Annotated in this window: 55 protein-coding genes, 4 tRNA genes and 1 pseudogene (2 of these 60 running past the window's edge); 27 read left to right on the forward strand and 33 right to left on the reverse strand. The window is 73.9% G+C overall.

Translation table 11 applies throughout. From position 1 onward, the window contains the following. Nucleotides 1-1021 carry the 3' portion of an amidophosphoribosyltransferase gene (gene purF, locus ACFT5B_RS04885; protein ID WP_386796859.1) on the forward strand. Its footprint begins 527 nt before the window's first position, so only the last 1021 of its 1548 coding nucleotides appear in the window; its start codon lies off the left edge, out of view; it ends in the stop codon at nt 1019-1021. 69 nt (nt 1022-1090) lie between these two features. Beyond that, the gene (gene purM, locus ACFT5B_RS04890; protein ID WP_386796860.1) at nt 1091-2248 is read left to right on the forward strand and encodes a phosphoribosylformylglycinamidine cyclo-ligase; all 1158 of its coding nucleotides are present in this window, start codon (nt 1091-1093) and stop codon (nt 2246-2248) included. 83 nt (nt 2249-2331) lie between these two features. Here the strand turns inward: purM and ACFT5B_RS04895 are convergent, their stop codons facing one another. Beyond that, entirely contained in the window at nt 2332-2532 is a 201-nt protein-coding gene (locus ACFT5B_RS04895; RefSeq protein WP_386796861.1) for a DUF3073 domain-containing protein, read from the reverse strand. Nucleotides 2533-2916: 384 nt separating this feature from the next. Here ACFT5B_RS04895 and ACFT5B_RS04900 point away from each other — a divergent pair, with 384 nt between their 5' ends. Beyond that, nucleotides 2917-3138: a BldC family transcriptional regulator gene (locus tag ACFT5B_RS04900; protein ID WP_036947462.1), complete on the forward strand. Its 222-nt coding sequence runs from the start codon at nt 2917-2919 to the stop codon at nt 3136-3138. 99 nt (nt 3139-3237) lie between these two features. Here the strand turns inward: ACFT5B_RS04900 and ACFT5B_RS04905 are convergent, their stop codons facing one another. From ACFT5B_RS04905 to ACFT5B_RS04925, 5 genes are all read right to left on the reverse strand, one after another. Next, nucleotides 3238-3513 carry a DUF3618 domain-containing protein gene (locus tag ACFT5B_RS04905; RefSeq protein WP_386796862.1) on the reverse strand — a complete coding sequence of 92 codons (276 nt, stop codon included), beginning with the start codon at nt 3511-3513 and terminating at the stop codon, nt 3238-3240. Continuing rightward, nucleotides 3510-3926, reverse strand: a complete 417-nt coding sequence (locus tag ACFT5B_RS04910; RefSeq protein ID WP_386796863.1) for a phage holin family protein — start codon at nt 3924-3926, stop codon at nt 3510-3512. Before ACFT5B_RS04910 ends, ACFT5B_RS04905 begins: the two co-directional genes overlap by 4 nt. 174 nt (nt 3927-4100) lie before the next feature. Then, nucleotides 4101-4173 (reverse strand) — tRNA-Phe (locus ACFT5B_RS04915). A 53-nt stretch (nt 4174-4226) separates the two neighbouring features. Next, nucleotides 4227-4300: transfer RNA gene (locus ACFT5B_RS04920), tRNA-Asp, on the reverse strand. Nucleotides 4301-4402: 102 nt separating this feature from the next. Continuing rightward, nucleotides 4403-4475: transfer RNA gene (locus ACFT5B_RS04925), tRNA-Glu, on the reverse strand. 51 nt (nt 4476-4526) lie between these two features. On the opposite strand from ACFT5B_RS04925, the gene ACFT5B_RS04930 reads away from it, so the two are divergent. Then, nucleotides 4527-4871 (forward strand): metallopeptidase family protein, encoded by a 345-nt coding sequence (locus ACFT5B_RS04930; protein ID WP_386796948.1) that lies wholly within the window; start codon nt 4527-4529, stop codon nt 4869-4871. Between the two features lie 6 nt (nt 4872-4877). On the opposite strand, the gene galE is transcribed toward ACFT5B_RS04930, so the two are convergent. Then, nucleotides 4878-5879, reverse strand: a complete 1002-nt coding sequence (gene galE, locus ACFT5B_RS04935; protein ID WP_386796864.1) for a UDP-glucose 4-epimerase GalE — start codon at nt 5877-5879, stop codon at nt 4878-4880. Nucleotides 5880-6022: 143 nt separating this feature from the next. On the opposite strand from galE, the gene ACFT5B_RS04940 reads away from it, so the two are divergent. Continuing rightward, a complete protein-coding gene (locus ACFT5B_RS04940) occupies nt 6023-6823 on the forward strand; it encodes an alpha/beta hydrolase (protein WP_386796865.1) in 801 nt (266 codons plus the stop codon). Nucleotides 6824-6845: 22 nt separating this feature from the next. Here the strand turns inward: ACFT5B_RS04940 and ACFT5B_RS04945 are convergent, their stop codons facing one another. The 3 genes from ACFT5B_RS04945 to ACFT5B_RS04955 are packed head-to-tail and all read right to left on the reverse strand — an operon-like array spanning nt 6846 to nt 8740. Beyond that, entirely contained in the window at nt 6846-7268 is a 423-nt protein-coding gene (locus ACFT5B_RS04945; protein WP_386796866.1) for a pilus assembly protein CpaE, read from the reverse strand. A gap of 16 nt (nt 7269-7284) precedes the next feature. Then, nucleotides 7285-8040, reverse strand: a complete 756-nt coding sequence (locus tag ACFT5B_RS04950) for a glycerophosphodiester phosphodiesterase (RefSeq protein ID WP_386796867.1) — start codon at nt 8038-8040, stop codon at nt 7285-7287. A 55-nt stretch (nt 8041-8095) separates the two neighbouring features. After that, nucleotides 8096-8740: a dihydrofolate reductase family protein gene (locus ACFT5B_RS04955; RefSeq protein WP_386796868.1), complete on the reverse strand. Its 645-nt coding sequence runs from the start codon at nt 8738-8740 to the stop codon at nt 8096-8098. 127 nt (nt 8741-8867) lie between these two features. Here ACFT5B_RS04955 and ACFT5B_RS04960 point away from each other — a divergent pair, with 127 nt between their 5' ends. Beyond that, nucleotides 8868-9803 carry an alpha/beta fold hydrolase gene (locus ACFT5B_RS04960; RefSeq protein ID WP_386796869.1) on the forward strand — a complete coding sequence of 312 codons (936 nt, stop codon included), beginning with the start codon at nt 8868-8870 and terminating at the stop codon, nt 9801-9803. On the opposite strand, the gene ACFT5B_RS04965 is transcribed toward ACFT5B_RS04960, so the two are convergent. Both ACFT5B_RS04965 and ACFT5B_RS04970 read right to left on the reverse strand, forming a co-directional pair. After that, on the reverse strand, nt 9743-10540 hold the full coding sequence (locus ACFT5B_RS04965; RefSeq protein WP_386796870.1) for a glycosyltransferase: 798 nt from the start codon (nt 10538-10540) through the stop codon (nt 9743-9745). The genes ACFT5B_RS04960 and ACFT5B_RS04965 overlap by 61 nt on opposite strands. A gap of 192 nt (nt 10541-10732) precedes the next feature. After that, nucleotides 10733-12040 (reverse strand): amidohydrolase family protein, encoded by a 1308-nt coding sequence (locus ACFT5B_RS04970; protein ID WP_386796871.1) that lies wholly within the window; start codon nt 12038-12040, stop codon nt 10733-10735. Between the two features lie 62 nt (nt 12041-12102). Here ACFT5B_RS04970 and ACFT5B_RS04975 point away from each other — a divergent pair, with 62 nt between their 5' ends. Then, entirely contained in the window at nt 12103-13539 is a 1437-nt protein-coding gene (locus ACFT5B_RS04975) for an amidohydrolase family protein (RefSeq protein ID WP_386796872.1), read from the forward strand. Between the two features lie 3 nt (nt 13540-13542). Here ACFT5B_RS04975 and ACFT5B_RS04980 read toward each other — a convergent pair whose 3' ends face one another. Continuing rightward, the gene (locus tag ACFT5B_RS04980; RefSeq protein WP_386796873.1) at nt 13543-14541 is read right to left on the reverse strand and encodes a PDR/VanB family oxidoreductase; all 999 of its coding nucleotides are present in this window, start codon (nt 14539-14541) and stop codon (nt 13543-13545) included. Then, nucleotides 14538-15191 carry a helix-turn-helix domain-containing protein gene (locus tag ACFT5B_RS04985; protein WP_386796874.1) on the reverse strand — a complete coding sequence of 218 codons (654 nt, stop codon included), beginning with the start codon at nt 15189-15191 and terminating at the stop codon, nt 14538-14540. Before ACFT5B_RS04985 ends, ACFT5B_RS04980 begins: the two co-directional genes overlap by 4 nt. A 185-nt stretch (nt 15192-15376) precedes the next feature. Between ACFT5B_RS04985 and ACFT5B_RS04990 the strand changes: the two genes are divergently transcribed. The 10 genes from ACFT5B_RS04990 (at nt 15377) to ACFT5B_RS05035 (ending at nt 25233) form a co-directional block, all read left to right on the forward strand. Next, nucleotides 15377-16648 (forward strand): amidohydrolase family protein, encoded by a 1272-nt coding sequence (locus ACFT5B_RS04990; protein ID WP_386796875.1) that lies wholly within the window; start codon nt 15377-15379, stop codon nt 16646-16648. A 47-nt stretch (nt 16649-16695) separates the two neighbouring features. Further along, on the forward strand, nt 16696-17466 hold the full coding sequence (locus ACFT5B_RS04995) for an ABC transporter ATP-binding protein (protein WP_386796876.1): 771 nt from the start codon (nt 16696-16698) through the stop codon (nt 17464-17466). Beyond that, a complete protein-coding gene (locus ACFT5B_RS05000; RefSeq protein WP_386796877.1) occupies nt 17466-18317 on the forward strand; it encodes an ABC transporter permease in 852 nt (283 codons plus the stop codon). The genes ACFT5B_RS04995 and ACFT5B_RS05000 overlap by 1 nt, the downstream gene beginning before the upstream one ends. Before the next feature lie 103 nt (nt 18318-18420). After that, nucleotides 18421-19605 (forward strand): ABC transporter substrate-binding protein, encoded by a 1185-nt coding sequence (locus ACFT5B_RS05005; protein ID WP_386796878.1) that lies wholly within the window; start codon nt 18421-18423, stop codon nt 19603-19605. A 95-nt stretch (nt 19606-19700) separates the two neighbouring features. Beyond that, nucleotides 19701-21071 carry an FAD-binding oxidoreductase gene (locus ACFT5B_RS05010; RefSeq protein WP_386796879.1) on the forward strand — a complete coding sequence of 457 codons (1371 nt, stop codon included), beginning with the start codon at nt 19701-19703 and terminating at the stop codon, nt 21069-21071. Further along, nucleotides 21068-21856: a creatininase family protein gene (locus ACFT5B_RS05015; RefSeq protein WP_386796880.1), complete on the forward strand. Its 789-nt coding sequence runs from the start codon at nt 21068-21070 to the stop codon at nt 21854-21856. Before ACFT5B_RS05010 ends, ACFT5B_RS05015 begins: the two co-directional genes overlap by 4 nt. 83 nt (nt 21857-21939) lie before the next feature. Further along, the gene (locus tag ACFT5B_RS05020; protein WP_386796881.1) at nt 21940-22443 is read left to right on the forward strand and encodes a pyridoxamine 5'-phosphate oxidase family protein; all 504 of its coding nucleotides are present in this window, start codon (nt 21940-21942) and stop codon (nt 22441-22443) included. Next, the gene (gene allB / locus ACFT5B_RS05025) at nt 22443-23801 is read left to right on the forward strand and encodes an allantoinase AllB (protein ID WP_386796949.1); all 1359 of its coding nucleotides are present in this window, start codon (nt 22443-22445) and stop codon (nt 23799-23801) included. Before ACFT5B_RS05020 ends, allB begins: the two co-directional genes overlap by 1 nt. Nucleotides 23802-23824: 23 nt before the next feature. Continuing rightward, entirely contained in the window at nt 23825-24685 is an 861-nt protein-coding gene (pucL, locus tag ACFT5B_RS05030; protein ID WP_386796882.1) for a factor-independent urate hydroxylase, read from the forward strand. A gap of 65 nt (nt 24686-24750) precedes the next feature. After that, a complete protein-coding gene (locus ACFT5B_RS05035) occupies nt 24751-25233 on the forward strand; it encodes a nucleoside deaminase (protein ID WP_386796883.1) in 483 nt (160 codons plus the stop codon). 46 nt (nt 25234-25279) lie between these two features. Here ACFT5B_RS05035 and ACFT5B_RS05040 read toward each other — a convergent pair. The 9 genes and pseudogenes from ACFT5B_RS05040 to ACFT5B_RS05080 form a co-directional block, all read right to left on the reverse strand. Next, nucleotides 25280-25793 (reverse strand): annotated as a pseudogene (locus ACFT5B_RS05040) (DUF664 domain-containing protein). Between the two features lie 11 nt (nt 25794-25804). Next, the gene (gene uraD / locus ACFT5B_RS05045) at nt 25805-26650 is read right to left on the reverse strand and encodes a 2-oxo-4-hydroxy-4-carboxy-5-ureidoimidazoline decarboxylase (RefSeq protein ID WP_386796884.1); all 846 of its coding nucleotides are present in this window, start codon (nt 26648-26650) and stop codon (nt 25805-25807) included. Beyond that, entirely contained in the window at nt 26647-27927 is a 1281-nt protein-coding gene (locus ACFT5B_RS05050; protein ID WP_386796885.1) for an allantoate amidohydrolase, read from the reverse strand. Before ACFT5B_RS05050 ends, uraD begins: the two co-directional genes overlap by 4 nt. Then, on the reverse strand, nt 27924-29192 hold the full coding sequence (locus ACFT5B_RS05055) for a pyridoxal-phosphate-dependent aminotransferase family protein (RefSeq protein ID WP_386796886.1): 1269 nt from the start codon (nt 29190-29192) through the stop codon (nt 27924-27926). Before ACFT5B_RS05055 ends, ACFT5B_RS05050 begins: the two co-directional genes overlap by 4 nt. Next, nucleotides 29189-30796 carry an AtzH-like domain-containing protein gene (locus ACFT5B_RS05060; protein ID WP_386796887.1) on the reverse strand — a complete coding sequence of 536 codons (1608 nt, stop codon included), beginning with the start codon at nt 30794-30796 and terminating at the stop codon, nt 29189-29191. The genes ACFT5B_RS05055 and ACFT5B_RS05060 overlap by 4 nt, the downstream gene beginning before the upstream one ends. Continuing rightward, complete coding sequence (locus ACFT5B_RS05065; protein ID WP_386796888.1) at nt 30793-31905, reverse strand: acetamidase/formamidase family protein; 1113 nt, start codon at nt 31903-31905, stop codon at nt 30793-30795. The genes ACFT5B_RS05060 and ACFT5B_RS05065 overlap by 4 nt, the downstream gene beginning before the upstream one ends. Then, the gene (locus ACFT5B_RS05070) at nt 31902-32528 is read right to left on the reverse strand and encodes a TIGR00730 family Rossman fold protein (RefSeq protein ID WP_386796889.1); all 627 of its coding nucleotides are present in this window, start codon (nt 32526-32528) and stop codon (nt 31902-31904) included. Before ACFT5B_RS05070 ends, ACFT5B_RS05065 begins: the two co-directional genes overlap by 4 nt. 36 nt (nt 32529-32564) lie before the next feature. Further along, nucleotides 32565-33530: a PDR/VanB family oxidoreductase gene (locus ACFT5B_RS05075; protein ID WP_386796890.1), complete on the reverse strand. Its 966-nt coding sequence runs from the start codon at nt 33528-33530 to the stop codon at nt 32565-32567. Further along, on the reverse strand, nt 33527-34606 hold the full coding sequence (locus ACFT5B_RS05080) for an aromatic ring-hydroxylating dioxygenase subunit alpha (RefSeq protein WP_386796891.1): 1080 nt from the start codon (nt 34604-34606) through the stop codon (nt 33527-33529). Before ACFT5B_RS05080 ends, ACFT5B_RS05075 begins: the two co-directional genes overlap by 4 nt. Before the next feature lie 364 nt (nt 34607-34970). Here ACFT5B_RS05080 and ACFT5B_RS05085 point away from each other — a divergent pair, with 364 nt between their 5' ends. Next, nucleotides 34971-36488 (forward strand): HEAT repeat domain-containing protein, encoded by a 1518-nt coding sequence (locus ACFT5B_RS05085; RefSeq protein WP_386796892.1) that lies wholly within the window; start codon nt 34971-34973, stop codon nt 36486-36488. 24 nt (nt 36489-36512) lie between these two features. Here the strand turns inward: ACFT5B_RS05085 and ACFT5B_RS05090 are convergent. Beyond that, nucleotides 36513-36585: transfer RNA gene (locus ACFT5B_RS05090), tRNA-Lys, on the reverse strand. Nucleotides 36586-36843: 258 nt separating this feature from the next. Between ACFT5B_RS05090 and ACFT5B_RS05095 the strand changes: the two genes are divergently transcribed. Then, nucleotides 36844-37125 carry a Fe-S cluster assembly protein HesB gene (locus ACFT5B_RS05095; protein ID WP_386796893.1) on the forward strand — a complete coding sequence of 94 codons (282 nt, stop codon included), beginning with the start codon at nt 36844-36846 and terminating at the stop codon, nt 37123-37125. A gap of 114 nt (nt 37126-37239) precedes the next feature. Here ACFT5B_RS05095 and ACFT5B_RS05100 read toward each other — a convergent pair whose 3' ends face one another. Further along, complete coding sequence (locus ACFT5B_RS05100; RefSeq protein ID WP_386796894.1) at nt 37240-37956, reverse strand: M50 family metallopeptidase; 717 nt, start codon at nt 37954-37956, stop codon at nt 37240-37242. A 95-nt stretch (nt 37957-38051) separates the two neighbouring features. Between ACFT5B_RS05100 and ACFT5B_RS05105 the strand changes: the two genes are divergently transcribed. The 3 genes from ACFT5B_RS05105 to msrB all read left to right on the forward strand — a co-directional run bounded on the left by ACFT5B_RS05105 (nt 38052) and on the right by msrB (nt 41436). Further along, complete coding sequence (locus ACFT5B_RS05105; protein ID WP_386796895.1) at nt 38052-39095, forward strand: LLM class flavin-dependent oxidoreductase; 1044 nt, start codon at nt 38052-38054, stop codon at nt 39093-39095. Nucleotides 39096-39290: 195 nt separating this feature from the next. Next, complete coding sequence (locus ACFT5B_RS05110) at nt 39291-40847, forward strand: DEAD/DEAH box helicase (RefSeq protein WP_386796896.1); 1557 nt, start codon at nt 39291-39293, stop codon at nt 40845-40847. 145 nt (nt 40848-40992) lie between these two features. Further along, the gene (gene msrB, locus ACFT5B_RS05115; protein ID WP_386796897.1) at nt 40993-41436 is read left to right on the forward strand and encodes a peptide-methionine (R)-S-oxide reductase MsrB; all 444 of its coding nucleotides are present in this window, start codon (nt 40993-40995) and stop codon (nt 41434-41436) included. A 4-nt stretch (nt 41437-41440) separates the two neighbouring features. Here msrB and ACFT5B_RS05120 read toward each other — a convergent pair whose 3' ends face one another. The 3 genes from ACFT5B_RS05120 to ACFT5B_RS05130 form a co-directional block, all read right to left on the reverse strand. Continuing rightward, a complete protein-coding gene (locus ACFT5B_RS05120) occupies nt 41441-41947 on the reverse strand; it encodes a MarR family winged helix-turn-helix transcriptional regulator (protein ID WP_386796898.1) in 507 nt (168 codons plus the stop codon). A gap of 75 nt (nt 41948-42022) precedes the next feature. Then, nucleotides 42023-43747 (reverse strand): MDR family MFS transporter, encoded by a 1725-nt coding sequence (locus tag ACFT5B_RS05125; RefSeq protein WP_386796899.1) that lies wholly within the window; start codon nt 43745-43747, stop codon nt 42023-42025. After that, on the reverse strand, nt 43744-44316 hold the full coding sequence (locus ACFT5B_RS05130) for a MarR family winged helix-turn-helix transcriptional regulator (protein WP_386796900.1): 573 nt from the start codon (nt 44314-44316) through the stop codon (nt 43744-43746). Before ACFT5B_RS05130 ends, ACFT5B_RS05125 begins: the two co-directional genes overlap by 4 nt. 197 nt (nt 44317-44513) lie before the next feature. Here ACFT5B_RS05130 and ACFT5B_RS05135 point away from each other — a divergent pair, with 197 nt between their 5' ends. The 3 genes from ACFT5B_RS05135 to ACFT5B_RS05145 all read left to right on the forward strand — a co-directional run bounded on the left by ACFT5B_RS05135 (nt 44514) and on the right by ACFT5B_RS05145 (nt 47047). After that, nucleotides 44514-45113 carry a hypothetical protein gene (locus ACFT5B_RS05135; RefSeq protein WP_386796950.1) on the forward strand — a complete coding sequence of 200 codons (600 nt, stop codon included), beginning with the start codon at nt 44514-44516 and terminating at the stop codon, nt 45111-45113. 302 nt (nt 45114-45415) lie between these two features. After that, a complete protein-coding gene (locus ACFT5B_RS05140) occupies nt 45416-46036 on the forward strand; it encodes a DUF47 domain-containing protein (RefSeq protein ID WP_386796901.1) in 621 nt (206 codons plus the stop codon). A 6-nt stretch (nt 46037-46042) separates the two neighbouring features. Beyond that, the gene (locus ACFT5B_RS05145) at nt 46043-47047 is read left to right on the forward strand and encodes an anion permease (RefSeq protein WP_386796902.1); all 1005 of its coding nucleotides are present in this window, start codon (nt 46043-46045) and stop codon (nt 47045-47047) included. 119 nt (nt 47048-47166) lie between these two features. On the opposite strand, the gene ACFT5B_RS05150 is transcribed toward ACFT5B_RS05145, so the two are convergent. From ACFT5B_RS05150 to ACFT5B_RS05160, 3 genes are read right to left on the reverse strand one after another with little or no spacing between them, the layout of a single operon-like run. Continuing rightward, nucleotides 47167-47739, reverse strand: a complete 573-nt coding sequence (locus tag ACFT5B_RS05150; RefSeq protein WP_386796903.1) for an AAA family ATPase — start codon at nt 47737-47739, stop codon at nt 47167-47169. 4 nt (nt 47740-47743) lie between these two features. Beyond that, nucleotides 47744-48841, reverse strand: a complete 1098-nt coding sequence (locus ACFT5B_RS05155; protein WP_386796904.1) for an NUDIX domain-containing protein — start codon at nt 48839-48841, stop codon at nt 47744-47746. Then, a complete protein-coding gene (locus ACFT5B_RS05160) occupies nt 48838-51177 on the reverse strand; it encodes an RNA degradosome polyphosphate kinase (protein WP_386796905.1) in 2340 nt (779 codons plus the stop codon). The genes ACFT5B_RS05155 and ACFT5B_RS05160 overlap by 4 nt, the downstream gene beginning before the upstream one ends. Nucleotides 51178-51342: 165 nt before the next feature. Between ACFT5B_RS05160 and ACFT5B_RS05165 the strand changes: the two genes are divergently transcribed. After that, nucleotides 51343-51672, forward strand: coding sequence for a hypothetical protein (locus ACFT5B_RS05165; protein WP_386796906.1), 330 nt, complete (start codon nt 51343-51345; stop codon nt 51670-51672). An 18-nt stretch (nt 51673-51690) separates the two neighbouring features. Here the strand turns inward: ACFT5B_RS05165 and ACFT5B_RS05170 are convergent, their stop codons facing one another. Then, a complete protein-coding gene (locus tag ACFT5B_RS05170; RefSeq protein WP_386796907.1) occupies nt 51691-52245 on the reverse strand; it encodes an Lrp/AsnC family transcriptional regulator in 555 nt (184 codons plus the stop codon). 137 nt (nt 52246-52382) lie between these two features. On the opposite strand from ACFT5B_RS05170, the gene ald reads away from it, so the two are divergent. Further along, on the forward strand, nt 52383-53483 hold the full coding sequence (gene ald / locus ACFT5B_RS05175; protein WP_386796908.1) for an alanine dehydrogenase: 1101 nt from the start codon (nt 52383-52385) through the stop codon (nt 53481-53483). 102 nt (nt 53484-53585) lie between these two features. Here the strand turns inward: ald and ACFT5B_RS05180 are convergent, their stop codons facing one another. Continuing rightward, nucleotides 53586-54333: the 3' portion of an aldo/keto reductase gene (locus ACFT5B_RS05180; RefSeq protein ID WP_386796909.1), read on the reverse strand. 200 nt of this gene lie beyond the right edge of the window; the window shows 748 of its 948 coding nt (coding positions 201-948); its start codon lies beyond the right edge, outside the window; the stop codon is at nt 53586-53588.

Raw genomic sequence — 54333 nt, forward strand, 5'->3', positions numbered from 1 at the left:
CGCGCTCGAGGTGCTGCCGCGCCTGCGCGGCGCCTTCAGCCTCGTCTTCATGGACGAGCGCACCCTCTACGCCGCGCGCGACCCTCAGGGGGTCCGCCCGCTGGTCCTGGGCCGCCTGGAGCGCGGCTGGGTCGTGGCGTCCGAGACGCCGGCCCTCGACATCGTCGGTGCGTCGTTCGTCCGCGAGGTCGAGCCGGGCGAGCTCATCGCGATCGACGCCGACGGCCTCCGGTCGACCAAGTTCGCCGAGGTGGAGCGCGCGGGCTGCATCTTCGAGTACGTCTACCTCGCCCGCCCCGACACGTCGATCAACGGCAAGTCCGTGCACGCGAGCCGCGTCGAGATGGGCCGCGAGCTCGCGCGCGAGCACCCCGTCGAGGCCGACCTCGTCATCCCGGTCCCCGAGTCGGGCACGCCGGCCGCCGTCGGGTACGCGCAGGAGTCGGGCATCCCGTTCGGGCAGGGCCTGACCAAGAACGCGTACGTGGGCCGCACCTTCATCCAGCCGTCGGACACGCTCCGCCAGCTCGGCATACGGCTCAAGCTCAACCCGCTGCGCGAGGTGATCCGCGGCAAGCGGCTCGTCGTGGTGGACGACTCGATCGTCCGCGGCAACACGCAGCGCGCCCTCGTCCGGATGCTCCGCGAGGCGGGCGCCGCCGAGGTGCACGTCCGCATCAGCTCGCCGCCCGTGAAGTGGCCGTGCTTCTACGGCATCGACTTCGCGTCGCGCGCCGAGCTCATCGCGAACGGCCTCAGCGCCGACGAGATCGCCGCGTCGCTCGGCGCCGACTCGCTGGGCTACATCTCGATGGAAGGCCTCATCGCCGCCACCGAGCAGCCCGCCTCGCAGCTGTGCACGGCGTGCTTCAGCGGCAAGTACCCGATCGAGCTGCCACCGGCCGACCAGCTCGGCAAGCACCTGCTCGAGCAGGACGCGCTGCCCCTCGGCGCCCCCGAGGACGGCCTCCTGTCGCTGTCGGTGGGCTCGGGCGGTTCGAACGCGCTCGACCACCCGTGAACCCGTGACCTCCGGTCCCTTCCTCTCGCGTCCCTCGGGACGTCACGTCGTCGTGCGGGTCCTGCCGCCATGCCGACGCCACGACAGCCGAACTTCCGCAACCCCTGGAGATCCCCTGTGACCGATGGTCTGACCTACGCCGCCGCGGGCGTCGACACGGAGGCCGGCGACAAGGCCGTCGAGCTCATGAAGGACGCCGTGCGCCGCACGCACGGCCCGCAGGTCCTCGGGGGCGTCGGCGGCTTCGCGGGCCTCTACGACGCGCAGGAGCTCACGCGCTACCGGCACCCGCTGCTCGCGACGTCGACGGACGGCGTCGGGACGAAGGTCGCGATCGCGCAGGCGCTCGACGTGCACGACACGATCGGCTTCGACCTCGTCGGCATGGTCGTCGACGACATCGTCGTGGTGGGGGCCAAGCCCCTGTTCATGACGGACTACATCGCGTGCGGCAAGGTCGTCCCGGAGCGCATCGCGGACGTCGTGCGCGGGATCGCGGCGGCCTGCGAGGTGGCCGGCACGGCGCTCGTGGGCGGCGAGACCGCGGAGCACCCCGGCCTGCTCGGGCCCGACGAGTACGACGTCGCGGGCGCCGCGACGGGCGTCGTCGAGGCGGACGCCCTGCTTGGCCCCGACCGCGTGCGCCCCGGTGACGTGCTCATCGGTCTCGCGTCGTCCGGCCTGCACTCGAACGGGTTCTCGCTCGTGCGGGCCGTCGTGAAGCACGCGGGGTGGGAGCTGGACCGGCACGTCGAGGAGTTCGGCAAGACGCTCGGCGAGGAGCTGCTCACCCCGACGCGCGTGTACGCGAGCGACTGCCTCGCGCTCGCCGCCGACGACGCCGCGGACGTGCACGCCTTCACCCACGTCACCGGGGGTGGCCTCGCGGCGAACCTGGCGCGCGTCCTGCCGCAGGGGACCGTGGCGACGGTCGACCGGGCGTCGTGGGAGGTGCCGGCGGTCTTCCGGACGGTCCGCGACCTCGGCAACGTGCCTCAGCGCGACCTGGAGAACACGCTCAACCTGGGTGTGGGCATGGTCGCGATCGTCGGCGCAGACGGTGCGGACGCGGCCCTGGCCCGCTGCGAGGCGCTGGGGCTCCCGGCGTGGGTGCTGGGTACCGTGGACGCGCTCGACCCGACGGCGACGACGGGGGAGGACCTGGTCACGGGTACCAAGGGAGTCCACGCGGGAGCGGTGCGGATGACCGGGAGCTACCGAGGCTGAGCACCGGGAGAGCGGCCCGCGAGAAGCTGCTCCGAGGTGACGCCGCCCGCCGACCGGCGGACGGCGTCACCTGACGGAGGTGTTCAGCGCTCGTCGTTCCAGTCGTTGTAACTGTCCCGGAGGTCGTCGTCGTTCGACTCGAACCTCGAGTCGGTGGCGACGTCGGTGTGCGAAGAACTGCCACCGAGCTCGCGTTCGAGCGCGTGGTAGTTCGTCTCGGGGCTGTAGTACTTCAATCGACGAGCGACCTTGGTCTGCTTCGCCTTCTGACGGCCGCGTCCCATATGGCTCGACCCCCTCAACGTGAAAGCCAGGGCAGGCGACGCGCAGACGCGTGCGGCCCTGGTGATGTCTCGTCTGTCCAGTGCACAACGGTACATGGTCCGGGGCCGTTCCAGCCACTCGCGCCCCGGGCGGGTCGCGTGGCGGGGTACCCCGATGCGGCTTTCGACCCGGAAGAGCCGCTGGTCCGCAGGGTCCGGCTCGCTCGACGTGTCCGACATCACGCACGCGCGCCGTTCTTCCCGCTCGTGACGTCGTCGGCTCATTTCACCCATCGTCCGAGTAGTCGACTTTGCGCGGACTGTCATCATGGAAGGGAGATGTGGCGTCGTCCAGAGGGCGTCCGGCACCCTGTCGGACCGCGCGGCGCCCGGTGGAGGTGGAGCATGACTGCACACGGCATGCAGGGCGAGCCCGAGGTCCTCCTGACCCCGGCCGAGGTCGCGAGCCTCTTCCGTGTCGACCCCAAGACGGTCACGCGGTGGGCCAAGGCGGGGAAGCTCTCCTACATCCGGACGCTCGGTGGCCACCGGCGCTATCCCGAGGCCGAGGTGCGCGCCCTGCTGGGCGCCGCGACCACGTCGGACGACGACGCCAAGAAGGACTGATCGCGAGCTGACGGCGCGCCCGGCGCCCGCCGCGCCGGGCGGGCACGGGCCGCCGGCCTGGGTGCGGACGGCCGCAGCCTTCCCGGAGCGGGGGAGCGCTCAGCGTCGGCGCAGGACGGCCCGCGCGCCGAGGGCGAGCACGGCGACGCCGACGCCGACGAGCACCTTGACGTTGCGCGCCCTGCTCTCCTGCCGCGGCATCCCGTCCCCGGTGAAGAGCCCGGCCGTGTCCGTCGCCGCCTGCTTGGTCGAGGCCGCGAAGCGTGAGGCCTGAGCCCGGGGGTCGAGGTGCGCGGAGAGCTCGTCGACGGTGCTCGCGAGCTCGGCGCGGGCCTGGGCGAGCTCCTCCTGGAGCTGGGTCTCCTTGGTGCTCATCGGGCACCACCTCCCTTGAGCGCGGCGATGTCCTGCTTGAGGCTCTCGACGGTCTCGTCGGTCTGGGGGACGCCCCGCTGGAGCGCCTTGACGCCGACGAACGCGAGCGCGCCCACGATGATCAGCAGCCCGGCGGCCGTGAGGAGCGCGGCGAGCCAGTCCACGAAGACGTGGGTGAGCCCGAGGTACCCGGCGAAGACCAGGTACACGAGGATGAAGAACCCGAGCACGCCCGCGACGAGGAGCAGCGCGATACCGATCCCGGCGTTCTTGGCCTTCGCGACGAGCTGCGCCTTGGCGAGCTCGATCTCGGTGCGTGCGATGCGGGTGACCTGCTCGGTGGCCTTCTCGACGAGCCGCCCGAGCGACGGTCGTTGCTCCGAGGCCGGTCGACCGTCGTCCCAGTCGCTCATGCGCCCTCCCTCTCCCTCGCCCGCGGAGTCGTCGACGTGCACAGCGGGCCCAGCACGAGACTATCGACTGCGCAGGTCGGGCGCAGGACAGGCGGGTGTGGCGCGAACCACCGGGGAGCATCGGGCCGGGAACGGCGAAGGACCCCCGGGATGTCCCCGAGGGTCCTTCTGCGGTGGCTCCGACCGGCGTCGATCCGGTGACCTTTCGATTTTCAGTCGAACGCTCTACCAACTGAGCTACAGAGCCCTGACGGAAACACCCGGACGCGTCCTTCGACGTGACCGGGTGTCGCTGTCGAGCGACCCTGACGGGACTTGAACCCGCGACCTCCGCCGTGACAGGGCGGCGCGCTAACCAACTGCGCTACAGGGCCTGGTGGTGATCCGCTCCGTGAAGCGAACCGAGAGGATCGTATCCCACCGAGGCGCCGATCCCGAAATCCGGTCCCGGCCCCCCGGTGAACGAGCCGCTCACGTACCCCCAACGGGATTCGAACCCGTGCTACCGCCGTGAAAGGGCGGGGTCCTAGGCCGCTAGACGATGGGGGCTCAGGGACGACGGCAAGTGTAGCGGGCTGGGAGGATGGGCGGGTGGTGGAGATGACGCGCGCCGAGTTCGAGGACGCCGTGCGGGACGCTCTCGACGCGATCCCGCGCGACCTCGCCGCCCAGATCGAGAACGTCGTCGTGCTGGTGGAGGACGACGCCCCCGCGGACGACCCGGAGCTGCTGGGCCTCTACGAGGGCACACCCCTGACGGAGCGGGGCACGTGGTGGGCGGCGGGCGCGCTGCCCGACCGCATCACGATCTACCGCAACCCCACGCTCGCCATCTGCGACACCCGCGAGGACGTGGTCGAGGAGGTCGTGGTGACGGTCGTCCACGAGGTCGCGCACTACTTCGGGATCGACGACGCCCGCCTCCACGACCTCGGCTGGGCCTGAGCCCGGTCAGGCCGGGTGAGCCTGACGAGCCTCCCAAGCGGATCCCACCATCTGGTCCAGGGTGTGCCGCATCTTCCAGTCGAGGTCGCGCGCGGCGGCCTCGCCCGACGCGACGATGCGGGCGGGGTCGCCGGGGCGCCGGGGTGCGACGTCGGGCGTGAACTCGATGCCGGTGACGCGGGCCATGGCGTCCATGATCTGGCGCACGGAGACGCCGTCGCCGGAGCCCAGGTTGTAGACGGGCTGGAGCTCGCGGCCCGCCTCGAGGGCCTGGGCGGCGGCGACGTGCGAGACGGCGAGGTCGGCGACGTGCACGTAGTCGCGGACGCAGGTCCCGTCGGGGGTGGCGTAGTCGGTGCCGTTGATGCGGGGCGTCCGGCCGGCGGCGAGGGCGTCGAGGACGAGCGGGAAGAGGTTGTGGGGGCTGGTGTCGTAGAGGTCGGGGGTGCCGGAGCCCACGACGTTGAAGTAGCGCAGCGAGGCGTGGCGGAACGGGGCGCCGCCGGTGGCGGCGGCTGCCCGTGCCTCGTCGGCGAGCAGCCACTCGCCGATGAGCTTGGACTCGCCGTACGGGGACTCGGGGTGCGTCTCGGTCGCCTCGGTGACGAGGTCGACGTCGGGCGTGCCGTAGGTGGCCGCGGAGGACGAGAACACGATCTGGGTGACGCCGGTCTGCGCCATGGCGTCGAGCAGGCTGACGGTGCCGGTCACGTTCTGCGTGTAGGTGTGCCGCGGGCGCTTGACGGACTCGCCCGCGTACTTGAACCCGGCGAGGTGCACGACGCCGGTGACGCCGTGGTCGCGCATCGTGGCGACGAGCGTGTCGGTGTCGAGGATCGAGGCCTCGACGAACGGTACGGCGGGTGCGGTGCCGGTGCCGTCGGGCACGAACGCCCGGTGCCCCGAGGACAGGTCGTCCACGACGACGGGCTCGATGCCCGCCTCCACGAACGCGCGCACCACATGGGATCCGATGTAGCCGGCACCGCCGGTCACGAGCCACGTCATGCCCGACACGCTAGCGGACGGGGCGGAGCGGCCTCGGGGTGCGCGCTGTGAAGCAGCGGGAGGCCGCCGTCCGACGTCTCATCACGTGGACGATTTCGACCAAGGCCTTCCGCTGGGGCGCCGCACCCTGGTTCACTCGCCCCATGACGTGGAAGCGCTCCCACGGTTCGGTCCGCGCCGGTGCGGCCCTCCTCTCCGCGACGGTCCTCGTCGGCGTCGCGGCCTGCTCGTCGGGCGGCGGTGGTGCGGGGGCCGAGCCCGCGTCGTCGCCCTCGACGTCGGCGCCACCGCAGGTCGGAGCCGCGTGCAAGGCAGACGCGGCCGCCGGCACCCAGGTGCGGTTCGGCGACGACGACTACCTTGCGGGCGTCGTCGTGGGGTCCGGGAAGACCGGCGTGGTGCTCGCCCACGAGTACGAGTCCGACTCGTGCAACTGGCTGCCGTACGCGAAGCGGCTGGCCGAGCTCGGGTACACCGCGCTCGCGTTCGACTTCGGCGGGTACGGCGGGTCGGGGCTACCCGTGGGCACGCAGAGCAACGAGGCCGACGTGAAGGAGGCGGCGGCCTACCTGCGGGCGCACGGTGCGACCGAGATCGTCCTGATGGGGGCCTCGATGGGCGGCGAGGCCGCGCTCAACGACACCGCGGACGTCGAGCCCGAGGCGGTGGTCTCGCTCTCGTCGCCCTGGGTCTTCGGGCGCGACGTCGTCGACCCCTCCAAGGTCACCGTCCCGGCCCTCCTCATGGCGGGCAAGGACGACTCGGGCGGCGGGTTCGCCGACGCGGCGAGGCTCATCGCCTCGAAGGCGCCGAGCAAGCACGTGTCGCTGAAGATCGTCGACTCGGCCGAGCACGGGACCGCGCTGCTCCGGTCGTCGCAGGCCGTCGCGGTCGAGAAGGACATCGAGACGTTCCTCGCGACGTACGCCCCGCCCGCGTCCTGACGTCCGCCGCCGTGGCCCGGCGTCAGGCCGCCGCGGCGAGCACGAGCGTGAGGAGCGCCTCCGCATACGCGTCCGCGGGCTCCTCCGCGGAGAAGCTCCGCGGGCCCTCGGGGAGCGCGACGTCGACGGTCCAGCGCGGCGTGTCGTCGGCCGCGTCCCCACGCGTGAGCGAGCGGAACGTCCCGCCGAGCAGGTCCCGGAGCTGGTGCTCGGCGGGCAGCCACAGCGCGTCCTCGAGGGCCACGGAGTCGAGCGCCCACTCGGTCGTGCCGTTGAAGCCGAGGACCGACCCGGTCTCGTAGTGGTGCTCCTCGATCGTCATCTCGGAGACGGTGAAGACCTGCTCGTCGAGCCCGTCCGCGTCGAGGGCGAACCGGTCGCCGTCGTGGGGCGTCCAGCGGACGCCCGCGTCGCGCAGGGCACGGGCCAGGGAGCGAGAGATCATCGACCCAGTATCGCCGCTAGGACTCGGGCGCGGGGTCGGGGGCGAGCGCGCGCCCGTCCAGCCAGCCGCGCAGCCGGTCCGGCTGGTTCGTGATGACGCCTTCGACACCGGCGGCGGCCACGGCCGTCCAGGCGACCGGGTCGTCGAGGGTCCACGGGTAGACCTCGAGCCCCGCGTCGTGCAGCTCGCGCACGCGCGAGAGCCGCTCGCGCAGGAGCCGCTTGGACGGGTTGCACGCGGTCACGCCGAGATGCCGGCACGCGCGCAGGACGTCGGGCGTCCACAGCTCCACGAGGAGCGCGCGCGGCAGGTCGGGGGCGGCGTCGCGCAGGGCGCCGACCGTGCGCCGCCGGAAGCTCTGGAAGGTGGCGCGGGACGCGAGGCCGGCGGCCCGGACGGTGTCGGTGACGCGGCGCGCCTCGCTCTCGGTCCACAGGCCCTTGAGCTCGACGAGCATGCCGACGGAGGGGTAGCGGGCCACGAGGTCGAGCACCTCCGTGAGCTCCGGGACCCGCTGGCCGGCGAAGTAGGGCGAGAACCTCGTACCGGCGTCGAGGGCCCGCAGCTCCGCGAGCGTGAGGTCCTTGACGCGCCCGGAGCCGTCCGTGGTGAGAGTGACATCGCGGTCGTGGATCACGACGAGCGCGCCGTCCCGGGTCCGCCGCACGTCGAGCTCGACGGCGTCCGCCGCGACACGGCACGCGGCCTCGAACGCAGCCAGGGTGTTCTGCGGGGCGACGGAGGAGTTCCCACGGTGGGCGACGACGCGCATACCTCCACCCTGCCCCGTCGGGCCCTCCGGAGCGAACTCGGCTCGCTCCCGGCGGTCAGCCCGCGACCGAGCGGTAGACCGGCCGGCCCGCCGGGCGGTACGTCGTCACGACGATCCCCGAACCCGTCCGCCGCACGTCCCCGAGCGTGAACGCGGCGCTCGCGGAGCCCGTCGGGAAGAGTCGCTCGCCGTGCCCGAGGACGACCGGGAACGTCAGCAGCCGCAGCTCGTCGAGCAGTCCCTGCGCGACGAGCCACGTGACGAGCGTCGGGCTGCCGTGCACCTGGAGCTCGTCCCCGACCGACGACGGCGGCGCCTCCTTGAGCCGCTCGACGGCGGTGCGCACGTCCTCGCCGTCGCGCCCCACGACCTCGGTCCCGGCCCAGGTCGGGTCCGTGAGCGACGTCGAGACGACGTGCTTCGGCAGGTCCGCGAGGCGTTGCGCCACGACGTCGGGGACGCCGTCGGCCTCGCGCGGAGCCGACGGCCAGAAGGCCGCGAAGATGTCGTAGGTCCGACGGCCGAGGAGGAACCCGGCGGCGCGCCCGAAGACCGCCGTCACGACCTCGTTCATGCCCTCGTCGGCGTACGGGGCGAGCCAGCCCCCGCGGTCGAACCCGCCGCTGCGGTCCTCGTCGGGTGCTCCCGGGCCCTGCACGACGCCGTCGAGGGTCTGGAACATGGTCGCCGTGAGCCTCATAGCGCCCCAGCCTCGCGGGTGCGGGCGACGGATGCTAGGGGCGACAGGTCACGGATCGGTGACGACCCTTGCGGACCGGCGGCGCCACACGCGCGGCACGCATCCCGGGTCGGCTACGTTGAGAGCGGTGAGCACGCGCACGGGCATCGACTGGGCGGCACCCGTCCCGGGTGCGCGCTACCACGGCCTCCGCGTCCCGAGCGGGACGCTGGCGGCGGTGAGCCTGCCCGCCGATCCCGAGGCGGCCCGCGCCGGCGGGGCACGCGGCGGGCGGGTCGTGCTGCTGCCCGGGCTCACGGGGTCCAAGGAGGACTTCGCGCTCGTCATGCCGCTCCTCGCGCACGCCGGCTTCGACAGCGAGTCCGTCGACCTCGCGGGGCAGTACGAGTCGGCGTCCGCGGGGCCGCGCGGCGTGGCCACGGCGGGCGCCAGCCCCTCGGCGTCGTACGACTACCCGCTCTACACCGCCGACGTGACGGCGCTCCTCGAGGCGGGGGAGCCCGCGCACGTGGTCGGCTACTCGTTCGCCGGCGTGGTCGCGCAGCTCGTCGCCGTCCGGCGCCCGGAGCTCGTCCGCAGCCTCACCCTCGTATCGACGCCGCCCGGGTACGGCAACGGGTTCCGCGGGGTCTCGTGGATCGGGTGGGCCTCCGGCACGTTCGGTCCCCGGGTCGCGGCGTCGCTCATGCTCTGGGGCATCCGCAACAACCTCAACCGCGTGGACGCCGACCGGCTCGGATTCGTACGGGCACGGCTCGCCGCCACCCGCCGCGACAGCGTGGACGACACCATCGACCTCATGATGACGATCCCCGACGTGCGCGAGGCCGTCGCGGCGCTGCCGGTGCCGAAGCTGGTCGCCGTCGGGCGGCACGACCTGTGGCCCGTGCGGCGGCACGCCCGCTTCGCGGCGAGCATCGGCGCCGAGCTCGGCGTCTACGGCTCGGGGCACAGCCCCAACGAGACCGCCCCCGCCGCGCTCACGGCCGACCTGGTGCGCCTCTACCGCGAGGCGCCGTCGTCGGGGGACGAGGTGTCGGCCGAGGTGCCGCCCGTGGCATGACGGCGGCGCCACGCGCGGCGCTCGGCGCGGTGGCGGAAGGGCCGCGACTCCGGCCAGCACGCGCGCACCGTCGTCACCACCCAGTGCAGGCGGCGGCCGAGGGCGGCCCACGAGTCGAAGGGGCGCGCCGAGACCCCGACGACCCACGCGTCGTCGTGCACCACACGCATCCACGGACGCACCTGGAAGCTCAGGTCGAGGTCGTCGTGGAGGTCGGCGCGGTCGCGGTGCACCAGGCCTCGCACCTCGTGCCACGCCTCGCGCCGCATCGCCAGCGACGAGCCGAACAGCGGCGGATGGCCCAGGTACGGGCCGACGATCGCGTAGAGGCCGCCGAGGTACCAGTGGTCGCCCAGCCAGTTCACGACGTGCCGCGGGCCGTAGAACCGGCCGCGGCCCGTGAGGAAGTCCGGCGCGTCCGGCCCGGCGAAGTGCGCCGCGAGCCGCTCGACCCAGTCACGAGCCGGGACCGAGTCCGCGTCGAGGCGGGCGATCACGTCCTCGGTCGTCGCGTCGTAGCCCGCCGCGGACGCCGGCCAGATGCCGTGGGTCCGCTCCGTCACCACCGTCGCGCCGTGCGCCCGCGCGACGTCGGCGGTCTCGTCGGAGGAGTCGTTGTCGACCACGACGACCCGGTCCGGGCGCCGCGTCCCGGCCTCGAGCGCGGCCAGGCAGCGCCGCAGGAGGACGGCGTCGTCGCGGCTCGGGACGACCACGACGATCGAGGGCACGCTCACGTCTCGCGAGCCTACGGGGTGGCGGGGTTCAGGGTCACGAACCGGCCCGTGACCAGGTGTTTCGTCCTATCCAGGTGAGTGGGCTATCGTGTGAACCGGTGACGCGGTATCCCCCCTGCACCGCGTCACCACCTACTTCCGAAGCCCCGGTCCGCTGCACGCGGACCGGGGCTTCGTCGTGGAGCGTCGGGCCTAGGCCGCCGCCCCCCGGCACAGGCGCTCGCGGAGCCCCGCGACGACCTCGCGCTCGTCGACGTCGACCAGGGCGTAGTCGCGGACGACGACGCGCCCGCCCACGACGACGTGCTTCGGGCGCCGTCCGGGGCTCGCCCAGAGGAGCCCCGCGACGGGGTCGGCGACGCCCGCGTCCGCGACGCCGGAGACGTCCCAGACGCACAGGTCGCCCGCGGACCCCGGGCCGAGGGTCCCGAGCTCGGGCCGGCCGAGCCCGGCGGCTGAGCCGGCGGTCGCCATGCCGAGGACCGTGCGCGCGGGCAGCTGCGGTCCGACGAGCGCCGAGACCTGCATCGCCAGCCGGGCGTCGGCCAGGAGGTGGCCGGCGTCGTTGCTGCCGCCGCCGCTCGTGCCGAGGCCGACGGCCAGCCCGGCCTCGAGCATCCGCGCCACCGGGGCGACGCCCCAGCCCATCGGCACGTCGCAGCCGGGGGCGTGGGTCGCCGTGACACCGGCGGCGGCGAGCCGCGCGATCTCGTCGTCCGTGACGTCGCACAGGTGCGCAAGAGTGACGTCAGGCGCCAGCCAGCCCCACGCGTCGAGCAGCTCGACGGGCCGCCGGCCGTACCGCTCGAGGGCGATCGCCGTGTCGACCTGCTCGTTCGCCTGGGTCCGGCGGCGCAGGCCGTGCTCGGCCGCCACCGCGCCGAGCTCGCGGAAGGTCGCCTCGTCGTCGGAGTGGACGCCCGCCGGACCGACCGCGAGCTGCAGCATCCCGTCTGCGCTGACGCCGCTCCGCCCCCCGCCCGGCGGCAGGAGCTTCCGGACGATCGCGTCGGCCGACCGTGCGGCGCGCCGCGCGTCCTCGCGGGCGGAGCCGCGGACCAGGACCAGCCGCGCCCCGACCGCCCGGACCGCCCTGGCCGTCGCGTGCGCGAGCTCGACCGTCCGCCCGGCGTCGACGTCCTGCGGCCAGTTGAGGTGGTGGTCGGCGACCGTCGTCACGCCGCACAGCAGGGCCTCCGCCGCCCCCACGGACGCCGCCGCCCGGTAGAGCGCCGGGTCGTGGCCCGCCGCGTCGTAGGCCGCGGCCATCGTGGGGAGCCACTGCGCCATCGGCACGCCGCGGGTGCCCGGCAGCGTGCGGAACGCACTCTGGAGCAGGTGGTGGTGGGCGTTGACGAGGCCGGGCGTGACGACGCACCCCGACGCGTCGAGGGCCGTCTCTCCCGGCAGCCCGTCGTCGAGGGTCAGCGGTGCGTCCGGTCGGTAGAGCTCGGTCACGGCGTCGACGAGGACGCGCTCCGCGGAGGTGACGTGCAGCATGCGGGACGTTCTACCAGCCGCGTGTAACGCGCCTGTGACGTGGGGTGCGTACCGTCCCGGCCATGACGCACGAGACGACGCCGGACCCTCGTCCCTCCCGCACCCCGTCGACGCTCGTCCGCGGGCGCTGGGTGCTGACCGCCGCCCCCGACGGGGCCGCCACCCCCGCCGTCGTGCGCGACGGCGCCGTGCTGCTGCAGGGCGACCGCGTGGCGGAGGTCGGGACGTGGGCGGACCTGTCCGCCCGCCACCCGGGCGCCGCCGTGCGCGGCGGCCCGCACGACGTGGTCACGCCCGGCTTCGTCAACACCCACGGCCACTTCTCCGAGGGCCTCGTCACGGGCATCGCCTCGCAGTACACGCTGTGGGAGTGGCTCCATGCGCTGATCGACAAGGTCAACCCGGTCATGCACGACGCCGCCGCCCACGCGGGCACGACCCTCCAGGCGATCCAGCTCCTGCGCAGCGGCGTCACCACGGCCAACGACATGTTCTGCTCCGACCCCGGGACCGGGGCGCCGGTCACGCCAGGGGTGGTCCGGGCGCTCGACGAGGTCGGGCTGCGGGGCGTCGTGTCGTTCGGGTCCGGCGACGCCGACCGCGACTTCGGGTTCGACGCGATCGCCCGCGAGTGGGACGCCCTGCGCGGTGCCGCCGAGGGCAGCCGGCTGTCGACGTTCCGTGTCGGGATCTCCGTCGTCGGGCGGCAGACGCCTGAGGCGCTCGAGAGGTCCGTCGCCTACGCCGCCGAGCACGGCGCCGGGGTGCACATCCACCTGCAGGAGGTGCGCGAGGAGGTCACGGCCACCTTCCAGCGGACCGGGCGGACGCCCGTCGCGCACTGCGCGCACGAGGGACTGTTCTCCGTCCCGACGATCGCCGCGCACTGCGTCTGGGTCGACCGCGACGACCGAGCCCTCCTGGCCGAGCACCGCGTGGGCGTCGCCCACAACCCTGTCGCGAACATGATTCTCGCGAGCGGGATCGCGCCCGTGGCGGAGCTGCGGGCACTCGGGGTGGACGTGGGCATCGGCGTCGACGGGCCCGCGTCCAACGACGCCCAGGACTACCTGCAGGCCATGAAGGCCGCTGCCCTGCTCGCCCGCACGCGCGAGCTCCGGGCGACCGCGATGTCGGCGCGCGAGGCCTTCGAGATGGCGACGATCGGCGGCGCCCGAGCGCTCCGCATGGACGAAGCCGTCGGGTCGCTCGAGCCCGGCAAGAAGGCCGACGTCGTGGTGCTCGACGGCGACTCGCCCGCGCTCGCGAACGTCCACGACCCCTACCAGGCGGTCGTGTTCGTCGCGGGCTCGCGCGAGGTCAAGGAGGTCTGGGTGGACGGCGAGCCGAGCGTCGCGGACGGCGACGTCGTCCGGGTGGACCCGGCCGAGGCCGTGCGGGCCGCACGCCCCGTCGCGGAGCGGCTCGTCGCCGAGGCGGGCCTGGGCCGGCTGTCGGCCCTCACGGGCGGGCCCCTGGACGGGACCGAGCGGTTCTGACGCTCAGAGCTCGAGCACGAGGCGCGGGCAGCCCGCCGCCGCGCGCGACACGCACAGCATCATCGTGCGGTTCTCGGACTGCTCGTCGGGGCTCAGCACGGAGTCCCGGTGGTCGGCCTCGCCCGCGACGATCGGCGTCTCGCAGGTGCCGCACGTGCCCTCGCGGCACGACGAGAGCACGAGCACGCCCGCCTCCTCGACGGTCTCGAGGATCGTGCGGCCGGGCAGCACGGTGAGCGTGGTCCCCGAGAGCTCGAGCTCGACCTCGAAGGCGGTGCCGCCGTCGACGGGCCCCGTGTCCTTCGGCTCGAAGCGCTCGAGATGGAGCGAGCCGTGCGGCCACCCGCGCACCGCGTCCTCGACGCCCGCCATGAGCCGGCCGGGCCCGCAGCAGTAGACCTGAGCCCCGGCGGGGAAGCGTCCCGGCTCGCCGAGCAGCGCGTCGAGGTCGGCGCGACCGCCCTCGTCCGCCACGTGCAGGTGCACGCGGTCCGGGTGCTTCGCGGCCAGCTCGTCCGCGAAGGCCATGCGGGACCGGCTCGAGCCCGCGTAGTGGAGCACCCAGTCGGCGCCGGCCCCCTCCGCGGCGGCGACCATCGGCAGGACGGGAGTGATCCCGATGCCGCCGGCGACGAAGACGGCCGGTGCGGCGGCGTCGAACGCGAAGTGGTTGCGCGGCCCGCGTGCCGTGAGCTCGTCGCCGACGCGGAGCTCGTCGTGCACCCACGCCGAGCCCCCGCGCCCCGCGCGCTCGCGCAGGACGGCCACGGTCCAGGTCCGCGCGTCCGTCGCGCCACACAGGGAGTACTGGCGCTCGACGACGCCGCCCGCGCGCCCGCCCTCCGCCCGGGCGCCCGGCAGCGTCAGGTCGACGTGCGCCCCCGGCTCGGAGGTCGGCAGAGGAGACCCGTCGGCGGCGGCCAGTGTGAGCGCGACGACGTCCGGTGCGAGAGGGTCCTTGGCGACGACGACGACGCGGTGGGTGGTGTCGGGTGCGCTCACGGGTGGCTCCTGTCGCGTCGGCGGCGGGTCGGTGGTGGGGGGAGCTGCGGCTTCTGCTTGACGACGACCATCCGGAACTGCGAACCGTCGGCCGAGCGCCAGCGGTGCGGGCTGCCGCCGCGGTAGTAGGCCGAGTCGCCGGGGCCCAACCGCGCCGTGCCCTCCTCGGCCAGGTCCAGCAGGACGTCGCCCTCGACCACGTAGAGGAACTCGTCCTCGGCGTGGACGTAGTAGTCGCCCGGGTCGGTGTTGGCGCCGACCCACTCGAGCGGCTCGAACGCCCGCGCGCCACGGACGAGGAGGCGGGCCTCGCCCTGCGAGAACGGCCCACGGGCCCCTTCGGTCGATCGCAGGACGCGCGGCCGCTGGTCGTCGACCTCGGACTGGCCGGGGTCGCCCGCGGCCAGGAGCTCGACCTGGCTGGTGCCCAGCGCCCGGGCGATCCGCTCGAGCGAGACCATGCTCGGGCGTGCGTGCCCTCGCTCGAGCTGGCTGAGGAACGAGTGCGACAGGCCCGTGCGCTCGGCGACCTGGATGAGGGTCAGGCCGTGTCCCCGACGGAGCGTCCGGATCCGCGCGCCGACCCGCTGCGCCTGGTCGTCGACGACGCCTCCCGCGAGGGGGACGGCAGGCCTGGCGATGGGGGTCATGCCTGGACCGTAACCGCCCCGTCTCCGTGCGGGCCGAGCTGTCGACCACTCTTTACACGGGCGGCCCGACGCGTTACGCGGCGGAAACGAGTGCTCCGTAGCGTCCTCGATGTTGATCCCATCAACATCCACGGGCCGCCACGACGGTGTGACGTCCAGCCGTCACCGACCTCGGGAGGACCGTCGTGAGCGCACAGCCACCTCGCCCCGTCTCGCTGCTCCGCGGCGCCACGCTGGCCGATAACAGCACCGCGGACGTCGTGCTCGACGGCCCGGTCGTGAGCCAGGTCGTGCCGGCCGGCGAGGGCGTCGCGGCCGCCGACGGCGAGGTCCTGGACCTCGCGGGCTACGTGCTCCTCACGGCGCCCGCCGAGCCGCACGCCCACCTCGACAAGGCGCGCAGCTTCGAGCTCGCCGCACCGCCCCTCGGCGACCTGGGCTCCGCGATCGACGCCTGGCGCACCTACGCCGGGACGATGAGCGTCGAGTCGATCGCCGACCGTGCCCGTGCCCAGGTCCTCCAGATGCTCGCGAGCGGCACGACTGCGGTCCGCACCCACGTCGACGTCCTCAGCGGCGACGGCACCGCGACGGTCGAGGAGGCCACGCGCGGCGCCCGGGCCCTGGTGGCCGTCCGCGACGAGCTGGCTGGTCTCCTCGACCTCGAGCTCGTCGCGCTCGCCGGCCCGCACTGCCCGGACGAGCACGTCGAGGCGGTGCTCGACCTGGGGGTCGACGTCGTCGGCGGGGCGCCGCACCTCGCGGACGATCCCCTCGCCGACCTCGACCGGCTCCTCGCGATCGCCGGCCGCCGCAAGCTCCCCGTCGACCTGCACACCGACGAGAGCCTCGACGGCCCTGTCACCCTCGACGCGTACGCGATGGCGGTGCGCGACTGGCCCCGCGACCGCCAGTACTCCGCGGGGCACTGCGTCCGCCTGGGAACGCTGCCCGAGGCCGAGCGCGACCGGGTGATCGCCGAGGTGGTCGCGTCGGACCTCGGCATCATCAGCCTCCCGATCACCAACCTGTACCTCCAGGGCTGGGACGTCCCCGTGGGCACGCCGCGCGGTCTCACGGCGCTCCGGAGCCTGCTCGATGCCGGCGTCCGCGTCGCGGCCGGCGCCGACAACGTCCGCGACCCGTTCAACCCCGTCGGCCGTGGGGACGCCCTGGAGACCGCCTCGCTGGTCGTCACCGCGGGCCACCTGTCGCCCGCGGAGGCGTACTCGCTCGTGTCCGACGGCGCACGCGACGTCCTCGGGCTGCCCGCCGCGGGTCCGCGGCCCGGCGCACGGGCCGAGCTGCTCGCCGTGCGGGGCGAGAGCCTCGCCGACGTCGTGGCCGGGGCGTCCGCAGACCGGGTGGTCGTCCACGGCGGGTGCGTCGTCGCCCGCACCACGCTCACCACCACCATCGCGGCAGCCGGCGTCCCCGCACCGGTACCCGTCGGCTGACCCGGCACGCCGACCCCCCGACCGCCCGAGCCCAGGAAGAGGTACCCGTGTCCACCGCAACCGCACCCCTCACCGAGACGGTGACCAGCACCCTGCTCGACTTCCACGACGTCGAGATGACGTTCCCCGACGGCACCGTCGCGCTGCGCGGCGTGCACCTCACGGTCGACCGGGGCGAGTTCGTCTCCGTCGTCGGCCCCTCGGGGTGCGGCAAGTCGACGCTCCTGCGCATCGCGTCCGGCCTCGAGAGCGCGTCCCACGGCGTCGCCCAGGTGGATGCGTCCCGCATCGGGTACGTCTTCCAGGACGCGACCCTCCTGCCCTGGCGCTCCGTCCAGGACAACGTCGAGCTGCTCGCCGAGCTGAACGGCCAGGGCAAGCAGGGCCGCCGCGCCAAGGCGGACCGGGCGATCGAGCTCGTCGGCCTCACCGGGTTCGAGAAGCACCTGCCCAAGCAGCTGTCGGGCGGCATGCGGATGCGCACGTCGCTCGCCCGCTCGCTCACCCTCGACCCCGAGCTGTTCCTCTTCGACGAGCCGTTCGGCGCGCTCGACGAGATCACCCGCGAGCGCCTCAACGACGAGCTCCTGCGGCTGTTCGTCGAGCAGCAGTTCGCGGGCCTCTTCATCACGCACTCGGTCTCGGAGGCGGTCTACCTGTCGACGAAGGTCGTCGTCATGTCGGGTCGCCCGGGCACGGTCGTCCGCACGTTCGACGTGCCCTTCCCGATGCCCCGCGACCCCGACATCCGCTTCAGCCCCGAGTTCGCCGAGCTCGTGGGCGAGGTCTCTCGCGCCCTCCGGGAAGGACACCGCTGATGGTCACGCTGCAGGAAGTCACTCAGGCCCGCGTCGCGCGGGTCGCCGTACGGCGGACGAAGAAGCGCACCCCCGCCACGTGGTGGCAGCCGGTGGTCGTGCTCGCCCTGCTCGTCGGGGTCTGGTGGCTCGTCGCCGCCTACTACGACAAGTCCAAGGGCCTCGCGTTCCTCGTGCCCTACCCGCACCTCGTCCTCCAGGCCCTGGTGGACGACCCGACGCAGCCGACGTTCAACCAGGAGCTGTGGCAGGCGCTCGGGCGCTCGACTACCGTCGCCCTGACCGGGCTCGCGATCGCGATCGTCCTCGGGGTCGCGTGGGCGGTGGTGATGTCGCAGGCCCGGTGGCTCGAGCGGTCCCTCTACCCGTACGCCGTCGTGCTCCAGTGCGTCCCGATCCTGGCGCTGGTCCCGCTCATCGGCGCCCTGTTCGGCTACGGCTTCCCGTCCCGGGTGATCGTCACCGTGATGATCGCGCTCTTCCCGATGGTGTCGAACACGCTGTTCGGGCTGCAGTCCACGGACAAGGGCCAGCGCGAGCTGTTCCAGCTCCAGGGGGCGGGCCGCGGGACGCGCCTCGCCAAGCTCCAGCTCCCGGCGGCGCTCCCGTCGATCTTCGTCGGCCTGCGCACCTCGGCCGGCCTGTCCGTGATCGGCGCGATCGTCGGCGACCAGTTCTTCCAGCGGGGCAACCCGGGCCTGGGCGTGCTCATCCAGGTCACCGCGTCGCGGCTCATGGGCCCCGAGCTCTACGCCACGATCATCGTCGCGTCGCTCCTGGGCGTCGTCGTCTTCCTCCTCTTCGGCCTGCTCGGGCGCCTCGCCGTCGGCCGTTGGTACGACTTCAGCTGAGCCCGCCCGGCCCCGCTGACCCACGGCGCCGCGCCGCGGCCGCCGGTTCCACCACCTCCCCGCCCACCCACGTGTCTTTCCCGACCCCTGAAACGGAGCACCTATGCGCACCCGAAACCGCATCGTCGCCTGGTCGTCCGTCGCCGCAGCGGCTGCCGTCGCGCTGGCGGGCTGCAGCGGCGGTTCCAGCGGCTCGACCACGGGCGCGACGTCGTCCGCGGCCGTGACCGGGCCCGCCGTGGACCTGTCGGGCGTGTGCCCGGCGACCGTCGTCGTGCAGACGGACTGGAACCCCGAGGCCGACCACGCGCACCTCTACCAGCTGCTCGGCCCGAACCCGTCGATCGACACCGAGAAGAAGTCGGTGACGGGGGACCTCTACGCGAACGGCAAGCCCACGGGCGTCAAGCTCGAGGTCCGTGCCGGCGGCCCCGCGATCGGCTACTCGACGGTCAGCGCCCAGATGTACCAGGACAAGGGCATCACCCTGGGCTACGTCTCGACCGACGAGGCGATCGAGTTCTCGGGGAGCCTGCCCACGAAGGCCGTGTTCGCCGAGAACGACAAGTCCCCCATGGTCGTCATGTGGGACCCGAAGACGTACCCGGACGTCAAGACGATCGCCGACCTGGGCAAGGCGCTCGACAAGGACGGCGGCGTGGTGCGCTACTTCAACGGCGCCGCCTACATGACCTACCTGACCGAGTCGGGGATCCTCCCGAAGGCCACGACGGACGGCTCCTACGACGGCACCCCCGCGAAGTTCGTCACCGCCAAGGGCAAGGACGGGCAGCAGGGTTTCGCGACCGCCGAGCCGTACGTGTACGAGCACGAGGTCGGCGCGTGGGCCAAGCCGGTGCAGTACCAGCTCATCGCCGACACCGGCTGGTCGCCCTACCCCGAGTCCATGTCGGTGCGCAGCGGTGACCTGACGAAGCTCACCCCGTGCCTCAAGGCGCTCGTCCCCGTGATGCAGCAGGCCGACGTCGACTACTTCAAGGACCCGGCGCCGACCAACGAACTCATCGTCAAGCTCGTGGGCGCCTACAACAACGGCTGGACGTACGACGCCGAGGTCGGGGCCTTCGCGGCCAAGCAGATGCGGTCCCTCGACATCGCCACGAACGGTGACAACGACTACGTCGGCGACATGACCGAGACCCGAGTGAACGACCTCATGAAGGTCGCGGTGCCGATCTTCAGCAAGAGCGGCGGGCACGTGAAGTCCGGGCTCAAGGCCGACGACCTGTTCACCAACGAGTTCCTCGACACCTCGATCGGCTTCTGACCGGCCCGGACCGCGGGGCGCTCGGCCCCGCGGTCCCGGACCACCGGCGCCCACGCGTCGTCCGGCAGCCCGTGCCCCACCGAAGGAGACCTCCCATGACCGCAACACCCGAGTCGCTCGCCGCCCTGCGCGCCGAGCTGGTCGCCGCCCTCGGCGAGCGTGGCGTGACCGACGACGAGCGGACCCGCGCCCGCGCGTCGGTCGACGAGGCGACCATGAGCCCGATCCTCAGCGAGCAGCTGCCGCTCGGGCTGGCGGACCTCGTCGCGTACCCGACGGGCGCCGACCAGATCGCCCGGGTGCTGGCCGCCGCGGCCCGGCACGGCGTGCCCGTCACGACGCGCGGCAAGGGCACCGGCAACTACGGCCAGGGCATCCCGCTGCAGGGTGGGCTCGTGCTCGACACGTCCCGGGCGCGCGCCGTCGTGGAGGTCGGCGACGGCTACGTGACCGCCGAGGCGGGTGCCTCGATGGTCGCGCTCGAGCAGGCCGCGAACGCCGCCGGGCAGCAGCTGTGGATGTACCCGTCGACGGCGCAGTCCACGCTCGGCGGGTTCCTCTCCGGCGGGTCCGGGGGGACCGGCTCGATCTCGCACGGGTCGAACTGGGAGGGCTTCGTCACCGCCCTCGACGTCGCGCTCCCCGGCGACGAGGGCGTCCTGCGGCACGTCGAGGGCGAGGAGGCGCAGACCTTCGTCCACACGTACGGGACGGCGGGCGTGATCGCCCGCGCCACCGTCCGGCTCGAACCGCTGCAGGACTGGCGCGCGGTCTACGCGAGCTTCGACGACTTCGGCGGCGCGCTCGCGGCCGTGCGGGCGCTGCGGGGCCTCGACCCCGCGCCCCGCCTCGTGAGCGCGGACCTCCCGTTCGTCTCCGACCGGCTCCCGGCCGACCCGGCGATCGTGAAGGGCAAGGCGTCGCTGCGCGCGATCCTCGACGTGAGCACCCTCGCGGAGGCCACCGCCCTGGTCGAGGCGTCCGGGGGCGCGATCACCGACGTCCGCGAGGGCGCGCAGCAGACCCTCAAGGTCTCGATGCTCTCCTACAACCACCCGATCTGGTGGCTCAAGAAGAACGAGCCGGACACCGTCTACTTCCACGTCGAGGTCGGGGGAGAGGCCCTCGTCGACGCGATCGACGAGGTCCACGCGGTCTACCCGGGCGGCATGCTGCACATCGAGGCCGCCCACCGGTTCCCGATCGGGATGCTGACCGCGCCCTACACCGGCGCGGACGACGTCTACGCGGGCTACCCGAGGCTCCAGGAGCTCGGCGTCCGGGTGCACAGCCCGCACCAGTACTACGTGGACCACGGCGTCGAGGAGCTCCTCGCGCTCAAGGCCACCACCGACCCGGACGGCCTTCTCAACCCCGGCAAGCTCGGGACTCCCGAGGGCCTCGCCGTCGGCGACGCGACGGCCTCCGCGCAGCCAGCGGCCGCGATCCCGGGGTTCGGCAAGTGAGCGGCACGCGCCGGCTGGTCGAGCTCCCAGGCCCGACCCTCGCCGGACGGTTCACGAAGGACACGATCGTCGTCCAGCCCACGGGGGCGATCGAGCACCACGGCCCGCACCTGCCGCTCCAGACCGACTACCTGCTGGCCGACGAGATCGGGAACGCCGCGGTCGAGGCCGCCGCCACGGGCGGGCTCGACGTGTGGGCCCTTCCGACGATCGCGTTCACCAAGTCGGACGAGCACAGCTGGGCACCCGGCACCGTCTGGCTCGACGCCATGACGATGTTCGACACCGTCGTGCAGGTCGGCCGGTCGGTCGCGACGATGGGGGCGGGCACGCTCGTGTTCGCGAACGGGCACGGCGGCAACGTCGCGCTGCTCCAGGTCGCGCTGCGGGAGATCCGCCGCCTCTACGGGCTGCGGACGTTCCTCATGCCGACCCTCACGCGGACCGACCCGCCGCACGGCGAGGGCGAGGACGAGCGCGGGCTCGGGATCCACGGCGGGGCCGCGGAGACGTCGATCATCCTGCACCTGCGGCCCCATCTCGTCGACCTGTCCGTCGCGGAGCGCTGGGTCCCGGAGCACCTCGCCGACCTCGAGCACGTCGGCTTCAACGGGAAGTCCGTGAGCTTCGGGTGGCTCTCGGACGACTTCGGGACGCCCGGCGTCGTCGGCGACCCGACCCAAGCCACCGCCGAGTACGGAAAGCTCCTGTGGGACGCGTCCGTCGAGCAGGCCGTGGCCGCGCTGCGGGAGATCGCGGCCTTCGACCCGGTGCGGCGCCCGTGACCGCGTTCGCGGAGCCCCCGGCGGACCCGTTCCCCCTCCTGGCGGAGTGGCTCCCCGCCCCCTGCTCCGGCGAGACGCCGGTCATGACGCTGTCCACGACGGGCGTCGACGGGTACCCCGCCGCGCGGACCGTGCTGCTGTCGCTGTTCGACGGCGCCCGGGTGCACTTCCACACGGACTCGCGCTCGCGCAAGGCCGTCGAGCTCGGCGTCGACCCGCGCGCCACCGTCACCGTGCTCCAGCTCGAGGCGGCCCGCCAGGTCGTGGTCACGGGGGACGTCGCGCCCGTCACCGCGGCGGAGGCGCTCGCTGCCTACCGGGCCCGCAGCCGCTACCTCCAGCTGCTCGCGTGGCTCAACGACGTCGGGACGGCGCAGCTCGACCCCGGCGAGCGCCGGGCACGGTGGGCGGCGTTCGACGCCGCCCACCCGGCTCCGCTCGACCCGCCCCCGACGTGGCGGGGCTACGCGATCACGCCCGTGCGGGTCGTGCTCTGGCAGGGCGACGACGACGGTCCCAGCACGCGGGTCGCGTACGAGCTCGACCGGAAGTCGGGCGAGTGGACGAGCGAACGGTGGGCCGGCTGATGCCCGGCGACGTCCTCGACCTGGTGTTCCGGGGCCGCGTCGTGCTCCCCGACGGCGAACCGCACGCGGCCGTCGGCGTCGCGGGCGGCCGGATCGCCGTCGTCGCCGAGCACCACGCTCCGCTCCCCGCGCTCGACGAGCGCGTCCTCGCGCCCGACGAGGTGCTCGTCCCCGGCCTCGTCGACACCCACGTCCACGTCAACGAGCCCGGCCGCACGGAGTGGGAAGGCTTCGCCACGGCCACCGCCGCGGCCGCGGCCGGCGGCGTCACGACCATCGTCGACATGCCCCTGAACTCCGTCCCGCCGACCGTCTCGCCCGAGGCGCTCGCGGTCAAGCGGGCGGCCGCCGACCGGGCGGTGTCCGTGGACGTCGGGTTCTGGGGCGGGGCCGTGCCCGCGAGCCTCGGGCACCTGCGCGAGCTCCACGACGCCGGCGTGTTCGGCTTCAAGTGCTTCCTCGCGCCCAGCGGGGTCGACGAGTTCCCGCACCTCGACCGTGGGCAGCTCGACGCGGCCCTCGACGAGCTCGCCGCCTTCGACGGACTGCTCATCGTGCACGCCGAGGACCCCGACGCCCTGCCGCACGGGTACGGCGGCGGCCGGCACTACGCGGGTTACCTCGCGTCGCGCCCCGACGCGGCCGAGGTCGCCGCCGTCGAGCACGTCGTCGCGGGGGTCCGGCGCACGGGCGGTCGCGCGCACGTCCTGCACGTCTCGAGCGCGCAGGTGCTGCCCGTCCTGCGGGCCGCGAAGGCCGAGGGGCTGCGGATCACGGCCGAGACGTGCCCGCACTACCTCACCTTCGCCGACGATGACGTCCCCGACGGCGCGACGCGGTTCAAGTGCGCGCCGCCGATCCGGGACTCCCGCAACCAGGACCTCCTGTGGGAGGCCCTCGACGACGGCACGATCGACCTCGTCGTGACCGACCACTCGCCGTCGACCGTCGAGCTCAAGACCGCGGGCGGAGGCGACTTCGGCGCGGCCTGGGGCGGGATCGCCGGGCTGCAGCTCGGGCTCGCGGCCGTCTGGACGCACGCCGCCCGGCGCGGCGTCCCGCTCGAACACGTCGTCCGCTGGATGGCGACCGCGACGGCCCGGTTCGTCGGGCTCGACGACCGCGGGGCGATCGTCCCCGGTCGGCGCGCGGACCTCGCGCTGGTCGCGCCGGACGCCGAGCTGCGGGTCGACGCCGCGCGCCTGCTCCACCGCAACCCCGTGACCGCCTACGACGGCGCGCTGCTGCGCGGCGTCGTGCGCGAGACCTGGCTCGCGGGCGTCCCCGTCCGGGCCGGGGAGCCACGCGGCGCGCTGCTCTCGCGCGACGGGCTCGTCCCCGTCGCCGCGACCCGCTGACCCACCCACCGAGAGGATCCGAGATGGCCTACACCCTCACGAGCCACCGCTACGGCAAGGCCGAGAACCACATCGTCCGGGTCTACCGCGACTGCCCGCGGCACGAGATCCGCGACCTCACCGTGACGACGGCGATGCGCGGCGAGTTCGACGACGCCTACCTGACGGGCGACCAGTCGAAGGTGCTGCCCACGGACACCCAGAAGAACACGGCCTTCGTGTACGCCAAGCAGCACGGCGGCGGGACGGTCGAGGAGTACGCGCTCGCGCTGGCGAAGCACTTCGTCGACGACGTCGACCCGATCCACGGCGCCCAGGTCGACGTGCTGGTCGACGCGTGGGAGCGGGTCGTCGTCGACGGCGAGGAGCACGACCACACCTGGGTGCGCCGCGGGCCGGAGAACCGGACGGTGACCGTGACGGTCGACGGCAAGGGGACGGGGCAGAAGGCGACCGTCGGCGGCGGCATCCGCGACCTCGTCATCCTCAAGTCGACGGGCAGCGAGTTCCACGACTTCCTCAGCGACGGCTTCACGACGCTCGAGGAGACCAAGGACCGGATCCTCGCGACCGCGATCGACGCGACGTGGGAGTTCTCCGCGACCCCGCCCGACTGGGACGCCGCCTACGCGGCGATCCGGGCCGCCGTCGTCGGGACGTTCGCGACCCTGCACTCGCTCGCGCTCCAGCAGACGCTCTGGCACATCGGCGGGGCTGTCCTCGACGCCGTGCCCGAGGTCGCGTCGATCTCGATCGTCGCGCCCAACAAGCACCACTTCCTCTACGACTTCTCGCGGTTCGACACCGAGGTGCGGAACGCCGGCGAGGTCTTCCACGCCGACGACCGCCCGTACGGCCTCATCGAGGCGACGGTGTCCCGGTGACCGCGGTGGAGGCGGAGTGGGCCGTGGCAGGGGGGCGTCACGTGAGGCGGCCGGGCGAGGGGCGCATGCAATGGCCCGCCGACGACGCCGCGTGGCTCGCCCGCGCCGTCGAGCTCGCCGTCGCGAACGTGGGGGCCGGCGGCGGGCCGTTCGGCGCCGTCGTGGTGCGGGCGGGTGCGCTCGTCGCCGAAGGGGCGAACAGCGTGACCCGGGACAACGACCCCACCGCTCATGCGGAGGTCAACGCGCTGCGCGCCGCCGGGCGCGCGATCGGGTCGTTCGACCTCGCCGGGACCACGCTGTACAGCTCGTGCGAGCCGTGCCCGCTGTGCCTGTCGGCGTCGCTCTGGGCTCGCGTGGACCGGGTGGTCTTCGCGGCGGACCGGCACGACGCGGCTGACGCCGGCTTCGACGACGGCGAGTTCTACGACCGCCTCGCGACCGACCGGGCGACCTGGACCCTGCCGCGGGTCGCCTCGCTGCGCATCGCGACGTCCACGCTCCCCTTCGAGCACTGGTCGGTCCACGCGACGCGCGTGGAGTACTGACGGGGGCGAACCCCACGGGCGTGACGGGTCGGTCGTGCGCCGGGTCTCACTGACCCGTGCGGCCGTCGACGCGCTCGCGCCGCAGGTCCGCATGCCCGCAGTGGCGGGCGTACTCCTCGATCAGATGGACGACGACGTCGCGCACCTCCCACGGCTCGCCGGGGACGAAGGGGGCGCCCAGGTCGTCGTAGCGCGCCAGGACGTCGCGTGCGTGCGCTACCTCGCGTCCCCAGGACTCCCAGGCCTCGGCCACGCACGCGTCGGGACCAGTGGTGCTCGATCCGCGCCAGGTGACGCACCAGGCCGAGCAGGCTCAGTGTGCTCGGCGGGACCGACCGCAGCGCCAGCTGCTCCGCGGTGAGGTCCTCGCACTTCATGACGAGCGTCGTCCGGTAGCGCTCGAGGTACTGCTGCAGGGTCGCGCGCTCGCCGACGGGCGGCTCGCCCAGGTCGCGGGGGTCGTCCACGGGGTCCAACCAGAACGCGCGTCGTCCTCGCTGGTGCTCGGCCATGGGCCGAGTCCACCAGCGGGCCGGGCGGGGAGCAGGCGGCGCCCGCATCCCCCGGGCAATCAGCTGCCGCGGTAGGTGGAGTAGCCGAACGGGCTGAGCAGGAGGGGGACGTGCAGGTGCGCGTCGTCCGGCCCGACGACAAAGGTCACCGCGACCTCGGGGAAGAACGCCCCGGCTCCGCCGTCCTCGTCGGCGGACTCGGCCAGGTATTCGGCGGTGTCGAACGTGAGCCGGTACGGGCCCGGTGCGAGCGTGGCCGGCCCGAGGGTGCGGACCCGGCCGTCGTCGTCGGTCACGCCCGAGCCGACCTCGCGTGGGCCGCCGTCGGCGAGCGCCTCGAGACGGACCGGCACCCCCGGCGCCGGGCGGCCCGACGCGGTGTCGAGCACGTGCGTGGTGACGAGGCTCGGGGCGAACGTCGCGCGCAGCCGCAGCGCCATGATCTCGCGCAGCTGCGCGGCGACGGTCGCGAGCTCGGCGTCGTCGTCGAGGTCCAGGCGGCGCTCGAGCTCGGCGAGGACCTCGGCTCGCGTGCGGCGCGCGGCGCGGATCAGGAAGACCCGGCCGAACCGCTGCTCGTACGCGCGGTTCCCCGCGGCCAGGCGCGCCGCGAGCTCGGCGTCGTCCGCGTCCGACGACGCCTGCTCGGCCTGCGAGAAGCGTGCCTCGGCCTCGCCGTGGGTCGCCGTCGGGCGCTCGCCGATGCGCGGGTGCGCCGCCAGGGCCTCGTCGACCTCGGCCTCGGTCAGTGGGGCCGCCGCGACGGTCGCCGCCTCGACGAGCGCGTCGACCGACGCGTAGGGAGCACCCGCGAGCACGTCGTCGGCCCAGCGGCGCACCGCGAGCACGGGCGGGAGCGCGTCCCGCAGGTCGTCCGCGGTGAGGGGGGCAGGCGGTCGGGTCACGAGCCCGCCTCCGAGGTCCGGGCGAGCTTCGCGACGGTCGCCGCGAAGGCGTCGAGCGCGACCGCGACGTCCGCCTCGGTGACGATCTCGTCGGGACTGTGGCTGACGCCGCCGTTCCCGTTGCGCACGAACAGCATGCCCACGGGCGCGACGCCCGCGACGACCATCGCGTCGTGGCCGGCGCGCGACCACAGGGTCGGCGGCTCGACGACGCCCGCCGCCCAGGCGCCCGCGCGGACGGCGTCCTGCAGCCAGGGGGCGCACGCGACGGCGTCGGCGCGGTAGGTCTCGGTCGCGTCGAACCGGAGCCCCCGGGCCGCCACGATCCGCTCGGCGGCCGCCGCGATCCGGTCCCACGCGGCGTCGCGCGCGGCGTCGTCCTCGGCGCGCAGGTCGAGGCTCAGCTCGACGAGCCCGGGGACCACGTTCACCCCGCCCGGGAAGGCCTGCAGTCGCCCGACGGTCGCGACGACGCCCGACGACCGGCCGACCCGCTCGACCTCGACGACGAGCTCCGCGGCCCCGACCAGGGCGTCGCGGCGCCGGTCGTAGGGGGTGCCGCCCGCGTGCCCCGCGTGCCCGGTGACGGTGAGCGCGAACCGCCGCGCGCCGGCGATCGAGGACACGACCGCGAGCGGCAGGTCGGCGTCCTCGAGGGCCGGGCCCTGCTCGATGTGGGCCTCGAGGTAAGCGAGCACCGATCCCGGTGCACGGGCGGCGTCACCGACCGTGGCCGGGTCGAGCCCGTACGCGCGGAACGCGTCGGCGAGCGCCACCCCGTCGGCGTCGGCGTAGGCCCACCAGTCCTCGACCCACGAGCCGGCGAGCGCCCGCGAGCCGCTGAGCGCGCTGCCGAACCGCGTGCCCTCCTCGTCCGAGAACGCGACGACCTCGAGCGCGAAGGGCAGCTCGCCGGGCGGGGTCCCTCGGGCGACCTCGATCGCGAGCAGCACTCCCAGCATGCCGTCGTACCGGCCCGCGTCGGGGACGGTGTCGAGGTGCGAGCCCAGGAGCACCGCGGGCAGACCAGGGCGCGCGCCCTCGATCCGCCCGCACACGTTCCCCGCGGCGTCCTCGTGGACGACGAGGCCTGCCCCCCGCATCCAGGCTCCGACGAGGTCGGCCGCTGCACGGTGCTCGGGCGTGAGGTGGGTGCGTTCGAGCGCGTCCGGGCGGGCGCTGAACGCCGCGAGCTCGTCGGCACGGGCCATGATCCGCGCGGCGGCGGCGGCAATGGCGGTGGTCGCCGCGTCCCGCGCCGCGGAGGTCGTCGTCATGCCGCCGCCTCGTAGTGCTCGAGCGCCGCGCCGACGCCGCCTCCCGCGGTGACCGGCACCCCGCCCGTGCGCAGCACGTGCTCGAGGGCGGCCAGCGTCGTGAGGACGGTGTCCCGCCGCGCGTTGTAGCCCATGACGCCGATCCGCCAGATCCGGCCGTGGAGCGGCCCGAACGACGTGCCGATCTCGATCGCGAAGTCCCGCAGGAGCGCGGCGCGCGCGGCCTCCCCGTCGATGCCGTCCGGGATCTCGACCCCGACGACGTTGTTCATCCGGTGCGCCTGGTCGCCGAACAGCGTGAGGCCCAGCCCGGTGAGCCCGGCCGTCATCGCGGCTCCGTGCAGGGCGTGCCGGGCGACCGCGGCGTCCATGCCCTCCTCGGCGAGCAGGCGCGCGCACTCGTGCGCCGCGTAGAGCATCGACGTCGCCTCGGTGTGGTGGTTGAGCCGCTCGGGGCCCCAGTACGCCAGGATCTGGCCCAGGTCGAGGTAGTTGGAGCGAATCCGGTCGCGCCCCGGCGGTGTGTCGTCGTCGGGGTGGTCGCGCAGCCCCGCCTCGACGCTCGTGCGGCGTCGGACCACCTCAGCGGCCCGGTCGGAGAGGCTGACCGGCGACGACCCCGCGGGCCCGCCGAGGCACTTCTGCAGGCCCGCGGTCGCGGCGTCGACGCCCCAGTCGTCCATCGCGAACGCGTTGCCCCCGAGCGAGGCCGTGACGTCCGTGTACAGGAGGGTGCCGCGCTCGCGGCAGACGGCGCCGATCTCCTCGAGCGGCTGCGCGACCGTCGTCGAGGTGTCGCCGTGGACCAGGGCGAGGAGGTGGGGCCGGGTCGCGTCGAGGGCCGCCACGAGCTCCGACGTCGGGAAGACCGTGCCCCACTCGCGCTCGACGACGTGCACCTCGGCGCCCGCACGCTCCGAGATCTCGCGCAGCAGGTGCCCGAAGCGGCCGAAGACCGGGACGAGCACGCGGTCGCCTGGCGACACCAGCGAGACGATCGCCGCCTCGATCCCCGCGCGCGAGGTGCCGTCGACCAGGAGGGTCGCGTCGTTCGTCGTTCGGAAGACGGTGCGGTAGAGCGCCTGCGTCTGCGCCATGTACCCGGTCATCACGGGGTCGTACTGCCCGACGAGCGCCGCTGACATGGCGCGCAGCACACGCGGGTCGGCGTCGATCGGGCCGGGTCCCATGAGGAGGCGGCGGGGAGGGTCGACGGCCTCGGGCGCCGCTGCGGGCGCTTCCGGGCGGGTGTCGAGGGTCGTCATGGTGCGGTCCTGTCGGGTCGGGCGGTCACGGGGTCTTCTCGGCGCGAGGCGCGCAGCGCCCCAGCGACCTGCTGCGCGAGGGCGAGCGTCGCGAGGTCGCCGTCGCGCATCCCGACGAACCCGAGGCCGACCGGTGCGCCGTCGACGCCCATCAGGGGTGCCGAGACCGAGGGGCGGCCGGTGATCCCCGCGAGGCACGTGAGCCGGAGCGTGGCCGTCCGGCTCGCCTCGACGACGCCCTCCGGGGCCGTGGCGTCCGGGGCGGGCGAGGACGCGGACGGGAGCAGGAGGACCCGGCCGTCGGCGTGCTCCTCGATGCGCTCGCGGGCCTCCGCGACGGCGCGGTCGGCGGCGGCCGCCTCGGCGGCCGTCACCTGCGACGCGGCCCTGAACCGCGCTGCGACCTCGGGGCCGAGCGCTCCCGGGTGCGCCGTCACCCACGGGCCGTGCTGCCGCCACGCCTCGTACGCCTGGGTGACCCGGAAGGCCTCGTACAGCTCGCCCAGGTCGCCGACGTCGACCGCGACCGGGTCGACGTCGAAGCCGGCGGCGGTCAGGGCCGCGACGGTCCGCCGGAACTCCTCGGCCACGGACCGGTCGAGGCCCGCCGACCAGAGGTCGACCACGGCCAGGCGCCCGGCCCCCGCGCGCTGCTGCGCGCCCGCGAGGCCGACGCAGGCGACGTCGAGCAGGGTCGCGGCGTCGCGCGCGAGCCAGCCCACGGTGTCGTAGCGCGGCGCGAGCGGGACCAGGCCCGCCCGGGAGACGGCGTCGTGCGTCGTCCGCAGGCCCCAAAGTCCCTGGTAGGACGCGGGCACCCGGATCGAGCCCGCGGTGTCGGTCCCGAGCCCGACGTCGGCCTGGCCGAGCGCGACAGCGGTGGCGGGCCCGCTCGACGAGCCGCCGGGCAGCCCGCCCGGGACCGCCGGGTTCACGGGCGTGCCGTAGTGCGGGTTGCGACCCGCGACGCTGTACGCGAGCTCGTCCGTGCGCGCGATCCCGACGACGTCCGCGCCCGCGTCGAGCAGCGCGCGGACCGCCGGTGCGTGGGCCGGCTCTGGCGAGCGCTCGGCGAGGAACGCGGGCACGCCGGCCCCCACCGCGTACCCGGCGACGGCGAAGAGGTCCTTGACCGCGACCGTCCGCCCGCGCAGCGGCCCGTCGGGCGCGCCCGCGACGAGCGGGGTGCCCGCGACCCGCCACACGGAGCCGTCGATCGCGGCCGGGGGAGTGTGGCTCACGTGGGCTGCGGCGACCTTCCAGCCGGCGGCCCCGCGCCGCCAGAGCTGGGTCTGCTGCCCGACGCCGCCCCCGTCGTTCCGGGTGACGGCGACGACGAGGGCCGCGTCGTCGGTGGCCCGCTGGACGTGCACCCGGCTGATCGTCCGGGCCGGGGCACCGCCCCGTGTCGCCCGGTACGCGGAGATCCGCTCGTGCCCGACGAGCAGGCCGGCGGCGTCACCGCGGAGCGTGCCCGGCCCGGGGGCGAACAACCGGTCGAGCGCCGCGAGGTCGTCGGACCCGAGCGCCGTCTCGTAGGCGCGGAACGCCTCGGGCAGCCCCTCAGGGGCGGGGTCGCCCGCGAACGTGGCCGGGACCGTCATGCCACGTCCGCGATCCGGATGCGCGCGTGCACGCCCTTGACCCGGTCGACGACCTGGGAGATGTCGAAGTCGGTCGCCGCGGAGAGGTAGGCGAGCGCGTGCGCGCGGTCGAAGCCGTAGCGGGCCGTGAGCAGCGCGATCGCGTGGCGCACGCACTGGCGCACCGCCTCGTCGAGGTCCTCGTCCAGGCCCGTCGGCACGAGGTGGGTCGGCGTCTCGACGAGCGGGCCGTCGAGGAACCCGAAGCGCTCCGCGGCGACCGCCGCGGGCACGACGTCGAAGCGCACCGTCGCGCGGAGCGAGCCTTCGACGGCAGTCAGCGCGACCTCGCCGTCACCCTGCGCGAAGTGAGGGTCGCCCACGTAGGCGAGCGCCCCCGGCACCTGCACCGGCAGGTGGAGGGCGGCGCCCGCGGTCAGCAGCCGGATGTCGATGTTGCCACCGTGCGGGCCGGGCGGGACGGAGTGGGCGCGGTCGGCCGTCGCCGTCGCGACTCCCATGATCCCGAGGAACGGGGCGCCCGGGAACGCGACGGTCCGCCCGCTCGCGCCCCGGGGCATGCGGAGCGTGTAGCCGTCCGGGCCGCCGCCCTCGAGCCGGGTGAACACGCTCACCGTGCCCGGCCGCTCGGGCAGCTCGCCGGGCAGGGCGCCGCGCCCGTGCCGGTTCGAGACGACGCCGTACGCGACGCGCGGGACGGTCTCGACCACGGTCATGGTCAGGACGTCGCCCGGCTCGGCCCCGCGCACGGCGATCGGACCGGTCACGACGTGCGGGCCGTCGTCGTCGGGGTCACGATCGAGGCGCGAGGCCGCGAGCGCGACGGCGTCCGCGAGGACGTCGTCCGCGTCGACACCGTGCGCCGCGAAGAACGCGAGCGGGTCACGGCCCTGGTCCTCGAGCAGACCTTCGTGGCTGACGGTGTCGATCGTGACCTCGGTGCCGCTGTCGACCGTCAGGACGGGCGCGTCGGCGGCGCACGGGAGCCGGCCCCACACGACGTGCCGGGGCTCCGCGCTCAGGTACACCGGTGCCCGGACGGGGCCCTTCCCCGGCTGCAGGGTCGCGACGCCGGCCACGGTCGCGTCGGCCGTCGTGGCGGCGCTCACGGCGTGACCGCCGCGGCCATCCGGTCCGCCATCTCCGCGCCCGGCGAGGCGTGCGAGCGTGCGGGTGGGCGGTAGGAGCGGAGGCGCTCGAGCGCGTCGTCGACCTGGTCCGCGACCACGAGCATGTCGACGTACCGGGGGTGCGTGAAGCCCCGGTCGCGCATGCCCGCGACGAACGCGAGCAGCGGGTCGAAGTAGCCGCCGACGTTGAGGACGCCGCAGGGCTTCTCGTGCAGCCCGAGCTGTGCCCAGGTCCACTGCTCCGTGAGCTCCTCGAGCGTCCCGGGCCCGCCGGGGAGGGCGAGGAAGCCGTCCGCGCGCTCGGACATGATCGTCTTGCGCTCGTGCATGCTGTCGACGAGGACGAGCTCGGTGAGGTCGTCGTGCACCGCCTCGCGCGCCTGCAGCGCGGCCGGGATCACCCCGGTGACGTGTGCACCCGCCCGGAGCGCGGCGTCCGCGACGGCACCCATGAGGCCGACGTGGCCACCGCCGTAGACGAGGTCCATGCCGTGCCGGGCGAGCGCGTGCCCGACCTCGACCGCGGCCGCCCGGTAGAGGGGGTCGTGGCCGGGCGCGGAGCCGCAGAACACCGTGAGCGTGAAGCGTGCGGGGTCGGTCATCGGGCCTTCTCTCGGGTCGGGAGGGCAGGTCGCCGCTCAGACGGCCAGGGTCAGCGTGGGGGTCTGCGAGCGCGAGCAGCAGACGTTGACCTGCGCGTTCGCGGCGTGCTCGTCGACGGTCTGGACCTCGTCGCGATGGTCGGGGACGCCGTCCACGACGCCCGTGAGGCACGAGCCGCAGATGCCCTGCTCGCACGACAGGACGACGTCGTACCCGTGGCGCCGCAGCACCTCGGCGATCGTCTCGTCCCCGGCGACCGCCATCGCGGTGCCCGTGGACGCGGCCACGACCGTGAACGCGTCGCCGCCCGTCTCCACCGGCGCGGACCGCTCGAAGTGCTCGACGTGCACGTCGGCCCGGGGCCACTCGAGCGCGGACGCGCAGGCGGTCGCCGACGCGGTGAGGCCGAGCGGGCCGCACACGTAGAGCGCGAGCCCGGGGCGCGGCCTCGGGACGACGGCAGGGGCCTTGCCGCGGAAGCTGTCGCCGGCGGAGCTGAAGTGCGTGACGACGCGGTCGCGCCACGGGCGCGAGGCGAGGTGTGCGCCGAGCGGCAGCGTCCCGGCCGACCAGGTGAACACGTGCAGCTCGAACGACCGACCCTCGCGGTGCAGGCGTTCCGCCATCGCGACGAGCGGCGTCAGCCCGATCCCGCCCGCGACGAGGACGCTGTGCTCGGCCTCCGGGTCGAGCCCGAACGTGTTGCGCGGCACCGAGACCTGCAGCCGGTCGCCCGACCGCACCGTGTCGTGGACCGCCGCCGAGCCGCCGCGCCCCGCACGCTCGCGCAGGACGCCCACGACGTACCGGCCGGCGTCGTCGTCGCTGCCGAGCAGCGAGTACTGCCGGACGAACCCGCCCACGTGCAGGTCGACGTGCGCGCCGGCCTCGAACGGCGGCAACGGGTGCGGGCCCGCCGGGAGCAGCTCGACGAGCACGACGCGCTCGCCGTCCGGAGTGATGCGCCCGACGACGACGTCCACGAGCTCCCCGGCGCTCATGCCGTGAAGAACGCGCTCAGAGCCACGTCGCGCAGCGCGCGACGGTAGGCGATCGACGACCGGTCGGCGGGGATGTGCACCTCGAGCTTCGGGTCGAGCGGCAGGTTCTCGGGCTTCTGGTTCTCGACCATCGCCCTGTCCTCCTCGAAGACCTGGCGGTTGAAGTCGTAGACGTCCTGGACCGGGCCGTCGGTGTCGAAGTTGCGGCACCGCGCGTCGAACAGCCGGGTCCTGCGCGCCGACACCGGCGAGGCGGCGTTCATCATGCTCAGCCGCGCGCCCTCGGGGAAGTGCACGACGAGGCTCGCCGTGAAGGGCACGTGGAGGCGATAGTGCCGGAGCCAGAGGAAGCCGTCCGGGATGTCGGCCTCGACCCCGAGCGGCACGTTGCCCATGCTCGACCAGTACTCGGTCTCGAACCCGTCCGCGGTCACGACGGGCGTGTAGTCCGGCACGACCGGGTTCGAGGAGTCAGCGAACGACTTCTCGTGCACGAAGGCGAAGTGCGCGACGTCGAGGAACCCCTCCACCTGGCGACCGGCGAACGCCTCGATGTCGATCCACGGGCAGTTGATCTGCTGGAACCCGGCGTCGTCCCAGTGCGGGACAGGAGGGATGTCCGGCTCGTCGCCGGGCGCGGCCGCGAGGCACGCCCACACGAGCCCGTAGCGCTCGACGGCGCCGTAGGAGCGCAGGTGCATCCGTTCCGGGATCTTGTCGTCCGGGTGGGCGGGGATCGACGTGCACCGGCCGGCGGCCCCGAAACGCAGGCCGTGGTACGGGCACTTGATGCCCTTGCCGTCGCGCTGGTCCTCGCCGAGGCTCAGCATCATGCCGCGGTGCGTGCACAGGTTGTCGGCGACGACGACCTCGCCGTCGAAGCGGTAGACGACGAGCGGCACGTCGAGAAGGGTCGCGCCGAGCGGGCCCTCGGTGACCTCGTCGCTCTTCGCGACCGGGTACCAGAACCGGGTCAGGACCCGCCAGTCGTCCGCGTCGAACGTGAGGTTGCGGGGCATGGGCAGCGGGGGGCGGGCGTCGACGGCGGCGGGTGCGTCGGGGGTCAGCAAGGACACGGGGGCTCCTTCGGGCAGGGGAGACGAGCGAGCGGAGACGGTGGCGACCGCACGACGGCGGGCGGTGGCTCAGACGCTCGGATGCCCGTGGGCAATGGCGCCGCGGTTCCAGCAGGACGGGCGGTGCGAGGGATTCATGCGGGCTCGCCTCCTCGTCCGGGAACTCTTCGGCACCTCTCGACGGCGACGCTAACGACCGCCTGTTTCAGTGTCGTTACGGTGCGGAGTCCGCGGTGGGACAGGGTGTTCGGAGCGGGATGCGAGACCCCACCTGGAAGGCGGGCGCCCGGCGGAGCAGCGAACTGCAGGCCCGTGCTCGGCTCGCACGATCGACAGCGCCCCACACCGCTGCCACCATGGCGACGTGCTGAGTCCCGCCGCGATTCGAGACGCCCTCGCGGCGGGCGTGATCGCCGCGCGCGCCGACGATCGTGAGGCCCTCGAACAGCTCGAGGGGTGGCTGACCGACGTGTCGGCCGCCGAGTTCCTGCGGATCGACGGGGAGGCGCGGTTGGCATACGAGTCGGTGCTGGGGCCCGCGTCGGCATGGTCCGAGAAGAGTCTCGCGGGCATGCCCGAGGTCGCCGTGGTGATCGCGAGCATGCATCCAAGCGGATACGTACGCGAGCGTGCGGTCTCGCGGCTCGACTTCTACCGCTCGCCCTTGGCGCATCGTGCGCTCGCCGCGCGGGTCGACGATCACGTGGGAGCCGTGCGTGAACCAGCGGTGCGCGCCGTGCTCGGCCGGACGGCTCTCAGTCAGGCGGCCGACCTCGTCCCGATCCTCTGGGCGCTCAGCGGTCGCGTTCGCGGCGGCGATGTCGTCGAGCCCTACCTGTCCGCCCTCGTCCACGAGCACGGCGAGGAGGTCGTCTGGCGCACGCTTCGTGCCTCCAACGATCGAGCGGTGCACCGTCACGCGTTCCGGCACAGTGCCAGCGTCGGGCTCCTGACCGTCGAGGAGGCGGCGCGCGACCTGCCACGCGAGCGTGACCAGGTCGTGCGGAGGACCCTGACGCACGTGATCGCGGACAGCGGGTCGCCGGAGGTCGTCGCGTCCGCGCTCCTGCGGGCCGGTACTGCCGAGAGTCGTGCCCTCGGGTTGGTTCGCCTGACCGCCGGCCAGGTCCCGGACCGGGACGCGCGGCGTCTCCTGACCGACTCTTCCCTCCTGGTGCGGCTCTGGGCCCGCGCCCGCTGGTCGGAGAAGGGTCGGAACCCCGAGGCCACGTATCGCGAGATCGTCAGCGACGCCGTGAGCCCGGTCATCCGAGCGCGCGCCTACCGCGGCATCGTCGAGAGCGGTGGCGTGCTGGACCATGGGGCTCTGCTCAGCCTTGTCCGCTCACCGGAGCCTGCGCTCTGCCGAGCGGGTCTGGAGCTGCTCGTCGGCCACGTCGTCCCCGCGGACGCGCCGCTGCTGGCGCGCCTCGTCGAGTACGGCTCCTCCGGCGTGGCGCGACGTGCGGCCGATGCGCTCACCACGTTGCCACCGCGAGCGGTCGACGCGGCCGTGCGGGGCCTGCTCACGTCCCACGATCCGGAGACGCGTCGTCGCGCGTGGCATCTGCTGCGACGTGTGGGTGACGCCTGGGACCGGACGCTCGCCGACCTCGAGATGACCTTCGACGACGACGAGTCCAATGCCGAGGGCGCACGTGAGGTCGTTCGGGCTCCGGTGTCCGGGAACCCGAGCAAGGAGCAGCGCGCACGAGTCGAACGGCTTCTTGCGGGCGCACCGGGCCAGTTCCGCGGCATCGCGTTCGCGGCGGGACTCCCGGTCGCAGAGCCACTGACCACGCCGGCCGTCGCGCCCGTCGGGGCACCCCCAGGTGTCCTTCACCGCGCGGTGCGCTGGGTGGCGAGGCGGCGCCGAGATTGAGCCGACGCAGCCGCGACGCGACAGTGGGCCCCGTGGGGCTCGAACCCACAACCTACGGATTAAAAGTCCGCAGCTCTGCCAATTGAGCTAGAGGCCCGGGCGCGGACGGACCGCGACCCGCCGCGAGTCTACGCGGCGGCCTGCCTCCGTCGTCGGGCGCCCCGGGGCGCGGTGCGCGCGGACCCTACGCGACGTCTGCGCGACCGCGCACGCGGCGTCCCGCTCAGCGGGAAGATCGGGCCAAACCGCCCCGAAGCGCTTGCTGGGCCAGGCCGCCGGATGCTCGGGTGGAGGTGTCAGCGCGGCCCGCCCCCCACGGGGGTCACCGCCTCACCGGATACGAGAGGAGCACCCCATGCTCACCCTGACCGAGAACGCCCGGACCGCCGTCGTCGGACTCGCCTCCCAGGCCGGGGTCGGACCGGACGGTGGGCTGCGCATCGCCGAGTCGCAGAGCGTCGCCGGCAGCCTCGAGCTCGCCGTCGTCCCCGCTCCTCAGGCGGACGACCAGGTCGTCGTCGAGGACGACGCCCGCGTGTTCGTCGAGGCGGCGACCGCTCCGGCGCTCGACCAGCTGACCCTCGACACCGACCCGGCGGCGTCCGGGACCGCGTTCGTGCTCGCGCCTCAGCCCTGAGCGAGGACGAGCATCGCGCCCGGGTCGTGACCGGGTGCTGCGAAGGCCCGACGGTGGTGCGCCGTCGGGCCTTCGCACGTCCGGAGCCGGACGGCGCTCAGCGGGGCGAGAGGCTCACGGCCACAGGAGGCTCCCGCCGAGGACGGCGCAGCCCGCCGTGACCAGCCCGAACACGATCACCCACAGGATCCCGGGCACGCCCGTGAGGCGGGCCAGCAGGTCGGCGTCGGACGACCGGGCCCGGCCCCGCGACCGGTCGGCCTGCAGCTCCACGACGGGCCGGACGGCGCCGAGCAGCAGGAACCAGCTGAGCGTCCAGGCGATCCCGACCTGCCACCGGGCGTCGAGCCACCAGGTCACCACGAACAGGAGCGCGCCCGTCACGAGGACGGACCACAGCCCGTACCAGTTCCGGATCTGCAGCAGCAGGAGCGTCAGCGCGACGAGCACGAGCCACAGCACGCCGACGCCGTACCCGCGACTCGTGAGCCACGCCGCGCCGAGTCCGAGCACGCCCGGCCCGACGTACCCGGCGAAGCCCGTCGCGACCATGCCGAACCCGCGCGTCCGGCCCTTCGAGACGGTGAGCCCGGACGTGTCGGAGTGCAGCCGGATTCCCGCGAGACGCCGTCCGCACAGCACCGCGACCAGACCGTGCGCACCCTCGTGCGCGATCGTGATGACGTTCCGCGTGACCCGCCAGACGGGGGTGACGAGCACGACGAGCGCCGCGACGGCGGCCGCGGTGAACGCGACCCGGGCGTCGGGGGGCGGGGCGGCGGTGGTGGCGCGATGCCAGATGTCGGAGAGGACGTCGGTCACGGCGCCCATCGAACCATGCCCCGCGGTGGCCGCCCTGTGCCCCGCGGGGGCGTCCGTCGTCGGCGCGACGGAATGCTCCGGGCCGCCCGGAGGTTGCCCCGAGCATGACCGACCCCGCGCTCCGGCTGTCCGTGCTCGACCTCGTCCCCGTCCGGTCGGACCAGTCGACGGGCGACGCGCTCGCCGCCACGCTGGCGCTGGCCCGGACCGCCGACGACCTCGGCTTCACCCGCTACTGGCTGGCCGAGCACCACAATATGCGCGCCGTCGCCGCCACCAACCCGCCGGTGCTCATGGCGCTCGTCGGATCGGCGACCTCGCGGATCCGGGTCGGCTCGGGCGGCGTCATGCTGCCCAATCACGCGGCGCTCGTCGTCGCCGAGCAGCTCGCGCTCCTCGAGGCGGCGTTCCCCGGGCGCGTCGACCTCGGCATCGGCCGCGCCCCCGGCAGCGACCCTGTGACGAGCCACCTGCTGCGCCGCGGCGTGCGCGACGACGTGGACGCCTTCCCCGACGACGTCGCGACCCTCGCCGGACTGCTCTCGCCGGGTGGGGTGTCGCTCGCGCTCGGGGCGCAGCGCTACGACTTGGCAGCCACCCCGAAGGCCACGACCGAGCCCACGATCTGGCTCCTCGGCTCGTCGATGTACTCCGCGCAGCTCGCCGCGGCCAACGGGATGCCCTACGTGTTCGCGAACCACTTCGGGGGCGGCGGCACGCTCGAGGCGCTCGCGGCCTACCGGTCCCAGTTCCGCCCGTCGGAGCGGCTCGCGGAGCCTCGGACGATCGGCGTCGTGAACGCGGTCGTCGCGGAGACCGCGGAGGAGGCGCGGCGGCTCGTGCTCCCGCAGGCGCGCAGCATGTGGCGGCTGCGGACCGGCGGCCCGCTCGCCCCGCAGGAACTCGTCGAGGACGCCGAGGCGGCCCCGCTGCCGGCAGCCGACCAGGCCGCCGCCGAGCGGCTCGCGCAGACGTGGATCGTCGGCTCGCCCGACGACGCGGCCGCGCAGGTGAAGGCCGTCGCGGCCGAGCTGCGCGCCGACGAGATCATGGTCGCCCCGGTCGCCGGGGCCCACGCCGGGACGGATGCGACGTCGTCGCCGGCCCGCGAGGAGACCCTGCGGCTGCTCGCGTCGGCCCTGTTCTGAGGAGTTCCCAGGTCCGTGTGGGACACTAGAGACCAGGCAGCGCGACTCCCGCGCGCCTGACGTCGTGGAGATTCCCCCGAGACCCTCGCGCGGCGACCACGACCTACCCAACCCGTCCGGCCGGACCACCGGCCGACGAGGACGCGTGCGCGCGGCCCGTCGGCGGTCCCGTGCGCCGGGCGCGAGAGGCCTCTCATGACATCCCGTTTCAGCGACTTCGCCCTGCCCGCCGCCGTCGTGCGCGCGCTGGCCGACCAGGGCATCGAGTCCCCGTTCCCCATCCAGACGGCGACCCTGCCGGACACGCTCGCCGGGCGCGACGTGCTCGGCCGCGGCCGCACCGGCTCCGGCAAGACGCTCGCGTTCTCCCTGCCGGTCGTGACGCGCCTCGCCGCGTCGGGCGCCCGTCGCCAGGCGCGCCGCCCGCGCGCGCTCGTGCTCGCCCCGACCCGTGAGCTCGCGAACCAGATCGACGCGACCCTCGCGCCCCTCGCGAACGCGCTCGGGCTGCGCACCACGACCGTCTTCGGCGGCGTCGGGCAGGGCAAGCAGGTCGCCGCGCTCGACGCAGGCGTCGACGTGCTCGTCGCGTGCCCCGGCCGCCTCGAGGACCTCCTCAACCAGCGGCTCCTCACGCTCGACGGCATCGAGATCACGGTCCTTGACGAGGCCGACCACATGGCCGACCTCGGCTTCCTGCCGGGCGTGAAGCGGATCATGGACCGCACCCCCAAGCAGGGCCAGCGCCTTCTGTTCTCCGCGACCCTCGACAACGGCGTGGACAAGATCGTCCAGCGCTACCTGCACGAGCCGGTCACGCACGCCGTCGACCCGGCCGCCGCCCCGGTCGCCGAGATGACGCACCACGTCCTTCTCCTCGCGGACGCGGGCGTGAAGAAGCAGCTCGTCCACGACCTGGCGTCCGGCACGGGCCGTCGCGTGCTGTTCATGCGCACCAAGCACCAGGCCAAGAAGCTCGCCAAGCAGCTCACCGCCGACGGCGTCCCCGCCGTCGAGCTGCACGGGAACCTTGGCCAGGGCGCGCGCGAGCGCAACCTCGAGGCGTTCACGTCGGGCGCGGTCAAGGTTCTCGTCGCGACCGACATCGCGGCGCGCGGGATCCACGTCGACGAGGTCGAGCTCGTCGTGCACGTCGACCCGCCCGCCGAGCACAAGGCGTACCTGCACCGGTCCGGCCGGACCGCGCGCGCCGGCTCGGGCGGCGACGTCGTGACCCTCGTCCTCCCGGAGCAGACCGGCGACGTCAAGGACCTGCTGCGCAAGGCGCGGATCACGGCGACGCCCCGACGCACGGGCGTCGGCGACCCGCAGGTCGAGGCGCTCGTCGGTGAGCGCGCCGCGTACGTGGCGCCTGCAGCCCCGGCTGCGCCGCAGCAGCGCGGCGGCGGTGCGAAGGCTTCGGCCGGCACGGCGCCTTCGGGCGGGAGCTCGTCCGGGCGGCGTCGCCGGGGCCGCGGCGGGTCCGGAGCGGCAGGCGGCGGCCAGCAGCAGGCCGCGCGCGGCGCCCAGGGCGGTCAGCGCTCCCAGGGCCAGCGCCAGGCGGCGCAGCCCGCCCAGGCACAGCGGCAGACGGCGCAGCCCGCGGGAACCCGGGGCGGCGCCGGACGCGCGGCGAACGGCTCGCAGGCCGGTGGCTCGGCCGCCGGTGCCGGTCGTCGCCGGGGCGGTCGCGGCCGCGCCCAGCGCGGTGCCGGCAGCCCGGCGGTCTACTCCACGTCCACCCCGCGCTGACCCGGCGGCGCCTCGCGACGCCCGCGAGATGCCGAGAGACGGCCGAGACACCGAGCTTGCAACGGTGTCCCGGCCGTCTCTCGGTTTCTCGGCGTGGGTGGAACAGTCCGGCCCGGCCTAGGGTTGGACCAGCCGGAGGTGCCTGATGTCCCTGAACAACCTGTTCTCCCAGCCCGGCCCCGCGAACGGCTACGAGGTCACGAAGACCGACGCCGAGTGGAAGGCCGAGCTCGACCCCCAGGAGTACGCCGTGCTGCGGCACGCCGCGACCGAGCGTCCCTGGACGGGCGAGCTCCTCGACGAGAAGCGCACCGGCGTCTACCGGTGTCGGGCGTGCGGCCAGGAGCTCTTCCGCTCCGACACCAAGTTCGACTCGCACTGCGGGTGGCCGAGCTTCTTCAAGCCGCAGGACTCGGACGCGGTCGAGCTGATCGAGGACCGCACGCACGGCATGGTGCGCACCGAGGTGCGTTGCGCGCGCTGCGGCTCGCACCTGGGCCACGTCTTCGACGACGCGCCCCAGACCCCGACCGGCGACCGCTACTGCATGAACTCCGTGTCGCTGAGCTTCGCGCCGGCCGGGGAGTGACCCGCTAGTCGGCGGCCCGGCCGCGGACCGCGTCGACGCTCGCGCTGTAGCGGGCGAGCAGGTCCGCGAGGGCGGAGACGTCGTCGTCGGGCCAGTCGGCGAACACCTGGCCGAGGTAGTCGAGGCGTGCGGTGCGGGCGGCCTCGACGTGCGCGTGACCGGACTCGGTTGCGGTCAGGAGCTGGCCGCGGTTGTCCTCCGGGTCGACCGCGCGGTGGATGAGGCCGAGCTCGTCGAGGCGGCTGAGCTGGCGCGAGATGGTGGCCCGGCCGATGCCGAACCGGCGGGCGAGCTCGGTGGCGTGGACGCCCGGCTCGGCCGAGATGATCGCGAGGAGCGGGTAGGCGCTCGCGTCGAGGTCGGGGTGGATGCGTCGCGCGAGCTCGGCCTGGGCTGCTGCGGCGCGCCGGAGCACGATCCGGAGCTCCTGCTCGACACGGTTGAGGGACGCGGGGGCCTCGGTGCCCACGGTCGCGGCCGGGCTGGGACCGGCGGTGCTGCCAGTAGTCATGCGGACCATTGTGACGGCAACGGGGCGGCTCCCACCACAGTGGGAGCCGCCCCGTTCGTGTGCGTGTCCTGTGCGTCAGCCCTGGCCGGCGCTCTGCACGCGGTCGGCGGGCCGCTCGCCGGTCTCCTCCGAGCTCACGGGCGCGACCACGGACATGGCGGTGTCGAGCTCCGCGCGCTGCTCGGCCTGCGCGGGCGTCAGGTCGCCGGCGCCGGCAGCCTCCTCCTGGAGGAGCTCCACGCCGGACTTGGTGCCGAGCGGGATCTCCTTGAGGAACAGGCAGGCGATCGCGGCGATCAGGGCCAGCGGTGCGGCGATCAGGAAGATCTCGGCGACCCCGTCGCCGTAGGCCTTCTCGACGACCGTCGCCACCGGGGCGGGGAGCTGGCTGATCTCGGGCAGGGCACCGCCCGACCCCATCGAGTCGATGCCGAGGTGGGCGAGGCCCGCGGCGATCGAGTCCGTCACCTTGGTGTTGAGGACGGCACCCAGGACGGACACGCCGATCGCGCCGCCGAGCGTGCGGAAGAAGGCGACCGTCGCGGTCCCGGATCCGATCTCGTGGACGTCCAGCGTGTTCTGGACGGCGAGAACCAGGTTCTGCATGAGCATGCCGGTCCCGACGCCCACGACGAACAGGAACACGCTGAGCGTCACGAAGCTCGTCTGGTAGTCGATCGTGGACATGAGGAGGAGGCCGCCCGTGAGGAGCACGCCGCCCGTGACCATGAAGTACTTGTAGCGGCCGGTCCTCGCGATCAGGTTCCCGATCACGATCGACGCGAGGAACGTCCCGACGACCATCGGGATGGTCAGGAGGCCGGACTCGGTCGGGGTCTTGCCCTTGGCGATCTGGATGTACTGGCTCAGGAAGACGCTCGAGCCGAACATCGCGACGCCGACCGCGATGCTCGCGACGACCGCGAGCACGAACGTGCTGTTCTTGAACAGGTGCAGCGGGATGATCGCGTCGAGCTTCTCGTGCTTCTCGACGAGGAGCGCCGCGACGAGCGCGACGACGGCGCCGCCGACCATCGCGAACGTCTGCCACGAGATCCAGTCGAAGTTGGTGCCGGCGAACGTCACCCAGAGGAGGAGGAGCGCCACGCCCACGGAGATGAGGGCCGCGCCCCAGTAGTCGATCTTCGCGTCGCCCTTGCTGCGCTTGGGCAGGTGCAGCGTCTTCTGCAGGACGGCGATCGCGGCGATCGCGAACGGCAGGCCGACGAAGAAGTTGTAGCGCCACCCGATCGAGTCGGTGAGCGTGCCGCCGAGGATCGGGCCGCCGACCATCGAGATGGCCATGACGCCGCCCATGAGGCCCATGTACTTGCCGCGCTCGCGCGGGGAGACGATGTCGGCGATGAGGACGGTGCCCAGTGCGGTCAGACCGCCGGCGCCGATGCCCTGGAAGGCGCGGAAGGCGATGAGCTCGCCGACGCCCTGGGACAGGCCCGCCGCGGCGGACGACAGCACGGTGATGATCAGCGCGAGCTGGATGAGCAGCTTGCGGTTGGTCATGTCGGCGAGCTTGCCCCAGATGGGGGTGGTGATCGTCGTGGTGAGGAGGGTCGCCGTGACGACCCAGGTGTAGGAGCTCCCCGAGCCGTGGAGCTCGGAGACGATCTTGGGGAGGGACGACGAGACGACGGAGGTCGCGAGGAGCGCGACGAACATCCCGAGGAGGATGCCCGACATCGCCTCGAGCGTCTCGCGCCGGGACATGGCGGGCTTGTCGGAGTGCCGCCCGGTCGTCGAGGGTGAACCCTGCGAGACCGCGGCTTCGGTGGTGGTGGTCATGCGGTGGTGCTCTTTCCGGTCGCACGGTGGTCAGGGGTGTCGTGGTGCCGGACGACGCTGTCCGCGATCTTGCGAAGCTGCAGGACGGCGTCCTGCAGCTCGTCCGGGGACCAGTCCCCGAAGACGTCTCGGGCGCGCTCGCGCCAGGCGCCGAACGCCTCGGCGGCGAGGTCGCGCCCGCTGTCGGTGAGGGCGAGCGTGCGCGCCCTGCGGTCGTCTTCGCCGACCTCGCGGACGACGTACCCGTCGCGGACGAGGGCGCCGACCTGGCGGCTCGCGACGGAGACGTCGATGCGCATCACGTGGGCGAGGTCGCCGATCTGCAGCGGGACCTCGTTCTTCTCGAGGATCCGAAGGACGGCGAGGCTCGACCGGGCGCAGCCCAGCTCGCGGGCCGTCGCGGTCGCGGACTCGCGCTGGGCGCGGCCGAGGTCTTCGAGCGCGCTCACGAGGCCGTCGACGGTCGCCGCGTCCGCGCCGAGCCCGGGGATGCCACGGCGCGCGTGGAGGGTGGGTGCCACGGCGGGGGCCGGTGCGTCCGACGGCGCCGTGGGGGTGAGGGTGGTCATGCTGCCTGCCTGTTCTCCGGACCGGCGGGGTGCCCTCCGGAACATTTGCTCTTAGCAATCATACGACGCTTGCTTGCGTCAAGCAACTAGAAGTTGCTGTGCTGCCGCGGTGGGATCTCCGGGGTGGCCCCGCGTGCGAGGCTGAAGACATGACACCGCCCCCCGACGAGCGATCCCGGCGACCCCGGCGGCCCGCGATGCTCGACCCGCGCGACGCCGACGAGATCCCCGGCGACCTCGACCCCGCCCTCCGGGACCAGGTCGCGCACACCACGGCCGGCGCGCTCGTCCGGGGCGCCCGCGAGACCGAGGACCCCGCCGTCGTCGACCGCCTGGTGCGGCTCGTCGAGCGCGAGGGCCTCGACGTCGTCGCCGGGCTCTGGTCCGACGCCGCGCCCGCGAGCCTGCCCGGTGCCCTCTGGCGGCTCTACGCGCTGCGCGAGTGGGTCCGCCGCGACGGCGAGGTCGTCGCGCTGCGCTACCGGCTCGGCGTGCATGCGGCACCCGTCGCGGAGGTCGTGGCCGGCGTCGCGAGCCCGCCCGGGCCCGACGAGGTGCGTCGCGTCGCCGACGACGTCCTCTCCGGCGTCTACACCGGCGACCTCGCCGTCGCGCTCGAGCGCGCGGCCGCGTTCTGTCGCATCCTCGCCATCGGCGCCACGCACGACGCCGACTCCCGTGACGACATCGACGCCGACTGGGCGCAGCGCCTCACGCGAGGGGCGGCGTCGCTCCAGCGGACCGCCGAGGAGCTCGAGCACGCGGCGTCCCTCTGGCGTCAGGGCAAGCTCGACTGAGGGGTGTTGGGGGCTCGTCCGGACGCCTCCGCAGGTCAGCGCGCGGAGGGGCGTGACGTCGTCGGGCACGGGCGCGCGACCCGTAGAATGGAGGCGCGACACCGGGTCGCGGTAGCCCCGGGCTCCACACTCAGCCGCTACGAGCGGCCTTCGCGCCGACAGGCGCTCTGCGGCCCGGTGTCGTCTCACCAGCACACGACACGCCACGGTTACAAGGCGCCCCGACCGCTCCGTTACATTGGAACCGTCCTGCGGGGCCACGACACGCGCGTAGCCCCTCGCACCCCCCTCCGGAGCCCACCGTGCCCCTGCGCCTGACGCCGCGCGACACCACGTTCTTCGACCTGCTGACCGAGCTCGCCAAGCACCTCGTGACGGGGTCGAACCTGCTCGCCGAGATGCTCGGTGCCGACCGCCCCGAGCGCAAGGAGCTCGCCAAGCAGCTCAGCGAGGCCGAGCACGACGCCGACGAGTCGACGCACTCGATCATGCGTCGGCTCAACCAGACGTTCGTGACGCCGTTCGACCGCGACGACATCTACGAGCTGACCTCGTCGCTCGACGACTGCATGGACTACATGGAGGAGGCGGCGGACCTCATCGTCCTGTACCGGATCGGCGAGCTGCCCGCGCGGGTCTCCGACCAGGTCCAGGTGCTGCAGCGCGCCGCCGAGCTGACCGCCGAGGCGATGCCGCGCCTGCGGTCCATGAACGACCTCGCCGAGTACTGGGTCGAGGTCAACCGCCTCGAGAACCAGGCCGACAAGGCCCACCGCAAGCTCCTCGCGGAGCTGTTCGACAACGTGTCCGACCCGATCGAGCTCATGAAGCTCAAGGAGATCGTGGAGATCCTCGAGGCTGCGGCCGACGGTTTCGAGAAGGTGGCGAACACCGTCGAGACCATCGCGCTCAAGGAGTCCTGAGCCCCGGTGGAAGCGGCACTCGTCGTCGTCATCGTCGCGCTCGCCCTCGGGTTCGACTACACCAACGGCTTCCACGACGCGGCGAACGCGATCGCGACGTCCGTCTCGACGCGGGCCCTGACGCCCCGCGTCGCGCTGAGCATGGCCGCCGTCATGAACTTCGTCGGCGCGCTGCTCGGGACGGCCGTCGCCGAGACCATCGCCAAGTCGATCGTGGACCTCGGGGACGCGTCCAACAACCAGTCGTTGACCGTCATCCTGTGCGCGCTGATCGGCGCGACCTGCTGGAACCTCATCACCTGGTGGTTCGGCCTGCCGTCGTCGTCGACGCACGCGCTCATCGGCGGGCTCGTCGGTGCGGGCGTCGTCGGCGGCCTGGGGATCTACTGGAGCTCGGTCGTCGACAAGGTCGTCATCCCGATGGTCTTCTCGCCCGTGCTCGGCTTCTGCCTCGCGTTCGCGGTGATGCTCGGGGTGCTCTGGCTCTTCCGCAATGCGGCGCCGGCCAAGACGTTCCGCCGGTTCCGCCTGGCGCAGACCGTCTCGGCGTCCGCGATGGCCCTGGGGCACGGCCTCCAGGACGCGCAGAAGACCATGGGCGTCATCTACCTCGCGCTCCTCACGGTCGGCTGGGCCGACCCGAACGCGGGCATCCCGCTGTGGGTCAAGATCTGCGCCGCCGGTGCGATCTCGCTCGGGACGTACTCGGGCGGCTGGCGCATCATGCGCACCCTCGGCCGCAAGATCATCGAGGTCGACCCGGCCCGGGGGTTCGTCGCCGAGTCCGTGTCCGCGTCGATCCTGTACGTGAGCGCGTTCGCGCTGCACGCCCCGGTCTCGACGACCCACACGGTGTCGTCCGCGATCATGGGCGTGGGGGCGACCAAGCGGCTCAGCGCCGTGCGCTGGGGCGTCGCGAAGAACATCGTGCTCGCGTGGGTGCTGACGCTGCCCGCCGCCGCGGCCGTGGCCGCGCTGTTCTACGTCGTCCTGCACCCGTTCCTGACGTAGGGGCCTGGCAGAGCGGGTCGGCCAGGCCCGTGTACGGGGCCGCGCGCAGCCCGGCGGCGGCCTCGGGGCCGGCGGCCCGCCCTCGGTGCAGCTGACCCGCTCGACCCACCCCGCCCGCCTCAGCCCGCCGCCCCCACGGCGGCCACGAGGCGGCCGAGCGTCGCGTCGACGTCGCCCGGGGCGCTCACCACCCGGTGCGTCCCGGGCCGCGTCGCGACGAGGCCCTCCACGGCGTCGGCGAGGACCCGGAGGCGCTCCACGGTCGGCGGTCCGTCCTCGAGCGCCGACCACGGGTCCGCGTCGCCGCTGCCGCTGCCGCCGGAGCCGCTCGCACCGATCCGGTCGGCGAGGCGCGCCGCGAGCTCCTCGGGCGAGGCGGTCAGCACCACCTCCACGAAGCGGGCCCCCGCGGCGGTCGCGAGGCCGTCCAGCTCCTCGACGAGCTCGGGCCGGACGAGGAGCTGCGGCACGACGACGTCGCCGCCGGACGACAGCTGCGCCCATGCCGCCGCGACCGCGAGCCGGCGAGCCCGCTGACCGGCCGCGAGGACGTCGTCCTGCCAGGCGCCGAGCAACGCCCGGAGCCGGTCGATGTCGAGGACGAGCGAGAGCGGCCGCGTGTCAGCCCACCGGCGCGCGAGCGTCGACTTGCCGGTGCCGGGAGCGCCGTTGAGGAGCAGGAGCGTCGGCACGGCGTCAGAGCGACGGGACGATGGTCTCGGCCGCCGCCACGCGGGGGCCCTTCGCGGTGAGCGCGACGTGCGCGATGAGCGCCTCGCCGGGCTCGAGGTAGGGGTCCTTGTGCGGGAGGGCGTCGGCGACGCTCCGACGCGTGTGCTCGGCCAGCACGTCGAGGACCGTCGGGAGCACCGGCCGGTGCGTGCACAGCACCGACGAGTGCTCCGCCTCGAGGAGCTCGCGGACCGTCGCGGCGACCCGCGCCGGGGACTTCTCGTGCTGCGCCTCCGTGAGCCGACCGCGCGGCCGTGGCGCGATCCCGGACGCCTGCGCGAAGGGCGCGACCGTCTGCGCGCAGCGGGACCAGCGGCTCGTGACGACGTCGTGCACGCCGTACGCGGCGAGGACCGGCACGAGCGCCGCGGCCTGCGCCCAGCCCATGGGCGTGATGGGGCGCGCGTGCTCCTTGCCGGCCCACTGCGCGCGCGGCACCGCGCTCCCGTGCCGGGCCACCGCGACGGCGTGCGTCGCGAGCCGGTGGTGCGCGTGCGCGTCCAGCAGCGCGACGAGCGGCTGGCGGTCGGCCGTCCGCGTCAGACGCCGGGCCGCCTCCTCGACCCCGAGCCACTCGGTGTGGTCGATCTCGTGGGGGTCGACGGGTGCGACGGGGTGCCGGGCGCGGATCGACGGCCCGTCGGCGTCCGCGGCCGTGCGCGCGGCCCAGTAGTGCACCCGCTTCACCCGGCCGTCGGGCATGAGGTACTGCAGCCCGGGCAGGGGCTGTCCGAGCACGACGGCGTGGCCCGTCTCCTCCTGGACCTCCCGGACGGCGGTCGTCGCCCGGGACTCGCCCGGGTCGACCTTGCCCTTGGGCCACGACCAGTCGTCGTACCGGGGCCGGTGCACGAGGAGCACCTGCAGCTCGTGCCGCCGCTCGCGCCACACCAGCGCGCCGGCGGCCTCGATGAGCCGCGAACGGGCCCGCGGCAGCGTGCCGTGCTGCACCATCTCGACGGGCGTGAGCACCGTGGGCCTCCGCGAGGTCGCCTTGCTCGGCTTGGGCGAGGAGTACGGCATCGAGAGCACCGTCGAGGCTGCGTCCGAGCCGCCCGTCACGAGCCGACCGTCCGCGCCGAGGACAGCTGGGCGCGCTGACGCTGGATCAGCACGTCCTGCAGGTCGGCGAGGGGCTCGCCGTCCTCGGCGCGGTCGCGCCGCACCCACGTCCCGTCCGGGAGGAGGTGCCAGCTGCTCGTCGTGTCCGCGACGGACAGGTCGAACAGCTCGAGCAGCTCGTCGATCTGGCTGGGGTCCGTGAGCCGGACGAGGGCCTCCACGCGGCGGTCGAGGTTGCGGTGCATGAGGTCCGCGGAACCGATGAAGATCTCCGGGCCCGGCGCGACGCCGTCGGACGTGCCCGTGAGGCCGGGCTCGTCGGACGGCTGCCCGCCCGAGTTCGCGAACGCGTACACGCGCGCGTGCTCGAGGTAGCGGCCCAGGATCGACCGGACCCGGATCGTCTCCGAGAGCCCCGGCACGCCCGCCCGGAGCGCACAGATGCCCCGCACGACCAGGTCGACCGAGACGCCCGCCTGCGACGCACGGTAGAGCGCGTCGATCGTGGCCTCGTCGACGACGGAGTTCACCTTGATCTTGATCCACGCCTCGCGGCCCTCGAGCGCGGCCCGCCGCTCGCGCTCGATCCGCTCGATCAGCCCCAGCCGGACCGCGCGGGGCGCCACCAGCAGCCGGTGGAACGTCGTCCGCGGCGCGTAGCCCGAGAGCTGGTTGAACAGGCGCGTGAGGTCCTGCCCCACGTCGGGGTCGCACGTGAGCAGCCCGAGGTCCGTGTAGAGGCGGGCCGTCTTCGGGTTGTAGTTGCCGGTACCGACGTGGCAGTAGCGCCGCAGCGACCCGTCGGGCTCCTGGCGGACGACGAGCGCCAGCTTGCAGTGCGTCTTCAGCCCGACGATCCCGTAGACCACGTGCACGCCCGCCTGCTCGAGCTTGCGCGCCCACTCGATGTTCGCCTGCTCGTCGAACCGCGCCTTGATCTCGACGAGCGCCAGCACCTGCTTGCCCGCCTGGGCGGCGTCGATGAGCGCGTCGACGATGGGGGAGTCGCCCGAGGTGCGGTACAGCGTCTGCTTGATCGCGAGCACGTGCGGGTCGGCGGCCGCCTGCTGGACGAACGTCTGCACCGACGTCGAGAACGAGTCGTACGGGTGGTGGAGCAGGATGTCCTGCTCGCGGATCGCCGCGAAGATGTCCGTCGGCAGGGCGGACTCGACCTCCGCCAGGAGCCGGTGCGTCGTCGGGACGAAGCGCGGGTAGTGCAGCTCCGGCCGCTCGAGGTCGGCGATGAGGTTGAGGCCGGTGAGGTCCAGCGGCGCCGGGAGCGTGTAGACCTCGGACGCGTCCATGCCGAGCTCACGGATCAGCAGCTCACGGATGCGCGGGCTGATGCCCTCGGCGAGCTCGAGGCGCACCGGCGGGCCGAAGCGGCGGCGCAGCAGCTCCTTCTCCATCGCCTTGAGGAGGTTCTCCGCGTCGTCCTCCTCGACCTCCACGTCCTCGTTGCGCGTCACGCGGAACGTGTGGAACTCGAGCACCTCCATGCCCGGGAACAGGTGGTCGAGGTGCTGGCCGATGACCTCCTCGAGCGGCACGAACGACGTCGGGCCCTTGTCCGGGTCCGCGGTCTGCGTGCTCGGCGCGGACGGACGGCCGCGCGCGTCGACCGCGATGAACCGCGGCAGCAGCGGCGGGACCTTCACCCGGGCGAAGTGCTCCTTGCCCGTCGCCGGGTTCACGACGACGACCGCCAGGTTGAGCGACAGCCCCGAGATGTAGGGGAACGGGTGTGCCGGGTCGACGGCCAGCGGCGTGAGCACCGGGAAGATCTGCTTGCGGAAGTACTTGCGCAGCCGGTCCTGCTCGTGGTCCGACAGCTCGTCCCAGTGCACGAGCGTGATGCCCTCGCCGACCAGAGCCGGCTGCACCTGCTCGCGGAACACGCGCGCGTGCTGGGCCATGTGCGCGTGCGCGTGCTCGCTGATGGCCTCCAGCACCTGGTGCGGGGACAGGCCCGACGCCGCCGTCATAGCGATGCCCGTCGCGATGCGACGCTTCAGGCCTGCCACGCGGACCATGAAGAACTCGTCGAGGTTCGACGCCACGATCGCCAGGAACCGCACCCGTTCCAGGAGCGGGAGGGAGTCGTCCTCCGCGAGCTCCAGGACGCGCCGGTTGAAGGCCAGCCAGCTGACCTCGCGGTCGAGGAAGCGGTCGTCGGGCAGGTCGGGGAGCAGCTCCCCGTCGTGCTCGGGCCCCGCGCCGGCCGCGAGCGCGTGCCCGCTCACGTCGTCCGCGATGTGCTCGGCGATGTGGGCGGCCAGCTCGGGCTCGAGCGTCGCCTGGGTCGATCCGGCGGTTCCGGTGGCGTCGTCCATGCCCTCATGGTGGCACCGAATCGTGAACGCCGGGTGACGTGGCTCACGGCGCCCGTCTCCGGGAGCGCCCCACCTGCCAGGATGGTGGCATGGCGCGCGTGGAACGGCTGGAGACGACGGTGCAGCTCGTCGACACAGCCCCCGACGGGCGGTCGTACTCGGTGCATGCACGGCTCGACGCCGTCCTCGACGACGGGCCGCCGCGTCGTCCTGCTCGACGACCGCGGGTGGAGCACGTCCGACCCGCCCGGCACGTGGGACCGCGCCCGGAAAGCAGAGCTCGAGGAGACCGCGCGCGTCGTCGTCGGGCCGGACGAGCCGGTCCACCGGGAGACGTACGACGAGGCGGCGACGCAGCACTGCTCGCTGCTCGCCTGGGTCCTCGACCACGCGGGGACCCCCGGCGACGACACGCCGACCGACCCGACCATGCTGGCCGCCCTGCCGCACGACGTCGTCCTCGACCAGCGGCTGCTCGCGCGCGTCGGGCGCTGAGGCCGGCCGCCCGCGCGCTCAGGTGAGGGGGCCGCGGAGCTCGTCGAACCCGTCGGCGTCGCTCCAGTGGTCGAGCCCGCGGAGGTGGTCGAAGACGATCTGCGTGTGCGTCGACGCGACCACCGGGTCGCTCGACAGCGGACCCGCCACGAAGTCGCGGAGCTGCTCGGGCGACGTCGTGACCACGCGGACGAGGAAGTCGTCCTGGCCACCCACGAAGAACACGTCGAGCACGTTGGGATGGCGGACCATCTTCGCGGCGAACGTCTTGATGACGGTCCGCGCCTGCGCCCGCAGCCGCACCGAGATGATGGCCTGGAGCGGCAGCCCGACGGCGCGGTAGTCGACGTCCGCATGGGACGCGCCGAGGACGCCCGCCTCGCGCAGCGTGCGGACGCGCGCGTGCGTCGTCGACGGCGCGACGTGGAGGCGCTCCGCCAGCGCGGCGTTCGTGAGGTCCGCGTCGCGGGCCAGCTCCCAGAGGATCTGCTCGTCGAGGTCGTCGAGGCCGGGCGTCGTCCCCGGCCGAACGGGTCCGCCCCCGGAGCCCTGCTCCGCGCGCCGTCGTGGCATCTTCTGCGCTCCTCGGGGGCTTCGTCGAAGGATCTTCGGTAGCGGCCCGTGGAACGGGACGTTCTTCCTAGTGTGGCGCGTATCACCAGGCGATGCCGGGCGCCACGTCGTCCGGCCAGGTCGACGAGGGAGTCGTCATGCGTATCGGAGTGCCCACCGAGGTCAAGGACCACGAGGGCCGCGTCGCCCTCACGCCCGCGGGCGCGCACGACCTCGTGCGCGCGGGCCACACCGTCGTCGTCCAGCGGGGCGCCGGGCTCGGCTCGGCCCTGCCCGACGACGCCTACACGGCGGTCGGCGCCCGCCTGGGTTCCGTCGACGACGCCTGGGGCCAAGAGCTCGTCCTCAAGGTCAAGGAGCCCGTCGCGTCCGAGTACGCGCACCTCCGGCCTGACCTCACGCTCTTCACCTACCTGCACCTCGCCGCGGACCTGCCGCTCGTCGACGCGCTCGTCAGGTCCCGCACGACGGCGCTCGCGTACGAGACCGTGCAGCTCCCCGACGGCAGCCTGCCGCTTCTCGCCCCCATGAGCGAGGTCGCGGGGCGCATGTCGGTGGTCGCGGGGGCGTACCACCTGCTCGGCCCGCAGGGCGGGTCGGGCACCCTGCTCGGCGGGGTCCCCGGCGTCCGGCCGGGGCACGTCGCGATCCTCGGCGGCGGGACCGCGGGGCTCGAGGCCGCGCGGCAGGCCGTCGCGCTCGGCGCCCGGACCACCGTGCTCGACCTGTCGCTGCCGCGGCTGCGCGAGATCGACGCGATGTTCCAGGGCCGCGTCGCGACCGTCGCGTCGAGCGCCTACGAGGTGGAGCGGACCCTGCTCGACGCCGACCTCGTCGTCGGGGCCGTCCTCGTGCCCGGGGCACGCGCACCGCGCCTCGTCAGCCACGAGCTCGTCGCCCGCATGAAGCCCGGAAGCGTGCTCGTCGACATCGCGATCGACCAGGGCGGGTGCTTCGAGGACTCCCACCCGACGACGCACGCCGACCCCACGTTCCTCGTCGAGGGCTCCGTCTTCTCCTGCGTCGCGAACATGCCGGGCGCGGCCGCCGCGACCGCGACGCCCGCCCTCACCAACGCGACCCTCCCGTACGTCCGCGAGCTCGCGGGGCGGGGCTGGCGGGCCGCTGTCGCCGACGACCCCGCCCTCGCCCACGGCCTCAGCACGGTCGACGGGGAGGTCGTGCACCCGGCCGTGGCCGCCGCCGTCGGGCGGAGAGGGACGACCGTCCCGGCCTGAGCCGGCGGGTGATCGCGCGGCGGACAGTACGCCGAGAGGCGTGAATCCGTTCCTCGGAGCGGTTCTGAGGAACGGATTCACGCCTCTCGACGTGCCGGGAGATCAGCCGCGGGGCGCGGTGACCTCCGACAGCCGTGCGAGCTCGTCGGCGCCGAGCTCGAGACGAGCCGACTCGAGGAGCGTCTCGACCTGCTCGACGGTGCGCCCGCTCGCGATCGGCGCGGCGACGGCGTCCTGCTGCCGCAGCCAGGCGAGCGCGACGGCGGCGACGCTCGTCCCGTGGCCCGCGGCGACGTCGTCGAGCACGGCGAGGAGCTCGACGTTGCGCGGGTCCTCCAGGTACTTCGCTGCGGTCTTCGCGCGCGGCGACGCGAGGTCCGAGCCGGTCGGGCGGTACTTGCCCGTGAGGAACCCGGCGGCGAGGGAGTGGTACGGCGCCTCGACGACGCCGAGCTCGCGGAGCGTCGGGACGAGCTCGTCCTCGATGCCTCGCTCGACGAGCGACCACCGGTCCTGGGCGACGGTGAACCGCGTGAGCCCCTCCGCGTCGGCGATCTTGGCGGCGGACGCGAGCCGGTCGGCGGAGAAGTTCGACGCCCCGAGCTCGCGGACCTTCCCTTCGCGGACGAGCGCGTCGAACGCCGCGAGGTATTCCTCCTGTGGCACGTCGGCGTCGTCGCGGTGGGCGTAGTACAGGTCGAGGTGGTCGGTCTGCAGCCGGCGCAGCGAGTCCTCGACGGCGGCCCGGATGTTCGCGGGGGACAGGCCGGGGCGGGTCGCGAGCGAGTAGACCTTGGTGGCGATCTCGACGCGGTCGCGGTTGCCGCGCGACGCGAGCCACGCCCCGATG

The organism is Luteimicrobium sp. NPDC057192 (assembly GCF_042670205.1).
In the GTDB taxonomy this organism is placed as follows: Bacteria; Actinomycetota; Actinomycetes; order Actinomycetales; family Cellulomonadaceae; genus Luteimicrobium.

Coding starts and splice junctions, on each gene's coding strand:
- ACFT5B_RS04940 (WP_386796865.1), top strand. CDS start 6,023: ATGACGTGGAAGCGCTCCCACGGTTCGGTCCGCGCCGGTGCGGCCCTC.
- ACFT5B_RS05120 (WP_386796898.1), bottom strand. CDS start 41,947: ATGACTACTGGCAGCACCGCCGGTCCCAGCCCGGCCGCGACCGTGGGC.
- ACFT5B_RS05165 (WP_386796906.1), top strand. CDS start 51,343: ATGCACGGCTCGACGCCGTCCTCGACGACGGGCCGCCGCGTCGTCCTG.
- galE (WP_386796864.1), bottom strand. CDS start 5,879: ATGACGTGGCTCGTGACCGGCGGTGCCGGCTACATCGGATCCCATGTG.
- ACFT5B_RS05160 (WP_386796905.1), bottom strand. CDS start 51,177: ATGGACGACGCCACCGGAACCGCCGGATCGACCCAGGCGACGCTCGAG.
- ald (WP_386796908.1), top strand. CDS start 52,383: ATGCGTATCGGAGTGCCCACCGAGGTCAAGGACCACGAGGGCCGCGTC.
- ACFT5B_RS05075 (WP_386796890.1), bottom strand. CDS start 33,530: ATGAGCGCCGGGGAGCTCGTGGACGTCGTCGTCGGGCGCATCACTCCG.
- ACFT5B_RS04950 (WP_386796867.1), bottom strand. CDS start 8,040: ATGCGCGTCGTCGCCCACCGTGGGAACTCCTCCGTCGCCCCGCAGAAC.
- ACFT5B_RS04895 (WP_386796861.1), bottom strand. CDS start 2,532: ATGGGACGCGGCCGTCAGAAGGCGAAGCAGACCAAGGTCGCTCGTCGA.
- ACFT5B_RS05035 (WP_386796883.1), top strand. CDS start 24,751: ATGCAATGGCCCGCCGACGACGCCGCGTGGCTCGCCCGCGCCGTCGAG.
- ACFT5B_RS04930 (WP_386796948.1), top strand. CDS start 4,527: ATGACGCGCGCCGAGTTCGAGGACGCCGTGCGGGACGCTCTCGACGCG.
- ACFT5B_RS05055 (WP_386796886.1), bottom strand. CDS start 29,192: ATGACGACCCTCGACACCCGCCCGGAAGCGCCCGCAGCGGCGCCCGAG.
- ACFT5B_RS04985 (WP_386796874.1), bottom strand. CDS start 15,191: ATGACCCCCATCGCCAGGCCTGCCGTCCCCCTCGCGGGAGGCGTCGTC.
- ACFT5B_RS04955 (WP_386796868.1), bottom strand. CDS start 8,740: ATGAGGCTCACGGCGACCATGTTCCAGACCCTCGACGGCGTCGTGCAG.
- ACFT5B_RS05000 (WP_386796877.1), top strand. CDS start 17,466: ATGGTCACGCTGCAGGAAGTCACTCAGGCCCGCGTCGCGCGGGTCGCC.
- ACFT5B_RS04900 (WP_036947462.1), top strand. CDS start 2,917: ATGACTGCACACGGCATGCAGGGCGAGCCCGAGGTCCTCCTGACCCCG.
- ACFT5B_RS05010 (WP_386796879.1), top strand. CDS start 19,701: ATGACCGCAACACCCGAGTCGCTCGCCGCCCTGCGCGCCGAGCTGGTC.
- ACFT5B_RS05100 (WP_386796894.1), bottom strand. CDS start 37,956: ATGGGCGCCGTGACCGACGTCCTCTCCGACATCTGGCATCGCGCCACC.
- ACFT5B_RS05110 (WP_386796896.1), top strand. CDS start 39,291: ATGACATCCCGTTTCAGCGACTTCGCCCTGCCCGCCGCCGTCGTGCGC.
- allB (WP_386796949.1), top strand. CDS start 22,443: ATGCCCGGCGACGTCCTCGACCTGGTGTTCCGGGGCCGCGTCGTGCTC.
- ACFT5B_RS04945 (WP_386796866.1), bottom strand. CDS start 7,268: ATGATCTCTCGCTCCCTGGCCCGTGCCCTGCGCGACGCGGGCGTCCGC.
- ACFT5B_RS04905 (WP_386796862.1), bottom strand. CDS start 3,513: ATGAGCACCAAGGAGACCCAGCTCCAGGAGGAGCTCGCCCAGGCCCGC.
- ACFT5B_RS04975 (WP_386796872.1), top strand. CDS start 12,103: ATGACGCACGAGACGACGCCGGACCCTCGTCCCTCCCGCACCCCGTCG.
- ACFT5B_RS04970 (WP_386796871.1), bottom strand. CDS start 12,040: ATGCTGCACGTCACCTCCGCGGAGCGCGTCCTCGTCGACGCCGTGACC.
- ACFT5B_RS05125 (WP_386796899.1), bottom strand. CDS start 43,747: ATGACCACCACCACCGAAGCCGCGGTCTCGCAGGGTTCACCCTCGACG.
- pucL (WP_386796882.1), top strand. CDS start 23,825: ATGGCCTACACCCTCACGAGCCACCGCTACGGCAAGGCCGAGAACCAC.
- ACFT5B_RS05020 (WP_386796881.1), top strand. CDS start 21,940: ATGACGCTGTCCACGACGGGCGTCGACGGGTACCCCGCCGCGCGGACC.
- purM (WP_386796860.1), top strand. CDS start 1,091: ATGCCGACGCCACGACAGCCGAACTTCCGCAACCCCTGGAGATCCCCT.
- ACFT5B_RS05170 (WP_386796907.1), bottom strand. CDS start 52,245: ATGCCACGACGGCGCGCGGAGCAGGGCTCCGGGGGCGGACCCGTTCGG.
- ACFT5B_RS05005 (WP_386796878.1), top strand. CDS start 18,421: ATGCGCACCCGAAACCGCATCGTCGCCTGGTCGTCCGTCGCCGCAGCG.
- ACFT5B_RS05105 (WP_386796895.1), top strand. CDS start 38,052: ATGACCGACCCCGCGCTCCGGCTGTCCGTGCTCGACCTCGTCCCCGTC.
- ACFT5B_RS05135 (WP_386796950.1), top strand. CDS start 44,514: ATGCTCGACCCGCGCGACGCCGACGAGATCCCCGGCGACCTCGACCCC.
- msrB (WP_386796897.1), top strand. CDS start 40,993: ATGTCCCTGAACAACCTGTTCTCCCAGCCCGGCCCCGCGAACGGCTAC.
- ACFT5B_RS05070 (WP_386796889.1), bottom strand. CDS start 32,528: ATGACCGACCCCGCACGCTTCACGCTCACGGTGTTCTGCGGCTCCGCG.
- ACFT5B_RS04910 (WP_386796863.1), bottom strand. CDS start 3,926: ATGAGCGACTGGGACGACGGTCGACCGGCCTCGGAGCAACGACCGTCG.
- ACFT5B_RS05050 (WP_386796885.1), bottom strand. CDS start 27,927: ATGACGACGACCTCCGCGGCGCGGGACGCGGCGACCACCGCCATTGCC.
- ACFT5B_RS05060 (WP_386796887.1), bottom strand. CDS start 30,796: ATGACGGTCCCGGCCACGTTCGCGGGCGACCCCGCCCCTGAGGGGCTG.
- ACFT5B_RS05095 (WP_386796893.1), top strand. CDS start 36,844: ATGCTCACCCTGACCGAGAACGCCCGGACCGCCGTCGTCGGACTCGCC.
- ACFT5B_RS05130 (WP_386796900.1), bottom strand. CDS start 44,316: ATGACCACCCTCACCCCCACGGCGCCGTCGGACGCACCGGCCCCCGCC.